Genomic DNA, 57,671 nt, shown 5'->3' on the forward strand with positions numbered 1-57,671 from the left:
GAACCCACCCGTGCCCCAGCCGCCGTTGATAAAGACCCCCTCAACCGGAGTCTTGGAAAGGATCGGAGAGCGGTCGCCGGTGACATCCACGATGCCGCCCCATTGCCGCAGCATCTTGAGCCGGGAGATCATCGGGAAAGTCTCGACCAACGCGCGCACCGTCTCTTCGATATGATGGAAGCTGCCGCGTTGGGTGTAGTTGTTATGCCCGTCCGTACCACCGCCGATGACCATCTCGCCCTTGTCAGACTGGCTCATGTAGCCGTGCACTGTATTGGCCATGACGACGACATCCATACAGGGTTTGACCGGCTCGCTGACCAGCGCCTGCAAAGCCACGCTTTCGATCGGCAGACGAAAGCCCGCCATATTCGCCAACTGCCCCGAATGCCCGGCCACGACGATCCCCAGTTTGTCGCAGTCGATATCGCCGCGCGTGGTGCTGACGCCGGTCACCTTGCCGCCCGTCTGGCGCACGCCTGTGACTTCGCACTTCTGAATGATGTCCATGCCCATGTCCGAGCAGGCCCGCGCATAGCCCCAAGCCACCGCATCATGCCGCGCCGTGCCGCCCCGCGCTTGCCAGAGCCCGCCCAGAACCGGATAGCGCGGCCCGTCGATATTGATAATCGGCACCAGTTGTTTGACGAGATCCGGGCCGATGAATTCGGTGCTGACGCCCTGAAGCGCGTTGGCGTGGGCCGTGCGCTTATAGCCGCGAACCTCATGTTCGGTCTGCGCCAGCATGATCACCCCACGGGGGCTGAACATGACGTTGTAGTTCAGGTCCTGGCTCATCGTCTCATAAAGGCTGCGCGCCTTTTCGTAGATCGCGGCAGAGGGGTCTTGCAGGTAGTTCGAGCGGATGATCGTCGTGTTGCGCCCGGTGTTGCCGCCGCCCAGCCAGCCCTTCTCAAGCACCGCCACATTGGTGATGCCGAAATTCTTGCCCAAATAATAGGCCGTCGCCAGCCCATGCCCCCCGGCACCGACGATGATCACATCATAGCGTTTTTTCGGTTGCGCATCGCGCCACGCGCGGGTCCAGCCCGTATGATGGCGCATGGCCTCTCGGGCCACTGCGAAAACGGAGTATTTCTTCATCACGTCACTTCCCGGAAAGGATTCGGGCCGCGCGGGCGGCTGTGGTCTTTTCTGAGCCTAGGAGCAGATATTCGAAATGACCACCACGGCATTTGGACGCGGTTTTGCGACATGTGGTGCAATTGGTGAAAAATGCCGCAGGGGGCGCGGCATTTGCGGTCTTTTGTCGGCGTCGGGCAAAGGTTAGGTAAAGGACATGATATTTTGGTTTCTCTCTGGCGCGATGGCGCTTGTCGTGGGCGGTTTTCTGGCGCGGGCCGCATGGCGCGGCTCGGATACGCCCCTGCCCGTACAGGCGGATTATGATCTCAAGGTCTACCGCGACCAATTGGATGAGGTGGAGCGTGACGTAGCGCGCGGTGTGGTGCCTGAGGCCGATGCCGCCCGAATCCGGACCGAGATCTCGCGCCGGATCCTCGCCGCCGATGCCGCGCAGGATGGGGGCCAGCAAAACACCTCGCGGCCCGCGCCCGTCGTGCTGATCGGGGGGATTATCGCTTTGGGTGCCGGTTCACTGGCGCTCTACTGGCATCTGGGGCAGCCCGGCTATGGCGATCTGGCCTTGGCCGACCGCATCGCCTTTGCCGAAGACATGCGCCGCAACCGCCCCAGCCAGCAAAGCGCGGAAGAAAGCCTGCCTGCCAGCCCCAGCACCGAGGGGCTGAGCGCGGATTACCTCGCGCTGATGCAACAGCTCCGCGCGACGGTCAAAGAACGGCCCGAGGATTTGCAGGGCCAGACCCTGTTGGCGCAGAACGAGGCCCGCGTCGGGAACTTCGCCGCCGCAGCCGAGGCGCAAGGCAATGTGCTGCGTCTCAAAGGCGCGAACCGGACCGCGAAGGACATCGCGGATTACGCCGAACTTTTGGTGCTCGCCGCGGGGGGCTATGTCTCTCCCGAGGCGGAAACCGCCCTGCGGGAAGTGCTTAACCGCGATGAGCAGGATGGTCGCGCACGCTATTACCTTGGGCTGATGATGGTGCAGACCGGGCGGCCGGATGTCGGCTTCCGCATTTGGGACGCGCTTTTGCGGCGCGGGCCTGCGGAGGCGGCTTGGATCGAACCGATCCGCGCGCAGATTTCGCAGGTCGCCAGCCTTGCCGGGGTGAATTACGAGATGCCGCAGATCGGCACCGGCGCGCCGGCGCGGGGGCCATCCGCCGAAGACATCGAAGCCGCATCGGAAATGAGCGCGGACGACCGGATGGAGATGATCGGCGGGATGGTGGCCGGGCTTTCGGATCGTCTTGCCAGCGAAGGAGGCCCGCCGCAGGACTGGGCGCGGCTGATCACTTCGCTTGGCGTTTTGGGCGACACCGATCAGGCCCGCGCGGTCTATGACAACGCGCTAGAGGTCTTCTCGGGCGATAATGCGGCGCTGGACATGATCCGCAGCGCAGGAGAACGTGCAGGAGTGGCAGGATGATTTATGATGACACGGCAGATTTCATCGCCGCCCTGCCCCCAATGCAGGCGCTGATCGGGTTGGATCTAGGAGAGAAAACCATCGGCGTCGCGGTAAGCGACAGCTTCCAATCCGTCGCCACCCCTTTGGAAACCGTGCGGCGCAAGAAATTTGGGTTGGATGCCGCGCGTCTGGCCGAGATCATCGCCGAGCGCCGTATCGGCGGGCTGGTCTTGGGATTGCCGCGTAATATGGACGGCTCAGAAGGGCCGCGCTGCCAATCGACCCGCGCTTTCGCCCGCAACTTCGACCGGCTCACGCCGCTGCCCATCACCTATTGGGACGAGCGCCTGTCGACCGTGGCCGCCGAACGCGCATTGCTAGAAGCCGACACGACCCGCAAACGCCGCGCCGAGGTGATTGACCATGTGGCCGCGGGCTATATCCTTCAGGGGCTGCTGGACCGTTTACAGGTGATGCGCCGTGACTAAAAAGCTCTGGCAGCGCAATGAGGTCGAAAGCCCCTGCATCAACATCTGCGTGGTGCACCCCGAAAGCCGACTCTGCACGGGCTGTCTGCGGTCGATAGATGAGATTGGCCGCTGGTCGGCAATGAGCTCGGAGGAGCGCCGCGCCATCATGGCGGAATTGCCCCAACGCGAAAGCGCCCATACAAAACGGCGCGGCGGCCGCGCGGCGAAACTGGCACGACGGCGCGACTAGCGCGGCCTTAGGCGCCGCGACGCTGGACGATCTCGTTCAGGAAAATAAGAGCCGCTTCGCCGTTCGTGGCATCATGGTGGCCCATGGGGGTCGCATTGTAATTCGCCGCGGGAAAAGACGCGCGGGCAAATGTCAGGCTGGTTTCGCGAGTGAACATCCCATCAAAGCGAAACGCCCGACGGCCCCGGCGCGCAGGCTTCCAATAGGCGAGGTCACTGCCCTGCCCTTTAAGGATGATCGCTTTGGTCCCGCTTCGGCGCATCTCGTCACGTCCCTTGGTTCGGATGATTCTGCGTTTGTTAAGGCAGTAAGCCAGTTGTTTGTGTCGAGATTGCGGCAATTTGATGAACATTGTCCGAAATTGGGCAGAAACCATCACATTCCGGCAGGTTTAAGGTCAAAAACGGGTCGCCTCAGCCCCAAAGTGCTTTTCTCAACATATTTAGCGCCACCAGCACCAGAAACACGGCAAAGACCCGTCTGAGCGGCTTGGGGTCCATCGCATGGGCCAGCCGCACGCCCCAAGGCGCGGTGATGAGCGTCATTGTCACGACGATCCCGAAGGCACCTAGATTAACCGCGCCGATGGTCAAGGGCGGGCGGCTTTGCGCGATATCAACAAAGAGAAAGGCAATTACCGAGGGCACGGCGATCAAAAGCCCAAAGCCCGCCGCTGTGGCCACGGCTCGGTGAATGGGCCGCCCATGGAGCGTCATCAGCGGCACGCCAAAGCTGCCGCCGCCGATCCCCATGAGCACCGACAGAAACCCGACCATCGGCGACAGGATCGCACGTTTGATGCCACGCGGCATAGTCTCTCCCAAGCGCCAATTGCTGCGCCCGAACCCAAGGTAGAGCCCCACAATCAGCGCCAGCCCGCCAAAGATTGCCTGAAGCGTCTGGGTGCGCAATTGCGCAACCAGCAGCACACCCAAGATTGCCCCCACCATGATCCCCGGCGCCCAAGTGCGCAGGATTTCCCAATCAACCGCGCCCTTTTTGTTATGCGCATGAACCGAGCGCGCAGAGGTGACGATGATCGTAGCCAGTGATGTCGCAAGGCAAATCTGCATCAGTTGCGGCCCATCATAGCCCAGCGACTGCAGCGCGTAGAAAAAGGCAGGGACCAAGACGATCCCCCCGCCCACACCCAGCAGCCCTGCCAGAACACCGGCAAACCCTCCGATCAGGGCGATAAGCACCAGCATTGGCAAAAGATCGTTCAACTCAGGCATGGGGCCCCTCCGGCTGTCGTTGCGCTCTATCAAGCCGTTTCGCGCCGGGGGTTCAAGGCGATAACGCGGGGGTTGCACTTCCTCCCGCTCAGGTTAGGTTGCGCGCGAAAGTTGGCCCCAAGCGTTGGTCTATGCTTGCCGCCTCCCCCCTTTGGCCCTGGCCATCCCATCCGAAAGGACATCACGTGCTACGTTCAGCGCTCATTCTCGGGTTGCTGGGGCTGGTCGGCCCCTTCGCCATCGACATGTATCTTCCCGCCATGCCCGCCATCGCCGCCAGCTATGGCGCGTCTGAGACGGCGGTTCAGGCGACCATCTCCGCCTATTTCATCGCCTTCGGGCTAGGGCAGCTTTTCTACGGTCCTTGGGCCGATCAGGCGGGGCGCAAGCTGCCGATCATGGTGGGGCTGGTGCTGTTCCTCATCGCGTCGTTCGGGGCCGCCTTCGCGCCGACGATGGCGGCATTGACCGGCTGGCGGGCGCTGCAAGGGCTTGGCGGGGCCGTGCTGATGGTGGTGCCGCGTGCGATCATCCGCGACCAATATACCGGCACACAGGCGACGCGGTTGATGGCGATGCTGATGCTGGTGATCTCGATCTCGCCGATGTTGGCCCCACTGGCGGGCAGCGCGGTGATGGCGCTGGCCGATTGGCGCGGCATCTTCGTGACGCTAGGCATGTTGGCCATCGCCGCACTGGCACTCACCGCCTTCGTCCAGCCCGAAACGCTGCCCGTCAAACGCCGTGTGCGGATTAATCCGCGCAACCTTTGGCGCGGGGCGAAAGTGCTGCTGAGCGATCCGATCTTCATGGGGCTGACCTTTATCGGCGGCTTCGCCATGGGGTCTTTCTTTGTCTTCATTGCCTTCGCGCCCTTCGTCTATACCGGACAATACGGGCTGGGGCCGACGGGGTTCTCGCTGGCCTTTGCAGTGAATGCGATCGGCTTCTTCTCGGCCTCGCAACTGGCGGGGTGGCTCGGTGAACGCTGGGGCATGCGCAGCCTCGTGCGGCGCGGTGTGGCGGGCTTCGTCTTTTTCTCCGCCGCGATCTTTGTCACCGCGTTGGTCACCGATCCCGGCCTCTATCTGGTAATGGCGGGGCTGTTTTGCGCCAACGCCTGCCTTGGCGTCGTGGTGCCGACGGTGATGGTCGTGGCGCTGGACGATCACGGCGATATTGCCGGGCTGGCCTCTTCGCTGGGCGGCACATTGCAGATGGTGGCGGGTGGCCTTTCCATCGCGCTGGCCGGGCCGTTTTTTGACGGGACCGTCACACCGATGTTGGGGGCAATTGCAGCCTGCGGACTGGTGGCCGCCCTGCTCACGCTGGCGCTGCTGCGGCCCCGCCCGGTGGCAGAGCCCAGCGTTTAAACCTACCCCGCCGCGGCGACTTCCTGCGCCGCGGCGACCTCGGCTAAGGCGGCCTCGACCAGTTCCGGCCCCGCGCCGGGCTTATGCGCCCCTTCGGACAGGATACGCCGCCACTGCCGCGCACCGGGTCGCCCAGCAAAAAGCCCCAGCATATGCCGGGTGATCTGCCCCAGACGCCCGCCGCTGGCCAGATGCGCCTCAATATAGGGCAACATCCCCTGCACCGCGGCCTCTGCACTGCTGTCAGCACCCCGCCCGTAGATGCGCCGATCAGCGCTGGCGAGGATATCGGTCGGCGCATGATAGGCGCTGCGCCCCACCATGACGCCATCTAACCCGGCATCCAGAAAAGCTTCGGCCTGATCGAGCGATGTGACCCCACCGTTGACCGAAATATGCAGGTTCGGAAACAGCCCCTTCATCTGATGCACGAGATCATAGTCCAACGGTGGAATATCACGGTTTTCCTTGGGGCTCAGCCCCTGCAACCACGCCTTGCGCGCATGGATCGTGACACGGGTGCAGCCCGCCGCCACGATACGCGCGAGAAACTCGGGCAAGATTTCCTCAGGGTGCTGATCGTCCACGCCGATACGGCACTTCACGGTCACCTCGACATCGCAGGCCGCGCGCATGGCATCCACACAGTCCGCCACCAGCCCCGGCTGCTGCATCAAGACCGCGCCAAAGGCACCTGATTGCACCCGGTCAGACGGGCAGCCGCAATTGAGGTTAATCTCATCATAACCCGCGTCAGCCCCCAACCGTGCCGCCTGTGCCAGCTCTGCGGGGTCCGACCCGCCAAGTTGTAGCGCCACGGGATGTTCCGAAGGATCGTGATCCAGCAGATGCAACGCCCCGCCCCGCACCAGCGCGGGGGCGGTGACCATCTCGGTATAGAGGAGCGTCTCACGGCTCAGCAGCCGGTGGAGGTAGCGGCAGTGGCGGTCGGTCCAGTCCATCATGGGTGCCACCGACAGACGCGCGGCGCGGTAAACTTCAGCGTGGGTGAATTTCTGATCGCGCATGGGGGTGGCTCCGTCGTTAATTCACGGCCTTCTGCACGGCTTTGCGGGGGCGGCGCAAGATGTTCTTGTGCCGCAGCCGCCCCCGCGTGGCATGTTGCGCGCGCGGGCAACGCTCCGTCAAAACGCCGTCGCCGCCTCCGTCTGAGACAGAATGCCCAAGCTTGCAAACGCACGTTCCAGATCGCGGTCGCCGAAAGGTTTCTGAACCACGGCACAACGGCCCAAGGCCGCGGCGGAGGGGACTTCCGCTTGGCCGGTGGCAAAGATGATGGGCATATCGGGATGCTGCGCGCGCACGCGGGTTGCGACCTCCTCGCCCGAAATATCCGGCAGGCCCACGTCGATCAGCAGCGCGTCGTATTGCCCGGCTTGCAACCTGTCCAATGTCTCCTGCCCCGACGCGGTTTCGGTGACCTCGGTACCCAGCCCGCTGAGGATATCCGCCAGATCGAGCCGGATCAGCGCGTCGTCTTCGCACAGCAGCACATGACGGGGCCGGTTTGGCTGCTCTTGGACTGCGTCGGCCTTTGCTTTTGCAGCGGGAGCCGAGGACAGCGCGTCGCGAACTTTGATCGCCAAAGCGTCTTTGGTGAAGGGTTTTGCGAGGAACTGCACCCCGGCATCCACCCGGCCATCGCGCACGATCGCGTCGCGTGAATAGCCCGAGATGAAGAGGATCGGCAGGTCGGGCCGCTCAGCCTGTAGGGTTTCGGCCATGTCACGGCTGCTCAGTTCTCCGGGCATAACCACGTCTGAGACCAACAGATCGAATTCCAGCGCTTGCCGCGCGGCCTCTAGGGCGGTGGCGGGGTCTTCCGCGGTGCGTACGCGGTAGCCCAGATCCGACAGCAAGGCGGCGGTGGCGTCGCGCACCTCGGTGTCGTCTTCGACCAGCAGCACGGTCTCGTTCCCGCCCGCGATGTCTGAGGGGTCATGCCATTGCAAAGGCTCCGCCGCCGTCTCGGCGCGCGGCAGTAAAAGCGTCACCGTCGTGCCGGCGCCAGGATGGCTGGCGATGGTGGCCCGCCCGCCCGATTGCCGCGCGAAGCCATAAACGGTGGAGAGCCCAAGCCCGGTGCCCTTACCCACCGGTTTGGTGGTAAAGAACGGATCGAACACTTTGGCCAGCGTATCCGCCGGGATGCCGGGCCCGTGGTCGATGACTTTGACCTCAAGATAATCGCCCGCCACCATATCAGGCTCACCAAGCAATTCTTCGGGGCCGATATGCCGGTTCTCGACCGCGATTTTCAACTTGCCGCGCCCCTCCATCGCGTCGCGCGCGTTGATGACGAGGTTTAGCACGGCATTCTGGGTGCTTGCCGCATCGGCGTAGGCTGGCCACAGGGCTTCGGGCGTGTCGAGTTCGACCTCCATCCCCTCGCCCAAAGCGCTGCGCATAATGTCGTCGATATCACTGAGCAGATCGCGCAGGTCGATCGAGCGCGGCTGCAATGGCTGACGGCGGCTGAACGCAAGCAGTTGCGAGGACAGCGACGCGCCGCGCTCCACCGCCCGCATGGCCGCGTCGATCCGCACCCGCGCCGGGGAATCGGCCGCAATTTCGCGCGCGGCCATGGTTAGGCTTCCGGTCATCACTTGCAGCAGGTTGTTGAAATCATGGGCAACGCCGCCAGCAAGATTGCCGACAGCCTCGACCCGCTGGCTTTGGGCCAAACGGTCGTGAAGCTCTTCCAACTCGCGGTTGCGTTTCTCGACACGCTCTTCCAACGTCGTGTTCAGATCGGCCAGCTGGCGAGACAGTTCTTTCTGCTCGTGGATGTCGGAATTCGTGCCGACCCAGCGCATCAGCGCGCCTTGGTCATCTCTGGTTGGCAAGGCCCGCACCAAGTGCCAGCAATAGGCGCCATCGGCCCGTCGCAGGCGGAATTCACTTTCGTAGACCGCTCCAGTTTCCACCGCCTCAGCCCAAGTGGCAATCGCCTCGGCGCGGTCCTCGGGGTGAATGATCGCAGGCCAAGCATCCCCGACCAGACTGCCTGGCGTAGCACCCGAAAAGGCATAGATCTGATCGCTGACCCAATCTAAACGCCCGTCGGCGGTGGCGGTCCAGACATGGACCGGCATGGTATGCGCCATGGTGCGGAACCGTTCCTCCGCCTCGCGCAGCTTGGTTTCGGCAAGCTTATGCGCGGTGACGTCATTGCCTTGGATCACGATGCCGATGGTCTCTCCCCGCACGTTGTCGAGCGGTTGAAACACGAAATCGACGACGACCCGTTCAGTCGGACCTCCGGGGCTGCGTTGCACCCATGCCTCGGCCCCCTGTTGGCTCACGGCCTCGCCGGTGCGATAGACCTCGTCCAGCATTTCGAAAAAGCCCTGCCCCGCGATTTCGGGCAAAGCCTCGCGCGCGGGTTTGCCTATGAGGTCCCGCTGGCCAACCATCCGTAAATAGGCGGCGTTGACCGTGCGAAAGACGTGGTTCGGCCCCATGAGCGTGACCATGAAATTCGGCGCCTGTTCAAAGATCAGCTTGAAAAGGCTGATCCCGGTATCGAGCTCCAGATTCTGCTGCGTCACCTCATGGGCACGGCGCAACACGGCGGCTTGGGCCGATCCTGCTTGCGCCTCACCCGGGGTTTCGGCGGTATAGACCTCGGTGATGTCCTGCGTGTGCTGCAAGATGAACTCAACCTCGCCATCCGCATCTAGGATCGGCGTATGGGTCGCGCTCCAATAGCGGTCTTCGGTTTTGCCCTCGGCACTGGCGATTGGATAGGGAATGACCGGCAGGTGATCGGTGGTGCCATCGCGGAACACCCGTGCGAAAGACGCGCGCAGCATGCGGCCCGACTCGCTTTCCGGGTCAGATGGAAATTCCTCGAACAGATCTTTCCCGATAAGCCCCTCTAACTGGCGATCGGTCACCTGTAGATAGGCATCATTCGCCCAGACCACCCGAAGCTCACTATCCAACAACACGAAGGGCGACGGCGCGGCCTGGAGGATTTTTTCAAAGTCATGGGTCATCGTGTGTTGATCTTCTTATCTATCGGAACGTGCAGGTCAGCAGCCTCAGCCGCGCATTCAATCTTGATTTGAGGTGTCAGGCAAGGACGGTTGCAGCGCCCCGCCCCGCGGCTGCCCTGACTCGCTACGGCAGGGAGGGTTTCGGAGGCTGCACTCGATTTCATTGTATCTCGGAATCTTTAGGTCAGGGCGGCGGGCGCCGCTGCGTCTTAGCCGCGCGTCACGCATATGTAGCCCGTAATCCCTGCGGAACCAGCACCTCGCGCAGATTTTGCAACGTCTTGCACTCTGCGCTGAGTTTGCGATGAATAGAGCCGCTGCGCCTGCCATGCCCAACGGGCCGCGCGGCCGATCAGCTATTGCACATTTCCTCATTTCCGCCCGCGCACCCCTTTCCACAAGCCATTCAGGACCACCACATGACATTCCGCTTCATCCACGCGTCTGACCTGCACATCGGGCGCAAGTTCGCCAATATCCCGCAAGCGGCGGATGGCAACATCCGGGGGCGTCTGATGGAAGCACGGCATGGGGCCATCGCTAAACTGGCCCAAGCCGCGCGGGATCACGGGGCGGCGCATGTGCTCTTGGCGGGCGATACATTCGACACTGCGACACCTTCGGCCGCCGTGCTGCGGCAGGCCCTGACCGCCATGGGCGAGGCGGCAGAGGTGACTTGGTGGATCCTCCCCGGCAACCACGACAATCTGCGCGATGCCGAACCCCTGTGGGAGGTGATCCACCGTGATGCCCCCGCCAATCTGCGCGCCCTCATGGATGCTGCCCCGGTTGAGATCAGCACGAATGCAAGCCTGTTGCCCTGCCCCGTCGCCTTTCGCGCCGGCGCCAGCGATCCAAGCGCGCCTTTGGACAAGATGCAAAGCCCTGAGGGGCATCTGCGCATCGGCCTCGCCCACGGCGGCGTCACCGATTTCACCGACAGCGGAGAAGCGATCGCGCCCGACCGGGACCAGCGCGCGGGGCTGGACTACCTCGCGCTTGGCGATTGGCACGGGCGGATGGCCGTTTCAGACCGGGTCCAATACTGCGGCACGCCGGAGCAGGATCGTTTCAAACACGGGCGTCGCGGGGTTTGTCTTGCGGTTGAGGTCGCAGGCCCCGGCGCTACCCCCAAGGTGAATGAGATCGAAACCGGCAGTTTCCTTTGGTCCGATGCAGCGCTTGCGCTACACCCCCGCCAAGACGCGGCGGCGGCATTGGAGACGCTGCTGCCCGCTGCGGGCCGCCGGGATCACCTGCTGCGCGTCAAAGCAGGGGGCTGGGCCGGCCTTCCCGATCGCGCAGCGCTTGCCCGCGCGGCCGAGGCCTGCGCCCCCGATTTCGCGCATTTCGAACTGGTGACCGAAGGTTTGGGCACGCAATATGAGGCTGCAGACCTAGATGAGATCGACCGCGGCGGTGCCCTGCGCATGGCGGCGGAAGCTTTGGTGAACGAGGCGCAGTCCGACACCCTGCCCCAGTCCGAGCGTGACGTGGCCGCCGATGCCCTCGCCCGGCTTCATGCCTATGTGCAGGGGGCGAAAGCATGAAGATCCGCGCCATCACCCTCAACAACGTCCGCCGCTTCACCGACCCCGCGCAGGTGACCGGAATAGGCGACGGGATCAATGTCTTGAGCGAGCCGAACGAGCACGGCAAATCCACGCTTTTCGACGCGATACAGGCGCTGTTCTTCAAACCCTTCGGCTCTCGCGACAAAGAGGTCGCCGCCCTGCGCCCCCATGCGGGCGGTGCGCCGGAGGTAACCATCGAGGTCGAAACCGACGAAGGGCGCTTTGCCGTTCACAAACGGTGGTTCCAAAAGCCCTTTGCCACCGTGCACCGCGATGGCAGGCTGATCGCACAGGCGGATGCGGCCGAGGCATGGATCGCGCAGCTTTTGGGCGGGGATGCGGGCGGGCCGTCGGGGCTGATCTGGGTCCGGCAGGGCATGACCGCGCTGACCGGCGGCTCTACCAAAGAAGAAAAGCTCGCGCTGGAGGCGCGGCGAGATCTGATGACCTCGGTCGGGGCCGAGGTCGAAGCGATGACCGGCGGGCGGCGCATGGACAAGGCGCTGGCACAATGCCGCGAGGAGCTTGCCCAATACGCCACCGGCACCGGACGCCCACGCACCGGCGGACCGTGGAAAGAGGCCCAAGATCAAGTGGAGGCGCTACAGGCCACGCGCGACCAACTGGCGACCACCGCGCGAGAGTTGCAGGACGCTTTGGCCGAGCGTCAGCGGGCACGGCGAGCCTTGGCCGACCTCGAAGCGCCCGAGGTGGTCGAAGAACGCCGCCAAAAGCTTGAGGCCGCCCGCGCCGCCCATGCCGCCGCCACCCGCCACGCGGAAGAACTGGAAACCCTCGTCCGGGCCGTGGACCTCGCGCGTCTCACGGCTGAAAGCGCCACATCACGGCTCGACAGCTACCGCGCCGGAGAGATCGAGCAAAAGGCCGCCCGCGCCGCCGAAGCCACAGCCCGCAAAGCGGCAGAGACCGCCCACACCACCCTAACTGAACGCCGCGCCGCGCTGGACACTGCAGAGGCCGCCGCGACAGAAGCCCGCGCCGCCCTCAAAACCGCCGAGGACCAACACCGCCACGCCTTGCGGGCGCGTGCCGCGCGGGACGGCGCAGACCGCCGCCGCGCGCTTGAGGATCGCATCAAAGAGGCCGAAGAGGCCCGCCGCCGGATGGAGACTGCGGGTGCCGCCGCCCAATCCGGCCCGGACGCCGCCACGATGCAACGGCTTGAAACCCTCTCTGCCGAACTCTCCGCCAGCCGCGCCGCCCGCGATGCCGCTGCCCCCCAAGTGATCGTCCGCTACGCCCCCGGCCAATCGGGCAGCATCCACAGCGACAGCGGGCCGTTGGCGGAGGGCACCCCCCTGCCGCTTCCGCGCAGCACCACCCTTCGGATCGATGGTATCGGCAATTTGGAAGTCCACCCCGGCGCGGGGGGCGCAGAGGACGGCACAGTCGAAACCGCCGCCGCCAGCCTGCAAGCCGCGCTCGACCAGATCGGCGCGGCTGATCTGGCCGGAGCCCGCGCCGCCGCCGCGGCCCGTGTGGAGGCCGCCGCGCGTCAGGGAGAGGCCAAGGCCGTTCTCAACAGCCTCGCCCCTGAGGGGATCGACGCGCTGCACCAAGCCCTCGCCGCCATTCCGGCCTCGGAGGAGGTTTCCGACGCACCTGATCTTGCGCACGCCGAAGACGCCCTCGAAACTGCGCAGGCCGTGCATGAGACGTGTCGGATCGCGCGGGAGACAGCAGCCGAGGCGCTGGCCGATGCCAAGGCCGATGCCGCGGTCAAAGACGCGCAGCTTGCCTCGCTCAGTGACCGGTTGCAGCGCGCCGAGGCGCTGCAGGCCAAGCTGGGCGATGTCACGGAAGACGCGCTTGCCAGTCAAGCCGCCAACACCGCCGCCGCGCTGGAGGCCGCACGCCAGTCCCACGCCGAAAAGGCCAAAGACGCGCCAGATGCGGCCAGCCTTCGGGCCGCCCTCACCCGCGCGGAATCGGTCGAGGCGCAAGCCCGAGAGGAGGTCGCCCGCCTGCGTCCCCTGCTGGCCCGGCTCAGCGAACGCATCACCCGCGCCTCTGGCGACGCGGTGGAGGAACGCCTCGCCGAGACCGAAGACCAATTGCAGGCCGCCGAAGAGACCCTCGCGCGGATCGCCCATGAGGTTGCGGTGCTCACCCGATTGGAAGGCGCTTTGCAAGACGCGCGGAACGAGGCGCGAGAGCGCTACTTCACCCCCATCGTCAAAGAACTTAAACCGCTGCTGCAACTCCTTTGGCCCGATGCAGAGCTGACCTGGGGCGAGGAATCGCTGCTGCCCCATGCGCTGATCCGCGAAGGTCGCGAAGAGCCGATCGACGTCCTTTCAGGTGGCACACAGGAACAGGTGGCGCTTTTGGTACGGCTGGCCTTTGCGCGGATGCTGGCCCGCGCGGGGCGCATCGCGCCGGTGATCTTGGACGACGCGCTGGTCTTTACCGATGACGACCGGATCGAGCGGATGTTCGACGCGCTGCACCGGCAGGCCAGCGATATGCAAATCATCGTTCTGACCTGCCGCCAACGTGCCTTTCGTGCCCTTGGCGGACAGGCTTTGCGGCTGCAAACGGTGGACCCATAGAAATAACGGCATCAAGTACCCTGCGTGAATGAACTTTTCCCCCTGTCCCGCGTTGGCTTCTTAGCATCTGCGCAGGGCATGGTGGGGGGAATACATTGAACGATATCGCCGCGATCAGACGGTTGTTGGAAGTGCTGGTACTGATCGCCCTCTTCGTGACTGCCTATTTCGCCAAGGATTTGCTGCTGCCGATCCTGCTTGGTTTCCTCCTCGCGCTGACGCTTAGTCCGCTGATCCGCTCTTTTGAAAAATTCGGCATCTCGCCTCCGCTGGGGGCTGTGCTTCTAATTGGCTTTGTCGGGCTGATAATCTTTGTGCTGGCCGGGCTGTCGGCGGGCACCGTGGCCACTTGGTCGGACGAGATCCCCTCGATGGGCAATGAGATACAGCGCAAGCTGCAAGGCTGGATGAAGACGGTCGAGGATGTCCGTTCTGCCACGGAACAGGTCGAACAAATTGGCGCAGATAACGGCGCCAGCAAACCCGAAGAGGTGGTGGTCAAACAGCCGGGCCTGCTCGACAATGCCATGAACACCGGCGCGCGGATCGGCGGCACGGTGGCCGTCGCCCTTGTGCTGGCGCTGTTCCTGCTGGCCTCGGGCGATCTGTTTTATCTCAAGCTGGTTCAGTCCTTCCAGACCTTCACCGGCAAGAAACGCGCGCTGAAGGCGGTCTATGACGTTGAGCGCCGCGTGTCGCGCTACCTGCTGACCATCACCATCATCAACGCGGGGCTTGGCGTCTCTGTTGGGCTTTACCTTTTCGCGCTTGGGCTGCCCGTTCCTTATGTCTGGGGCTTGGCGGCGTTCTTGCTGAACTTCCTGCCCTATATCGGCGGGGTGATCGGTGCGGTGCTGGTGGGGGCCTATGCCATCGCCACATTCGACAGCGTCGGCTATGCGATCCTTGCCCCCATCGGCTATCAGATCCTCACCGGGATCGAGGGGCAGTTCATCACCCCCTACCTTGTGGGGCGGCGGTTGGAGTTGAACACCGTTGCCGTATTCCTCACCGTGGTCTTTTGGGGCTGGCTTTGGGGGATTGCGGGCGCGCTGGTGGCGGTGCCCTTCCTCGTGGTCTTCAAGGTAATTTGCGAGAACGTCACCGCGCTCAACATGATCGGGCATTTTCTGGATAAATCCGCCCCCGATGTGGCGGCAACCGCGGCGGATGAACCCGCCGCGGAAAAGCCCGGTGGCTAAAGCCGCCTAGCCTGCGAGGGACGGCAGCCAGAGCACGATCTGCGGAAAGGCCACAAGCAAGCCGATGGTCACCGCGTCGGCGATGAAGAAGGGCATCACGCCGCGGAACACGTCCTGCACGCTGAGGTCGGGGCGCACGCCTGCGACGACAAAGCAGTTGAGGCCAATGGGCGGCGTGATCAAACAGAACTCCGCCATCTTTACCACCAGAATGCCGAACCAGATCGCGCACATAGGGCCGGACATGCCAAAGGCACTGTCCGCAGCCGAGACGAACTCGCCCCCGTTGAGCGCCATCACCGCCGGGTAAACCACGGGCAGCGTCAGCAGCAACATTCCGATCGCATCCATGAACATGCCCAGCACGGCATAGGCCAGCAGGATGCAGATCAGGATCAGCATAGGCGAGGTTTCGAGCGATGAGATCCAATCGGCGAATGCGCCCGGCAGATCGGCAAAGCCCAAGAAGCGTACATAGATCAAGACGCCCCAGATGATGGTGAAGATCATCACTGTCAGCTTGGCGGTCTCCAACAGCGCGTCCTTCAACTCGCCCAAACGCATCCCACGGAAGACGGCCATACAGAAGACGATGAACGCCCCCACGGCGCCACCCTCAGTCGGGGTGCCCCATGCATCGCCAAAGGGATTGTAGACGAAGAAGATGATGATCACGACCACCGCGACAATCGGCAGAGCGGCAGGCAACGCGGCAAAGCGTTCACGCCAAGTAAAGCCGGTCACCGGCGGGCCGACGTTCTTCCAGATCATGGCGATGCCGATGATCAACACCGCATAGACCACCGCCGAAAAGGCACCGGGGATAAAGCCCGCCAGCAGCAGTTTGCCCACGTCCTGCTCAACAATGATCGCATAGATCACGAGGATCGCCGAGGGCGGGATCAATGAGGCCAGCGTGCCCCCTGCCGCCACGACGCCCGCGGCGAATTGCTTGTTATAGCCGATCTTAAGCATTTCGGGGATGGCGATACGGGCAAAGACCGCTGCCGTCGCAACCGAAGCACCCGACACGGCCGCGAAGCCTGCCGTGGCGAAGACCGTCGAGACCGCCAAACCGCCCGGCACCCAAGCGAACCAACGTTTCGCCGCTTCAAAGATCGCTTTGGTCAGTCCTGCGTAATAGGCTAGAAAACCGATCAGGATGAAGGTCGGGATCAGGGAGAGTGTCTGGCTTGATACTTTCGAGTGCGGCACCTGCCCGGCGGTCTTGATTGCCACGGTCAATGCCCAGCCAAGCTGGTCCCACTCCATGCCCTTCTTGGCCCAGAAAATCCAGATAAGGCCCACAAGCCCGGCCATTGCAGCGGCAAAGGCCACCCGCATGCCAAGCACCACCATGAGCAGCATGCCGCCCGAGACCCAAAGGCCGATTTCAATAGGATCCATCAGTCACGTCCATCCAGTTGTTCGGCCTCGGCCATTGCTTGTTCTGCCGCCGATTGCACCAGCGGCACGGCCACGGGGCGTTCCAGCCCCAGCACTAAGGCCCGGCCATAGCCCCAGATTTGCAGGCAAAGCCGCAAGGAGATCACGGCAAAGGCAACCGGCACCACCAGTTTGCTGGGCCAGATTGGCAGGCCGATGTCGATCGAACTATCACGGCTCCACATCGGGGCCGTCATGTCAAAGCTGCGGTCGAAATGCGCCCAAGCGCCCCATGTCAGTGCCAGCATCAAAAGCAGGATCAGCACAACAGACAGCAGCTCCGCCGCCCAAAGCGCGCGGCCCTTAAGCTGGCCGATCAGAATGTCCATGCGCACATGCCCGCCCATACGTTGGGTATAGGCAATGCCCATGATGGCGATGAACGGCATCGCCGCTTCGATCCAGTCGACATAGCCCGCCAGCGGCGTGGAAAAGAACTTGCGCCCCCCCACGGACCAAACGGCCAGCACCATCAACATGAAAACGGCAATCCCCGAGATCAGGGCAAAGAAGGTCTCCAGCTTCAGCAGGCCCCGGTCGAGGCGGCTGAGGAGGCTGCTGTCCTCCAGCACGGCGGATGATCCAGCCATCGGCTCTCCTTTTCAGAAAGTCTGTTTGTTACGTCATTAAAGTCGAAAGGGCCGCGCGGTTTGCCGCACGGCCCTTAAAGTCATGCGCGCAAGGCTTAGTTCGACGCGCGTTCTTTTTCCAGCGTTTCCATCACGAGGTCATAGAGTTCCTGACCCGGAATGCCTTGAGCTTCCATGTCCTTGATCCATGCTTCGCGCGCAGGATCAGCCGCTTTGGCTTTGAACTCGGCAATCACCTCGGGGGAGAATTCGACCTTCTCGACGCCCTTCTCTTCGAGAACGGTATCCCAACGCTCAAGCAACTCGCCGTAGTTGGCAAGGTAGTGATCCAGCGCCTCATCGACGGACCCATCAAGTGCTTCGCGCTCTGCGTCGCTCAGCGCCTCATATGCGTCGATGTTCACCACAACGGGGCAGTTCACGGTGCCGGGGTTGAGGTTCGCGGTCCACCAATCTGCTTTGTTGATCGTGCCAAAGCTGAGGTGCGCGTGCTGGGCGAAGGCCACGGTGTCGACAACGCCGGATTCCATGGCGTTATAGGCTTCCGAAGAGGTCACGGATGTCGGCACACCGCCAACGGCTTCGAATGCTTTGCCCAGACCGCCGGTGGCGCGCACACGCATGCCGTCAAAGTCTTCCAATGTGGTGCGCGGATCGCCGGTGCCGACAAGGTTGTACTGCGGCATGGGCGAGGTCATCAGCATCTTGGCGTTCCACTGCGCCATCTCTTTGGCAACGGCGGGGTGGTCATAGACCGCACGGCTGACCGCGACTTCTTCTTCAAGGTTGCTGACGCCAAGAAAGGGCAGTTCCAGCACGGTGATCGCGCGGTTCTTGTCTGCGTGGTAGCCGGCGCAGAACTGGGCCATCTCGAAAGCACCGATGGAGATACCGTCGAGGTTCTCACGGTTCTTGGACAGGCCGCCGTAGCTGACATTGATGGTGAATTCGCCATTTGTCTTTTCGCTCACCAGTTCGGCGATCTTTTCGACATGTTCGGTGAAGGCGCGGCGCTTGCCCCAGACGGAGGCGTTCCATTCGGTCGCGGCAGCTTCGCCGACAAAGGCAACGCTCAGCGCACAGGCGGCGGCGCCGCTCAGCAGGTTTTTCATGATATCTCTCCCTAGATGCCCGCCCTTAGTGAGCGGATTGGCGCACAGGCTACCCCGTGGGGGCAAGCCTGCCAACCCCGTCATGCCGCGCAAATCCGACAGCTGCAAGACAGTTGCACCATGTTTGACTGGCAAGGCTTTGAAAAAGCCCACCTATTGCCCGCGAAAATCGAAAAATTTACAGTCAACACGCCAACCGGGAAAAACCTTTACAGGCAAGCCCTTGTATTCCAGTTGCTTATTCACTTCTTTTCACGGGCCGCTATGATCCAGCTCAGGAGGAGGCCACGGCAGCCGGGTGAGATCTGCGCCCCGTGGCAAGACGCGAACATCTAGGGAGGAACCACCATGTCCGACGCCACCGCAAAGACCTATCCGCCATCCGCCGACATGGCCGCCCGCGCCCATGTGGATGCGCAGACCTATGACAAGATGTACCACGCCTCGGTCACCGACACCGAGGGGTTCTGGCGCGAACAGGCGCTGCGGATCGACTGGATCAAACCCTTTACCCAAGTGCGCGATGTGAACTTTGACCTTGGGTCAGTCAGCATCAATTGGTTCGCGGATGGCGAGTTGAACGTCAGCGCCAATTGCATCGACCGCCATCTAGAAAAGCGCGGCGATCAGACCGCGATCATTTGGGAGCCGGACAGCCCCGAGGATGACGCCAAACACATCAGCTACCGCGAGTTGCACAGCGCCACCTGCCGTATGGCCAATGTGCTGCGCGATCTTGGCGTGAGCAAAGGCGACCGCGTCATCATCTACATGCCAATGATCCCCGAAGCCGCCTATGCCATGCTGGCCTGCGCGCGGATCGGCGCGATCCATTCCATCGTCTTTGCCGGGTTCTCCCCGGATGCGCTGGCCGCCCGCGTCAACGGCTGCGAAGCCAAGGTCGTTATCACCGCGGATGAGGCCCCGCGCGGGGGCAAGGCCACCCCGCTCAAGGCCAATGCCGACAAGGCGTTGGCGCAGTCCGACGCCTCCGTACAATGCCTCGTGGTGCGCCGCACCGGCGGGGATGTGGCATGGAACGACGCCCGCGACCGCGATTACAACGTGCTGGCCGAGAAGGCCGCCGACACCTGCGAGCCGACAGCCGTGGGCGCGGAAGACCCGCTGTTCATCCTCTACACCTCTGGTTCCACCGGCCAGCCCAAAGGCGTCGTCCACACCACCGGCGGCTATATCACCTATGCGGCGCTGACCCATGAGGTGACCTTCGACTACCACGACGGCGACATCTATTGGTGCACGGCGGACGTCGGCTGGGTCACCGGGCACAGCTATATCGTCTATGGCCCGCTGGCCAATGGCGCGACTACGTTGATGTTTGAGGGCGTGCCAACCTTCCCCGACGCCAGCCGCTTCTGGCAGGTCTGTGAAAAGCACAAGGTCACCCAGTTCTACACCGCCCCCACCGCCATCCGCGCGCTGATGGGACAAGGCAGGGAATTCGTCACCAAAAGCGATCTGTCGTCGCTGCGCATCCTTGGCACCGTGGGTGAGCCGATCAACCCTGAGGCGTGGAACTGGTACCATGATGTCGTCGGCCAAGGCCGCTGCCCGATCGTCGATACATGGTGGCAGACCGAAACAGGTGGTCACCTGATGACCCCCCTGCCCGGCGCGCATGACATGAAACCGGGGGCCGCGATGAAACCGTTCTTTGGCATCAAACCTGTGGTGCTGGACCCGACCTCGGGTCAAGAGATTGAGGGTAATCCAGCCGAAGGCGTGCTGTGCATCGCGGACAGTTGGCCGGGCCAGATGCGCACCGTCTGGGGCGATCACGAGCGGTTCGAAAAGACCTATTTCGCGGATTACCCCGGTTATTACTTCACCGGCGATGGCTGCAAACGCGATGCCGATGGTGACTATTGGATCACAGGCCGCGTCGATGACGTGATCAACGTCTCGGGCCACCGCATGGGTACCGCCGAGGTCGAAAGCGCGCTGGTCGCCCATGACAAAGTCGCCGAAGCCGCCGTGGTCGGCTACCCGCATGATGTCAAAGGTCAGGGCATCTATTGCTATGTCACCCTTATGAGCGGTGAAGAGCCTTCCGAAGACCTGCGCAGCGAGCTGCGCAACTGGGTCCGGCAAGAAATTGGCCCCATCGCCTCGCCCGACCTGATCCAATGGGCGCCCGGCCTGCCGAAAACACGTTCGGGCAAGATCATGCGCCGCATTCTGCGCAAGATCGCCGAAAACGATTATGGCGCCTTGGGGGATACATCGACGCTGGCGGATCCCAGCGTGGTGGATGATCTTATCGACAACCGAATGAACCGCTAAAACGCGGCATGGCGCGGGTGGCTGCCCGCCTCCGCGCCCTGCCCCAAGAAAGAGAGTCATGGACCAAACCGCCCCCCAGATACTGCCGCCCGCCACAGCGGCGGAATGTGACGCCGCCCTGCCGGCCATCCTCGCCGCGCCCAAGGATGGCGCCGTCATAGAACAGCTCTGTTTCCGCTCTGATTATGGCCTGCGAGACCATCCCGATCATCTGGACCTGACTGTGGGCGAAGGCATCCGTGGCGAGCGTTGGACCAAGAAACCTTGGCTGACCCTGCCCGATGGCAGCCCCGACCCGCGGATACACGTTTCGATCCTGCCCAAACGCATCATGGACCTGTGCTGGCGCGACCGCGCAAACACGCCCCACCCCGGCGATACGATGATCGTGGACATGGACCTTGGCCATGAGAACCTGCCCGTTGGCACAAGACTACAGGCCGGATCGGCGGTGCTAGAGGTGAGCGACAAGTTCAACAACGGCTGCATCAAATGGCGTGACCGATATGGCCCAGACAGCCTGCGCTGGATCAACCGAAAGGAAAACCGCCCCCACCGCCTGCGGGGTATCCTGTGCAAGATCGTGCAGGATGGCACCGTGCGGGTCGGCGATCAGCTCGTCAAACTTTGAGGTTTGGCGAAAAGCAAAGGCCGCCCCGAAGGGACGGCCTTACGTTCATTTCATATTTGTAAGCTCCGGCTCTCGCCTTGCGCAGGCTTAGCCTTCGACGCGCTGCAGGTTGATCTCACCAACGCCCACAGCAAAGTTCACGCCGGTCTGGGTGTTCACGCTCAGCGGCTGAAGTGCCAGCGTGTTTTCCGAGCCACCTGTCATCAGGTTGGCACCTGCGCCGACACCAACGGTTGCCTCAGCGGAAACGCCTTTGTAGCTGCCGTTCAGACCACCTTCGTAATATTCCTGCTCAGTCGGGGCCAACACCAGCCAAGACATCTGGCCATCCTGGGTCTTGCCGATATCGACGCCCCAGCGGTTGATCTCACCAACATAAGTCTCATCTTCGAGCCCTTCTTCGATGGGGTTGAAGGTACAGATCAGCTCACGGGTGGAGCCAAAGATAAAGCCGGTACCATCGCCCACGTCGCAAGACAGCGACCCGATTTCAGCGTGGTCTACGGTCTCATTGTCATCGGCCATCGCGGTGGAACCGAAAGCGGTGGCGCTCAACAAAGCGGCGCCGAGGGTCAATTTGGTTGCATGCATCATCTTGTGTCACTTTCCGGCGCGGCGTTGCGCGCCTTTTCTGCTTTGAACGGCATTCGGGTGCCTTGGACAGGCGGCGCAGATGACCTGCCCCGCCCCTTTCAGACAGCCAGCACCGACACCACGTGGGAGCCGATGTTGCCTCTCATCGCAGACCCAACGCCCATCCCCGGCTGGGGTTCCTGCCCGTGGTCACTGGGGCGAAATACCGCGCAAGGTGACGGGGCGCGCAACGCCCCGGCACCGCTGGACAAATCAGCCGCTACATGGCACCGCTTGTCGCTATGAGTGATGATCTGATCCCCTTCTCGCCCGACAGCGGCGATGCTCCTGCCCTCCGCCGCGCCTTCGGGCGTTTCGGCACCGGCGTGACCGTGGTGACCGTGAAAACCGCACAGGGCCCCTTGGGGATGACCGCGAATTCCTTCGCCTCGGTCTCGCTCGATCCGCCCTTGGTTCTGTGGTCGCCTGCGATCTCATCCAAACGGCACGATAGTTTCACCTCGGCTGCATCGTTCTGCATCCATGTCCTTGGCGCGGATCAAGAGGGCCTGGCCCAGCGGTTCGCTGGTCAGGGTCACGACTTTTCTGGTTTCGACTGGACCGAAGATGCCGCCGGTGTGCCAACATTTTCGGGCTGCCTTGCCCGGTTTCACTGCAACACTTACGCCGTGCATCCGGCGGGTGATCATTCGCTGATCTTGGGCCATGTGCAACAGGTTGCCCTGCGCGAGGATGGCGCGGCGGGGCTGATGTTCGACCAAGGCCGCTATGGCCAATTTACCCCGCGCGACGCGGATTGAACGCGGCCAAGGGCGCCCCGCAAGGCGCCCCCGTTCTCAGTAATCCCGCTCAAAGAAGATGCCGATGCTGCTGTCGCCATCCGAGCCAAGCGTGCCCTTGGCCGTCAGGCTTTCGGTGATGTCGAGGTTAAGCGAAACCTCGCCCGTCCCGTCAGAGGCCGCCGTGACATCGGTGTAGACGTTGTCGGTGAGGTATTTCCCCAGCCGCAGGGCCGTTGCACCATCGTCGGTGGTAGTCACATCCAAATCGTCCAGGCCAAAGCCCTCGCGCAGGTTGCCGATCACCCCTTCCCCGCCACGGCCCGCCAGGGTCGCCACCGCACTGGCCAATTGCAGCGCTTGAAAGGCCGAGATTTCCGAGATGTTGCGACCAAAGAGCAGTTGCGACAGCACCTCATCCTGCGGTGCGGCGGGGGTGGATTCAAAGGTCACCTCTGGCTCATTCGCAGGGCCGCTGACGATGACACGCACCTCGCCCGCTTCGGTATCGGTCGAGGTCACGAAACGGATATAGGGAATGAAATCGCCCTGAAACTGAACCGAGCCTTCGTCGAGCAAGAAGCGTTTGCCCAAGATATCCAGCCGCCCCCGGATCAGCTCAAACCGCCCGGCAGAGATGATGCGGTTGGTGGTGCCACTGAGGTTGAGCGAGCCGCCCAGTTCCGCATCAAGCCCGCGCCCGCGCACGAAAATCCGGTTGGGCGCGTTCAATTGCAGGTTCAGGCCAAAGCCGGGGCTAGAGGCATCCTCGGCAGGGTCTTCCCCCGCCTCGGCCCCCTCCAGCCCGGCCTTGCGCCGCGTTGCCAGAACATCGGCGGGCGCGTTGACATGGGTGATCTGCGGAATGTCCCCGATTGAGGTCAGCCCCGTTGCGGGCACTTGAATATTGGTCTCGCCCGCGTTGATCACCCCGGTGATCTGCGCCCCACCGCTTAAGGGGCCTGCAAGCCGCAGGTCGCCGTTCAGCGTGGTGCTGTAAAGGCTTGGGTCCGCATAGACGAGATTGCGCAGGGTCACGCTGATATCCGCAGGCAAGGCCGGTGTCAGGGTGATCCCCCCCACCACACGCAGCTCTCCGCCGTCGACTGCCTGACCGGTCACGTTCAACTGCGCCCGGTTGTTGCCAAGCTGGATATCCGCATTGATCCCGCGCAGCGCCACGCGCAGGTTCGGCGCGGTGAACGTCGCGTCATTGGTGGTGATGCGCCCGCTGACCGACGACAGCGCCGCCGGGCCATTGATCTGCAAGTCAAACTGCGCCTGCCCCTGCAAGTTGCGCGGGGCAAGGAAGGGACGCGACAGGCCAAGCGGCGCGTTGCCCGCGATATCAAGGTTCAGCGTCCCATCGGGGTTCACCAATCCAGCCACGGTTGCCTGCGTGCCGGCAGGGCCGTTGGCATTGGTGTCGATGCGCCATGCCTCCCCCTCGCGCCGGGCCGAGCCTGCGACGCTCAGCGGGCCGTTCACCTGATCCACCAAGGCGCCGATGTCCGGCATGTTCAGCTGGAAATCGACCGCCGCATTGGGGCCGGTCACCAAGCCTTCGACCGTCGCCCGCGCGCCATAGGGGCCGCTTGCGCTTGCATCAAGCACCACACCCGCTTCGGTCTGGCGCGCCACGCCATTCGCAGCGAATGACCCCGTGACGCTGGGCACCAATGGGTTCACATTGGGAACGGAGACATCAAACCGCATCGAGACCTCACCGGTAACCAACCCCTCGACCATGGCACTGCTGCCATAGGGGCCATCGGCGCTCACATCCACGGCGATCCCGTCTTCTGTCTGACGGATGTCGCCGGTGGCTGAAAGCGGGCCATTCACACCGGGGGCGATGGGGCTCAGGTCGGGCACCGACAGATCAAAGCTGAGCGCCATATTCGGGCCGGTTGCCAGACCTTCGACCACCGCGCTGCTGCCGTAGGGGCCGCTCGCGGCGACATCCACGGCAATACCGTCCTCTTGCTGGCGAACGGTGCCCTGCGCGGCAAGCGGCCCGTTGACGCCGGGGGCCAGCGGGCTGACATCCGGCAAGGTCAGGTCAAAGCGCAGCGCCATGTCAGGGCCGGTTGCCAGCCCTTCCAGCGCAACGCGACTATCGTAGGGGCCATTGGCGATGGTATCGACGACAAACCCCTGTTCGGTCTGCTCCAACGTGCCGCTGGCCTCCACCCCGCCATTGATTTGCGGCACGAGAGGTTGGATATCGGGTAACGACAGATCAAAGGCCACATCGACGCGCGGCGTGACCAGCCCCCTGACCGAGGCCTGCGCATCAAGCGGGCCGCTGGCGTCGGTGTTGATCTCCCAGCCCTGTGGTGTCTGGCGCAACTCGCCCTTGGCCGTGACAGGCCCGGTGATATCCGCGTCGGGTATGAAATCTTCGACCCGCGGGATGTCTGCGGTGAAATCGATCTGCGCGTCCTCGCCCGTGGCCAAGCCTGATACGGTCAGCGCCGCGTCATAGGGGCCATCGGTGACCGCATCGACAACCCAGCCGCGCGCTTCTTGTACCGCTGTTGCCTTGACCGCGATGGGGCCTTCGTACTGTGGCAGAACCAGCCCGACATCGGCGAGCGTAAAGTCCAAAGCCGCGCGGCTGTCTTCGCTGCGCAACTCGACATTGCCGGTCAGATCAATCGCGTCGTTCTTGAGGTCCAGATCACGAAGATAAGTCCCGGTCTCATTGCGCTTTGCGACCATGCTGAGGCTGGTGCGACCCGCCAGAACCGCATCGGCCTGTTCGATCCCAATCTCAAGGTCATCCGTCCCGCCCGCAATCGCCAGATCAAACATACCGCCCAAAGGCGTGACCGTCCCGTTCAGCGCCAGCGCCGTAGCGCCCGCGATATCGCGGCCTGCCAGCGCGGAAAAGCGACTGATATCCTGCGCTTCGAGCGTCATCTTCAACTGCGTGAGCAGCCCGGTATCCACCCCATCGATCGCCGCCTCGCCGGTCAGGCCATAGTCTTCCCCCGACAGGGTCAGCCCGTTAATCTCAATCGGTTCACCTTCGATGAAACGAATCTCGGCGCTGCCGGTGATCGCGTCCCCAATGGCCTCGGCGCTGGCCGGGTCGGTCAGCGACATCCCCTCGGTGGCAAAGGTCACATCGCCAAGGAATTGGCCCAAACTGCCAAGGTCGCCTTCGAGGATCCCATCAAGCGCCAGCTGTGTCTGCGCGATTTGCAGCGCGCCCGTGTCCAGCCCGGTGATGTCGAACGCACTTTCAAAGCGGTCGCCATCCGCGGCATCGTAGTCCACCCGCAGGGTTACGGCCTCTACCCGCGTGCCCTCACCCGAAATCGGCAAAAGGGTCGAAGTACCATCAGGGTTTGCGATCCGGCCTGAGATGTCGATCAGCGTCGGCCACTTCTCTTGGTTCAGCATGACCTGCCCCTCAAGATCGACGGAATTGGCCGCAAGGGTAAAGCTGCTGACCTCGACGGCACCGTTGCTCTCAAGCAGCGCATCAACCGCCAACCGCACGTCTTCCCCGAAAAATTCGCGGTAGCGCGGAGCGAGCAGCGCAGTGATGTCGCCCCCGATATCGGCCTGAATGCGACGGTCAGGGGTTTCGCTGGCGCGGCGTGGGGCCTGCGTGCCAAGGGTCACCTGCCCGGCCAAACGCTCTTGCCCATCGGTGGCGATGGTCACATCGGTCGCGAAATCATCCAGAGGGCCCGCGCCTTCGACGGTCATCTGTACCGAAGGCTGCCCCGGCAGGTTCAGCAGTTTCGAGGCGATGCCTTCGGGGTCTTCGGTCAGGTTCAACAGCAGGTCCAGCACGTTTTCCGTGCGGTCGAAATTGGCCTGAATGTCGAATTCACCCTTTTTGCCATCAGTCCGGCGGGCCTGAAAATCGACAATACCGACCGTATCGGTCAGCCGCGCATTGGCGCGAACCGAAAGCTGGGCGGCCTCGCCCAGAATGGGCTCGCCGAGATTGATCTCATCCACGGAAAAGTCAGCGATTTCAATAGAAACGGGCAGATCGGGCAAGGCAAAGGGCTTGGCCTCGGCATCGGGCAGATCGACCTCATTGCTGACCGGCAGACGCTCAACATCCAGCCGCCCGGCTGTGAGTTGCTCAACCTCTAGCCGCCCGCGCAGCAGGGCCGAGCGGTTCCAATCCAGCACCACCTCTTCCAGTGTCAGCCAGATGCCATCGTCGTCCGAGATCGTCATCCGATCAAAGGAGGCTGCCGAACTCAGCGCCCCTGAAAACCCGTCAATGCTGACGGTGCGGCCCGCGCCACTCAGCGCATCCTGAATGGTCCGGGTGAGAAAGCCCTTGTCATCATCCTGCGCAAAAGCCGGTGTGAGGCAGGCCAGATAGACGAAACTGGCGGTGAGAATCTGCAAAAACTGTCGCATTAAAACGCTTGTCCAATCCCGATATAGACTTGGAAATCTTCATCAACTTCCGGCCCCGAGGTGGGCACGGCCACATCCAGGCGGATCGGCCCGATGCCCGTGGCATAGCGCAGCCCCAGCCCCGCGCCGGAGTGCCAAGTGCCTGACCCGTCGTAGAATTCTTCTGACCCGATATAGCCCGCATCGGCAAAGCCCACGACGCCGATCTTCTCGGTCAGGGCCACGCGGGCCTCTGCCGAGAGGCCGACAAAGCTGCGCCCGCCCACGGTGTCGCCGCTTGCCAGATCAACGCCCAGCGATTGATAAGGCTGGCCGCGCACACTGCCGCCCCCGCCGGAGTAAAAGAGGTAATCCGCAGGTGCCTCAGACAAGTCCGGCCCCGCGACCGTGCCAAGTTGACCGCGAAAGGCCAGCGTCACCGGGCGCTCGGTTCCAAAACTGCGGTAATAGCGCGCGTCGAAATATGTGCGAAGCCCGCTTTCCGAGCCCGACAGCGCGACGAAGGGTGTGATATTGGCATCGATGTAATAACCCTCGGTCGCGTCCAACTCCTTGTCACGGTAGTCAAATTCGGCCCCCAGCGGCAGGGTCAACAGGGTGTATTGGTTGGTGCCGAACGCATCTTCTGTCTCGGCCACACGCAGACCGAGGCCCGCAGAATAGGTGCGGTTTTGGTTGGCGATCCGCTCAATCCCGGCCTCAAGGTCCAACTGACGGGAGAAAAAGTTTACCTCGTCGAGTTGTTCCAATGTCGCCAGCGCATAGAAGTTCGTGTCTTCGTTAAACGTCGCTGGGCGCTCGAAACGGGCGGCCAGCGTGTAGTCTTCGCCGCCCGAATTGCCGCCAATCCCTTCGACCTCAGCCGACAGGCGCAGCCGTTCGGCCCCGCCCAGCAGATTGCGATGCAGCCAGAAGGTGCTCAATGTCAGCCCTTCGAGCGAGGACAGTTCCGCGCCAAACCCAAATCGGCGCTTGGGCGCTTCTGTCACCTGTGCGGCGATGGGCAGCGTGTCATTGGGGCCAATCCGATCTGCTTCGATCAGGGCCACGGCATCAAACGCGCCGGTGCGGCGCAGCCGTTCGGTGGCCAGTTCCAACTCCTCGGGAGAGAAGACCTCCCCCTCCGGCAGGCCCGCGATCTCAATCAGACGGGCGGTGCGCACGTCTTCGTTGCCGGTCACGGTCAACGCACCAAAGCGCAGCTTTGGCCCCGGGGCGATCCGCAAGGCAGCGTCGATCTGCCGTTCACGGTGTTTGGCCACAAGATCCTGATCGGCCAATTCCGCCTTTGCGTGGCCCACATCGCGCCAGCCGCTCACCCCGGCCGAGACGGTTTCCTTGAGCACACCAAGGCTCGCGGTCTCGCCGCTGGCGAAACCCTCCGGCAATTCGGTACCGGGGGCGACGGGCGCGATACGGGCCGCGCCAAAGCGGAACTTTGGCCCCGGGTCCACGGTGATCACGGCGCGGTCGATGCGGCGCGGCGGCTGCACCGGGGGAATCGCGGCAGCATCGACGCCGTCCAAGGTGATTTTGAGCGTCGGCCCGAAATACCCGTTGTCGTAAAGCAGCGCCAAAAGCCTGCCGTAGTCCGCCTGCGCTGCGGCGACCAATTCCTGCGGCGTGGCCGGTTCGGCATCCTCATCGGTTTGCTCGGCCAGCAGCGACCCGTCGCGCAGGGTGGCATAAAGCTCTGAATCGTCGTCGATACCGGTGATGGCCAGTTCTGCCGCCTGCGCCGCAGCCCCCCCACCAAGAAGAAGTCCAAGAGCGAGACAATACGCCGCCCCTTGAGTCTGCCCTTGTTGCGCCACGCGCTACCCTCCTTGCGTCTCGTCACCCCGGTTTTCGCGCCGGTTTTCCTTAGCCCGCTCAGCACGAGCCTTTTTCTCATCCACCGTTAAACGGCATTGCCGCCTTGGCTGCAAACATTCTGCCGGGGCAATAGCGGTATGAGAGCCCTGTTCGCCCGCCTCGCACAGAAGCGGACCGCAAAATCGGCAAAATACCGCGCAGCAAAGTGTAGTCTGCACGCGACGAGAGACGAGGGCTGAAACAAGTTTTCTTTTCTGGGTGATCCAACCATCGCTTTGCCACTGCAAAGCATGGTGGTGCGGTCGGAGAGACTCGAACTCTCACGGGTGTTACCCCACAGCGACCTCAACGCTGCGCGTCTACCATTCCGCCACGACCGCACGCCATGGTTGGTGGGCGGGGTTTAGCCAAAGACCAAGAGCTTGTGAAGAGGCAATCGGCAAAATTTTTCAGTGAGATTCAGAAACCGAGTTAAGCCCCTATTTTCCCGGGGCCACTTCGCTGATCACAATCCCTTTAATGCCCTGCAATCTGACACCTCAGTCATTGAAACGCGGCGCCCGGCAAGCCATCTGTGGACCAAGCAACAAGGAACACGCCATGCCCGCAGATACCGCCACGCCCTCAACTGATGCCCCCACCCTGCAGATCGACATTGTGTCGGATGTCATGTGCCCTTGGTGTATCGTTGGCTATAAACAACTGGAACAAGCACTCGGCGCGGTCGGTGTGGGCGCATATCTGCGCTGGCATCCCTTTGAGTTAAACCCGCAGATGCCAGCCGAAGGCCAAAACATGGCCGAACATCTGGCCGAGAAATATGGATCCACCCCCGCGCAATCGGTCGAGAATCGCAAGCGGTTGTCCCAGATGGGCAGCGACTTGGGCTTTGCCTTCAACTTTTCCGACGACACGCGGATGCAAAATACATTCGCCGCGCATCAGTTGCTCACTTGGGCGCAGGTCCAAGGGCTGCAACACCCGCTCAAAATGGCACTCTTTGATGCGCATTTCACACAAGGCCGTAATGTGAATGATCCCGAGGTGCTGGTCGATGTCGCGGCCTCCGTCGGGCTGGACCGCCGCGAGGCGTTGGAGGTGCTTAGCAGCGGCAGCTTTGCCGAACAAACACGCGAAGCACAGCAATTCTGGACCTCGCGCGGCATTTCCGGCGTGCCGTCGATGATTTTTGAGGGCAAATACCTCGTCACCGGGGCGCAGGGGGCCGACAATTATGCCCAGATGCTCCGCAAGGTTCTGGAAGAACGTGACGCCGCCGCCTAACGCAGAGCCTCTGGCGGTGCGGCGCGGGTCTTGCTAAGGCATCCCTATGGTTGAATGGATCATCAGCGACGGCTTGACCGATTACCGCACCGCCGAGGCGTGGATGGAGGCGCGCGCCACCGCCATCGCCGCGGGCGAAGCCGAGGAATGCATCTGGCTGGTTGAGCACCCCCCGCTCTACACTGCGGGCACCTCGGCGCGGGCCGCAGACCTGACAGAGCCGGACCGTTTTCCCGTCTATCCTACCCGTCGCGGCGGGCAGTACACCTATCACGGACCGGGCCAGCGCGTGGCCTATGTGATGCTGAACGTCGCCGCACGGGGCCGCGATGTCCGCTGTTTTGTGCGCCAGCTTGAGAATTGGGTGATCGCCACATTGGATCAATTCAACCTGCGCGGCGAGGTTCGCCCCGGGCGCGTCGGCGTTTGGGTCCAGCGGCGCGAGAAACCCGCCCAGCCCGATGGCAGCCCCGCCGAAGACAAGATCGCCGCCATTGGAATCAGGCTGCGCAAATGGGTCAGCTTCCACGGCATCAGCATCAATGTGGAGCCGGACCTCAGCCATTTTGGCGGGATCGTCCCCTGCGGCATCACGAACCATGGGGTGACCTCACTGGTCGATCTGGGCCTGCCCGTCACGATGGACGATGTCGATCTGGCCCTGCGCGCCACCTTCGATGATGTCTTTGCAAATGACCCCTCCGCCAGTTGCGACATCGCCTCCTGAGAGAGGCAAAGCGCGCGCCAAGCGGCGTTAGAACCCGAATATACGTCGATAGCCGCAGCGGAAAAAATACCCTCCCTGCGACCATCGCGCCCATTGCCCCCGCGAGACGGTCGCTCTAAAACGGGCGCGACACCGCATGTGCCGCCTATGGCGCCATGTGTCCAATTCATTTGCAGGAGGCACCGCATGGCAGACGCAGCCATTCACGGCCAAGATCATCACGACGACCGGGGGTTCTTTACCCGGTGGTTCATGTCCACAAACCACAAAGACATCGGTATTCTTTACCTGATCGTCTCGGCCTTGGTCGGTCTTATCTCGGTGGCATTCACCGTTTACATGCGCCTTGAGCTCATGAACCCCGGCGTTCAATACATGTGTATGGAAGGCGCGCGTTTCATCGCGGATAGCTCTGCCGCCTGTACGCCCAACGGTCATCTGTGGAACGTGCTGATCACCGGCCACGGCATCCTGATGATGTTCTTCGTCGTGATTCCCGCCCTGTTTGGCGGTTTCGGCAACTACTTCATGCCGCTGCAAATCGGCGCGCCGGATATGGCGTTCCCACGGATGAACAACCTCAGCTTCTGGCTCTATGTCGCGGGCACCACCCTGGCGGTCTGTTCGCTGCTGACACCGGGCGGCAATGGCCAACTGGGCTCCGGCGTCGGCTGGGTGCTCTACCCGCCGCTCTCCGTGCGCGAAGCAGGCATGTCGATGGACTTCGCGATCTTCGCGGTCCACGTCTCCGGTGCGTCTTCGATCCTCGGTGCGATCAACATGATCACCACCTTCCTGAACATGCGTGCCCCCGGCATGACCCTGTTCAAAGTGCCGCTCTTCGCATGGTCGATCTTCGTTACAAGCTGGTTGATCCTTCTGTCCTTGCCGGTTCTGGCGGGCGCGATCACCATGTTGCTGATGGACCGTAATTTCGGCTTCGCCTTCTTCGACCCCGCAGGCGGTGGTGACCCGATCCTCTACCAGCACATCCTGTGGTTCTTTGGTCACCCCGAAGTTTACATCATCATCTTGCCCGGCTTCGGCATTATCTCCCACGTCATCGCGACCTTCTCGCGCAAACCAGTCTTCGGCTACCTGCCGATGGTCTGGGCGATCATCGCGATTGGTGCACTGGGCTTTGTCGTTTGGGCGCACCACATGTACACCGTGGGCATGACCTTGAACCAGCAGGCCTACTTCATGCTGGCCACCATGGTCATCGCGGTGCCAACAGGGGTAAAGGTCTTTAGCTGGATCGCCACCATGTGGGGCGGCTCCATTGAGTTCAAAACACCGATGCTCTGGGCCTTTGGCTTCCTGTTCCTCTTTACTGTTGGTGGCGTCACCGGCATCGTGCTGAGCCAGGCCGCTGTGGACCGGGCCTATCACGACACCTACTACGTCGTGGCACACTTCCACTACGTGATGTCGCTCGGTGCCGTCTTTGCCATCTTTGCAGGCATCTACTTCTACCTGCCCAAGATGACAGGCCGCATGTACCCCGAATGGGCAGGCAAACTGCACTTCTGGGCGATGTTCATCGGCGCCAACCTGACCTTCTTCCCCCAGCACTTCTTGGGCCGTCAGGGCATGCCACGCCGCTACATCGACTACCCCGAGGCCTTCGCCTACTGGAATCAGTGGTCTTCGATCGGTGCCTTCCTTAGCTTCGCCTCCTTCCTGTTCTTCTTCGGGATTATGGCCTACACGCTGACCCGCGGCGCCCGCTCCACCGCGAACAACCCGTGGAACGAATTCGCGGATACGCTGGAATGGACCCTGCCCAGCCCGCCGCCCGAACACACGTTCGAGCAGCTTCCGAAACAGGAAGACTGGGACAACCAGCATAGCCACTAAGCTTTGCCAAAATCATCAAAGGCCCCGCCCCCGCGCGGGGCCTTTTCTTTTGCCCTAAAGCCCGCTCACCACCCCAAACAGCCCTCCCCTTTAACCCGCACCGCCGCCTCATCTTCATCCTTTTTCAAATACCTCGGGGGTCCGGGGGCGGCGCCCCCGCCCTGCGCAATTTTTTCCACCAAAAACCACATTTTTCTCTTGAAGCCCCCCGCCCCAATGGGTATTTCGCCCTCACCAGACGGTAAGCGGGCGTAGCTCAGGGGTAGAGCATAACCTTGCCAAGGTTAGGGTCGGGCGTTCGAATCGCCTCGCCCGCTCCATCTGGTTTTCACAGGGTCGCATCTTCGGATGCGGCCCTTTGTGCTTTCGGTCCCCGATTCACGCAGCCCAACAAATCTCGCGCTTTCCCCGCATCACGGTAATTTTCCCCCTTGCGGCCCCCCGCGCGAATGGGTATTCCCCCCTCACCAACCGGATGCGGGCGTAGCTCAGGGGTAGAGCATAACCTTGCCAAGGTTAGGGTCGGGCGTTCGAATCGCCTCGCCCGCTCCAGGTTGATCCTACCACCCCGTAGGAAACGCAAAGCCGCCCCTCGGGGCGGCTTTTGTGTATCTTGCCCCCACATAAAAAAACGCCCCATGACGAACACGGGGCGTAAGGTACGGAACGAGGGACAGTAGGTGGCCGGCAGGCGTTCCGGGCCTGCGGTCATCTTTAAATTTAGGAACCCTTGGCCGTTTTCAAAGGGGCCGGACCCTGTCGCCGCGCCCCCTGCCCGGTTTTGAGCCAGTTCTTGCCGATTCTCAGCCCCCCACCCGGCTGGCATAAAGCGCAATCGCCGCGGCGTTAGAGACATTGAGTGACCCAAATCCGCCCGCCGCATCGATCCGCACCAGCGCATCCACAGTCTCGCGGGTCTTCTCCCGCAGCCCCGGCCCCTCGGCCCCCAGAACCAGCGCCACAGGGCGGTCACGGCGGCCCTCTACGGCGCCCTCGATGGTTTGCGTGGCCTTCCCATCCAGCCCCAACACCAGATACCCCATATCCTGCAGGGCACGGATCGCATCGGCGAGGTTGCGCACCCGCAGATAGGGCTGACGCTCCAACGCGCCGCTGGCGGTCTTAGCCAGCGCGCCGGTCTCGGGCGCGGAGTGGTGCTTGGTGCCAATGACCGCCGAAGCGCCCAAGACTTCAGCCGAGCGGAGGATCGCGCCGACGTTATGCGGATCGGTCACCCGGTCGAGCAACAGCAGCCGCGGTGCGGAATCACCGATTGCGACATCCTCCAACCGGCCCCAGTTCAGCGGCTTCACTTCCAGCACCGCACCTTGGTGAACGGAATTCGGATCAAGCGGCGGACGGAACTTGCGCGGATCGACGACCTGCGGCGTAATTCCCGCTTCCGCAATGGCATCCTCCAGCTTGGCTTGGGCATTCGGAGTGACCATCAACCGCAGTTTTTCGCGGTTCGGATTCATTAGCGCATCGCGGACCGCATGCAGACCAAAAAGCCAGACCGTCTGCGCCGCTTCGGCCTTCTTGTCCTGCTCTTTTTGCACGACCCATTTGGGTTTCTTCATCTCTTTATCCTTTCGTGCGATTTCCCCAACATTTCTCAGGAATTCGCCTTGACGCTTCTTTGGGTCGCTTGTAATCACGCCCCCACGTCAGGTGCAATGCACAGGACAAAGTGGGCGACAGGCCGCAAGGTGTGGCAGGGGACTGTAACTCCCTCGCGGAGACGCACGCCTGGTTCGATTCCAGGGTCGCCCACCACTACCCCTAAAGCTTTGAAAGCATGGAGTAGTGGTGGTATCATTTCGGTATTCTTCATCCGATTTCGATACAAATTAGGCGCGTTTCGATACAATGGCATCCCCCAAGAAGGTTCGATACCTCAAGATCGACCGCGGACGATTCTTCTACCAGAGACGTGTTCCGCAGAAGCTACACGACTTGCTTGACAAAAAAATTTGGCTAAGGCCCTGCGGTGACGTGTCCTACTCCAAGGCAATCCAATTGGTTGTGACTTGGTCTGAAGAGCATGATCAGTTCATAGCGCAAATGAGCTCTTTGGAAGCGCGGCAAGCATACGCAAGACGACAAAGGCGCGACGCGCAGAGAGCGTTTGAGCATGCTATGGCAGATGAGGGTCCGGGAACGCTGATGTATTCCCTTCCCCTGCCATTCGAAGAGCTGTCGACTACCGATGGCGATGATGTCGCACCAGATTGGCGATGGGCGAAATTGCACCTTCGAGAATTGGATGCTGAACGGGGTGGGGACAGGCCTACACAATCCATGCGTACTCAGCTGCTGGCTAGGATTCATCGTGAGAAGGTCTCAGGCGGCCAGCACATTCCGATGGAGTTTCCGCCTTACCCAGCCTTCAAAGAGCTCCTGTTTCAATATCAAGACGCCCCCAACATTGGCAGCGTCACGCTTGGCCAAAAGCTTCCTGATCCAATAGGGACCGCAGAGTACGTCGAAGGAATGCGGAAAATTCATGCGGCAGCTTTCGGTGCGGCGTCGCCTGCTCCGCCTACAGACCCGGATGAGCGGGATGAATACGATCTGATAAAATTGAAGCTAGAAAGAAGAATTTCAGAGCTGACCCCCGATCCTCATACACTCACAGCAGTCTCCGAAGCGTACTTTACGTTTAACAGTATTAAACCGCTCACACGGGCAAAGTATAGGAGAGACATAGGGCGACTAGTAGCACTGTTGGGTGACATACCAGTCAAAGGGGTCACCGCGGGCTATTTGAAGCAGCTTAGAGATCATCTAGCCCCAACGATGAAGGCTGCTTCGCTACATGCTGTATTCACCCCCATAAAGGGGCTCTTTAAGTACGCCTCCCAGGAAGAATTGGTAGACGTCAACCCAGCTTCGGCGCTCGTACTTCATCGAGATAAAAGACCAATTGAAGAAAGGAAACGGAAGAAGTTTGACCCAGAGGAAGCTTGTCGCATCGACGAAGCGATCAGCGTAGTTTGGGGCAATCCAGTTAACGGGCTATCTGACAGAAGAAGAGAAGCCCTATCTCAAGTCGTACGAGCGCTCATGTTCACCGGCATGCGACCAATCGAGGTTCTAAGATTGCAGCCTCACGATGTAGAGGATCATCTAATCCGCGTTACAGACAGTAAGACTGAAAGCTCCACTCGTATTATCCCCCTACACCCCGAACTCAAAAGTTTTCCGATGTGGGTCCGCGAAGGTTGCCTTAGAACATTTGAATCTGTCACATCCGACCCGGTAGGCCCGGTTCGGCACAACTTCAGCCGTCTCATCCGAACGAAATTGGCGCCACCAATCCTAGACGACCGAAAAACTCTCTACTCTTTGCGAACTACATTCGTAAACGCGATGAGGCGAGCCGGCGCAGACATACAAATGAGACGTGCGATTTTGGGCCATAAGGAAGCTGGGGCTATAAGGCACTATGATGGACGGCCCCGAGTTTGAGGAAAAACTCGAAATAATTGCGAGAACCGACCCGAGAAGACACCACTAGCCCCTCCTTCATCTACAGGAGCCGCCGACGGGTTCGCCGCACAGAAACAGCGCCGTGTCATCGCACTATTTGCAAGTTCACTAACTCGCAAGCTTGACGGCTCCTAGCCACTCTGTTGGACTGCCAATCGTCGCCTAATCTCTAGATTTACCTAGTTCTAAGCCAAATGAATGAGTTCACTCTGACCGGAAAACCAACATATCTCTGGGCCGCCGAGCAGGTACTTCTCCAACAAAAACGCCCAATGCGTGTGCATGACATTGTGGCTCAAGCACAAGACGCAGGTCTATTTTCAGACGAGATGCACAGTCGTACCCCACAGAAATCCATGCAAGCTCGTCTTAGTATGGAAATCCTGAATAATGGCCAAACTTCTACTTTTGTACGAACTGGTAGAGGTGTTTTCTTTTTGAGGAAATTGCTGACGCAGCAGGATTCACAAAACTCAATGGTAGGATCGCTGGCGCTTCAACCGACAGAAAAATTGAAGCTTTATAAGGCAAAGCCAAGAAGGAAACCGAATACGACGGAAGATGTTCTAGTCATTCCAAGCGATGCCTGCGAGCGCATTCTAAACTTCCAAGGACTGAAGGAAGAATCCGGGAAACTACTAGATGAGCTACTTAAAAGCGGGGTTAAGCACATCCCAAGAACTACCGCCGAGGAAACTGAGGCATTCAAACAGGTTATTACCTATGTCTTGGTAACTTATCGAGGAAAAGTTCTTTGTTTCAGGCGGGGTCGGTTCAATCGGGCGGCACAATTCTTGAGGGGGAGTTTATGTATCGGTTTTGGGGGGCACGTAACTCAACAAGACTTTTCTTTGTTCTCCAAAGATGACTATGGAATTCGCGAAAACGCAGCGAGAGAACTAGCTGAAGAAATCAAGATAGATAGCTCAATTCGCGCTGATCTTAAAGACCGGATCAGCTTTGTCGGAGTTATTAATGATAACTCGACGTCGTTAGGTCGGAAGCACTTAGCAGTAGTTTTCCAATACGAAGTCCAAGAAAATGAATGGGATAAATGGCAAAGTGTTTCCAAGCACGAAATGTCCATCAACGAATTAAGGTGGATCGACACTGAGACCGAGACAATAAACTTGGTGGATTTTGAATACTGGTCTCAATTGAGTTGGAGAACTCTGTCTCCGCAAACTATAGAAGCACAGCCCGAATATCGAATTTTTCGTAAGAAACCTTTTCAGAAACCGCACATGCTCGCACTTGTCGGCGGGATCGGTTCGGGGAAGTCGTCAGCTACAAAGATTTTTGTAGAACAGTTCGGATACGCTGAAGTCAACAGTGGCAGGGTCCTGGCCGACCTGCTTTCCATTCCTCCTGTGCCGCATACTCCCCGTGACGTTTTTCAGGGGCAGGCATGGGATTTCATAACCAGGGATGATGGCCCCGACAGACTTGCGCGCGCTCTAATTCAAGCAGCCGCTGCGACAGAGAGCCCATACGTGATTATAGACGGAGTTCGGCAGCAATCAACGCTCGCATCCCTCCGAAAGCTAGCAGACGGCGCGCTAGCTCTAATATTTGTGTACGCCACGCCAGATTTAGCGTTGAAATTATACTGTCAAAGAGAGGGGCTTGAGGAAACAACCTATGAAAAAGAGTTTTTTCAAGCCATAGGCGCTAGCGTTGAATCAGACATTAATCATATGATGAACTCAGCTGACGCAGTCATTTACAACTGGTCGGGTGAAGCAGACTATTTAAACGTCTTGTCATCCATGGTCGAAGAACTTGGTATTGTTAGAAATGAATAAAAGTATGGAATTTCGAGATGGAGGATACGATGAAGGGTATCGTTCGTGTCCTTGTTTTTGGGGTAACAAGGTTGGAAGTCTAGTTACGCGATTAGTAAAAGAAACTTCCATTCAAGGCAAAACGGTGCTGGATGCGGGCTGCGGCGAAGGAAAAAACGCCATCGCCTTGGCTAAACTAGGCGCGCGTGTCACCGCGGTTGACTGTTCCGAAATCGCTTTAAGCAATGCAATCCGAACGTTCGGCGGATCAGGCGTTGATTGGCATTGTGGGGATATCAAGAGCTTCGTTCAGCCAGATTTCAGTTTTGACATTGTAATAGCCTATGGCCTGCTTCACTGCTTGCAGTCCGTCGAAGAGATCAGGGAAACTGCCAAGCTCTTAAAAGACCTGACGGCACCCGGAGGATGGAACATTGTTTGCGCATTCAACAACCGAGAGCAGGACCTCACAGCGCACCCGGGCTTTAACCCGTGCTTAATTCCACACGAAACATACATGGATATTTACAAAAGCTGGGAAGTTAAATTCAGCAGCGATGAGGACCTTCATGAGACACATCCCCATAACAATATTCCGCATTCTCATTCAATGAGCCGTCTAATTGCCAGGAAACCGATCCAATGACCCAATGCCCGGAGGACCTTAGACGTCTTTACCGTGAAGGACGTGTTATTCCTTTTGTTGGCGCTGGTGCTTCGATGGCAGTAACCTGGGAGGTGGCAGGCGAACAGCGACGCGGGCCATCATGGGCGCAGCTTGTTGATCAAGCAGCAATGCAAGTTGGAGCGCAGGAGCCTGCCCTACTCAGAATGCGCGGTTCCGACCTACAAATTCTTGAATATGTTAAGGCTAAGAAGGATGGCATGCAGCCACTGATAAACTGGCTTCATAAGAGTATGGACCCTCCCGAAAGCGCTTTGACATCCTCTCTAATACACCAGGCCCTCTCCAAACTCGAACATTGCAACCTCTTCTATACAACCAATTACGATGATTTCTTGGAGCGGTCTCTTAGGGCTTTCGGAAGCGAGGTGGTAACAGTCTCGTCTGAACACGAACTGAGCCAGTCTCTACATGAGAAAACTCAAGTGGTTAAGTTTCACGGAGATTTTAATCGGCCTGACGCGATGGTTCTAACTGAGTCAGATTACGGTCGTAGGATGAGATTTGAAGACGCTCTGGACTACAAATTAAGATCAGATGTGCTTGGAAAGGTTCTTCTTTTCATCGGGTACAGCTTTAATGATGCAAACGTTGCCTACCTTTTCCGCAGGCTCAATGATGTATTCGGAAAACTTCCACAATCTTTTGTCGGCAAGCGTGCTTACATAGCGTATGTGAACCCCTCCGACTTTGAGCGAAGGCTATTTCATGCAAGGAATATCGAAGTCATATCAATAGATGGAAGAGCTCGCGAAACTGATATTGCTAACTTGTTGCGGGAGATGACTGGCTAGTGGAAAAGATCAAGATCAGATACGCTACGAGAAGTAAATTCAAGCATGAGGAAGTTAAACGTGTCATAGCCTCCGAACTGCTAGTGAACCCTCACGGCGCCGAAGTTTCGGCTGCAGATTATTTCGAGGTCGAGTTCCCGCCGGTCGCAACAGACGAGCCCCTAGAAAGGAACCTCGAAACGATGGTGCGCCACAAAGCGATATCAGCGTACAAAGGCCTTCTGGAGCCATGCATTGTCGAACACGCCGGACTTATTCTTAACCGCTACGCCGAACAAAACTACCCTGGCGGTCTGACCCAACCCATGTGGGACGCCTTGGACGCAAAAGGCTTCCTCAAAAGTGTATCCTGGGCAGGCCCTAACGTTACAGCAAGGGCCGTTGTCGGTTACTGCGATGGGATGAATGTATTTACTTTTGTCGGTGAAACCCAAGGGAAACTCTCAGCCTCGCCACGAGGTGAAAGGGAGTTCTACTGGGACACTGTCTTTATTCCCCTAGACGCACCCGAAGGACTTACTTACGCCGAGATTTCGGCTGGGGAAAATGGGCTGGCGGAGAAGATTAAGTTGTCGCAGTCTAAAAAGGCGATGGTACAATGTTTAGAATTCATGCTGAAGAAAGACCCAATCATGTTTCCAAGGTAGCCTCAGCTTCAGCTTAATCACCGGACGAACCTTTTAAACATTGTCAAAATAAGCTTACCAGGGAACTAAAAGAACAGCTCGGGTCGAGAGCGGATAGGTACCGCCCGCAAAGCCAAAGAGCCACAACGAAAACGTGGAGCCAAGCAAAGTCTCTACACTTTCCATCTTAGCAGGAAACTGACCTTGATAATAATTGCGCTATCAAGGGCGTTATCGTTCCTCATTGATGACCCATCTCGATTTGTCATTTCACAGAATATTCACGCATATGTCCGATAGGTTATACCCCGACGTACAGCATCGATCGCGCGCCCTGCCCTGTCCACAAGCGTTGGTTTACCTCAAAGGACATGTTATTATAAGGACACAACCCTAACGGACGATTCTGTAAATGCAACAAACAATTCTTTACGCCCGAGTATCAACCGCCGATCAAACCGCTGAACATCAACTGTCCCACGCAAAGAACGCGGGATTTAAGATTGACCGCGTCATTACTGATGACGGTGTAAGCGGAGTTGCCATCCCCTTCCGTGACCGGCCTGAAGCTAAGCGGCTGTTCGATATCCTACGCGCTGGCGACGTGCTTGTCGTTCGATGGGTGGACCGACTAGGCCGCAACTATGATGACGTGACAACGACGATACGTGCTTTCATGCGGAAGGGAGTAATTATCCGGACTGTCATCAACAACTTTACATTTGATGGCTCTACTATAGAGCCGGTTCAGAAGGCCGTTAGAGATGCGCTCATCGCCTTCATGGCAGCAACCGCACAGGCTCAGGCAGAAGCTACCAAAGAAGCCCAGAAAGCCGGAATCCTTCATGCGAAAGCGGATCGAACCAAGTATCGAGGGAAGAAGCCAAGCTATAATATGGCCACCTTCAATCGGGTAAAAAACGCGCTGGCGCTAGGCACCTGCACGATAAGTGAGATTGCTCGTGATTGCGGCCTTTCCCGGCAGACTGTCCTCCGGATTAGGGACAACACGGAAAGAGCCCAAGAAGCCCTAGAAAAATGGGGAAGCTAGCTTGGGTTAGTTATTAGAGCTATGCACAAGCAGATTGCGGCACAAGTGACACTAAGCTGACGTCAATTATCTCAATGAGCTTCGCTTGAACCAAAGATCAGGCGAGTAGGTCTGTAAACTTCAATCACGCTGCGCTCTGAGCGGACAGACCTGTCGACTGATCAGCGCAAAGAGCCGGGGCTACTCAGTTCCTCACGTAACCCGCGATTGTACGAGAGGTTGCGCTCTGCTATCGGATGTTCAGCCAGGTATCGACATTTACACAACAAGCGAGCACAATGTATAGCATCAATAAATCAGGGCTTCACGGATCGCACCCGGCACTGAACTTTGCGGAAATTCAGCAAGCAATTTCAAACCGAAAATCCCAGATCGAAGCTTTTTCAGAGTTATATTTCAACCGACAGATTCTTCTTTCTGATGCAGATGCTTACCGGACAGATCAAATAGAAGTACCGGATACAGCCAAGAGCGGTTATTCAGTTAAGAAAACTATACTTTCGCTCGCTAGCCCCAACTCAATCTTAGATAACGCTGGAGAGTTTTCCTATAGTCCAGACCTCGCTCAACCGCGAAGCATTATGAACTCTGGGCTATTCTCCATAGACGGTTCGGTTATGCTGGATAGTAAGGCTTTTGCTTCATCCAGTCCGCCATTCTTTTGTAGATCGAGACGTGCGACGGAGTTTCGCGACAAGATTCACCTTAGAGGTGCGCGTTATACCATTTCGGCGAACCCGACCTATGAGCTTCGTCAAAAACTGGCAACATACCGGGAAGATTATGAAGAGGGGCTCTTGGCCTTAGAGGGCAAACTAGATTACGTTTATCGGTTAGGGATTGCTGACTACGTAAAAAATTCGGTACTCACCATGCTGAACAGCTTTCTTTATGAAGAGAAGATTGGACATTATTATTTGGAGCGGCCCGCTTATCAATCACTACGGCGAGAAAGCCAAATCCTAGCCCAAGCGTCTGTCGAATTATTCTACGGCACGATGGGTCGCATTAAAACTATGACTGAGCGAAGTCACAAGTACTTAATTGAGCATAGTGAGACGTTCAGAAAGCTTCAGGCACATATTCTGCAAGAGTATAAAAACGGCGTGTTCTCTTCGCGCCATATGACACGTCCAGAGGCATCTCACCCTTTGGTGAACGCAGGTGCCGCCCTAGGGAGCGCGTGGTTCAACAAGCCGCCTCAATTGATTGTGGGATTACCCGCAGGCTCGACCGAACTCTCGCTGCTACAATCAACCGCCTATCAACTTGTTCAACGCGCAAACATTCAGGTGCTTTTAGTTCCAGTCTCACTCCATTCGATCAAGCACGACTTCGATGGCAAAAATTTTACTAGCGCAAATTCCATTCAGAGGTTTCTTCGAACCGGGAAGGTCAATTTAAAGGGGAAGCGCGTTCTAATCGTGGACGACAATAGCTCGACGGGTAGAACCATCCAACTAGTTGCAGATTCGCTCCGCGCGGTCGGCGCCCGCCCTATGAAGCACCCCGCTATCGCAGAAGCCGACGTAATCAGAAGTAAATTGGATCGCAACAGTTCAACAAGAACTAAAATTGCTGATCGGTCATGCTATAACTTTGCTGTAAGTGTCCTCCCTGTATCGAAGCGCATCTACCCCAAAGCAGACTTGAGACAACTTTCTGAAAGCAGGAAGATGGTAAAGTGCATTAATGAGCGATATCTGAATCCATCTGCTAACCTACAACGCAAAATTGTAGGGCGAGTTTACATTGATCTGATCAATAACCCTACTGAGAAATTTATCGAGGGACTCGCGCCAAACGAGCAAATTGACTCTTTCAGAAAAACTTTTCTATCAAACTTTCACGAGGTGCCGATCCGGTATCTTGGCAAGGATTATCTGTCTGTTGAGCATGCATATCAGGCTATGAAGTTCACAGAACACGGGCTGGCTAGCGTGACGCAAAATCACCTAGACATTATCAATAAAAACCTTGCACCAAGAGGCGTAGCGGTAACCACCGAGGATTTGCCAAATTTGTTTATTGACCCGGCCTTCAATGCAGGGAGCTCGAAAATAGCGGCAAACCAGCTAAGAATCCTGGGATATGTACGAGCGGACTGGGACGATGTGAAAGCAGACATAATGTGTCAGCTTCTCATTCAAAAGTTTTCGTACTCGGGCCTCTACAAGATGCTCCGTGACACCGGCGACAAATACCTCATCGAGGGTAACGATTGGGGTGACACTTATTGGGGCGTTTGCGGCAAAAGGGGTCGCAACGTCTTAGGCCGCATGCTGATGCAGATTCGAAACCTGGACCGGAAAATTCTAGTTTCCGAAGCTATTGTCGATAAGGAAGAACTTGTGGATGGTAGCGGTAAGTGACTTGTGTAAAATACATTAGACTGAAGCCTTGGCTTTTTGCGCGGGATCAGCTGGAAATTCCGTTTCTCTGAATTTGACGAAATCACTCATACCCAAAGGCTTCCATCATCCGCTGCTCAGCGTACACGAATGCAGCTTCAATCCGACTGCCTGGGGCGTCCGGAAACTTCTCCATGATACGAAGTCTTAGCTCGCTTTTAGTGTTCTCAATTTCGTTGAAGACGAGGTACTGGTAGACGCAGATAGCATAGTACTCGATTTCGGTTTGGTCTTTGGACCAGGGTGCTGATCTTTTCTCTCGAAAGCGTTGGTCTTGCTCTGCGATGCTTTTTGGCATCGGGAAGCAGCGGTTCATCCAAGCCTGGAGCTCTTTCTCATCGACTAAACCCATGCCCCTAAACCTCACTCAAACGCTTGCGGACCGCTTCAGCTGCATCAGATTCCAGAAATATCCACAGAGTATTTCCGCCCCTGTCTCCGCCCATGTCACCCCACCGTTCGCTACGGATAATGTAGTGAAAGAGCGCTCTAAGCTGTCTGATGGTTAGTTGCTCGCCGAATGACGAAGTATCTAGAACCTGACGAAAGACGGTGTGGCCTTCTTCTGCATCCAAGTCATTGCACACGAAACGGCACACATGTCCTGCTGAGAGGAAGAGCTTCCATTCCGTCCAGTCAACAGGCCGCCCACGCGCGTTACGATCCGGATATTTCTCAATTAGACACTGCAGAGCCCAGCGCATAAGCCGAACTTGTTCTGCACTGAGCTTCTCTTCAATACTAGGTGAGCTACATATTGGCTGAATATCCAGGTCCGCCAAAAGGTAAGCACTTTGGTTTGTCACTTCGTTCCTCACTCCATACTGGTTCATTTTAATGGATCGTCATTGAGATTTAAAAGTCTCTGGAAAAGAGATTCTCATTAAGCTTTAAAAAGCACCTTCGGTGTTGCAATGCTTCGCATGCAATTTATTTTAATCGATTTTTAAGGCTCAATAGATATGAGATTATATTTAAAAATTTTATAGAATTCAGAAATTTTTTTTGAATCTTTGGAATTTCTTAAATTCCAAATAATTTCAATGAGGTTTGGACACACTTCACCTTCCGCAAGGTGAGGTGTGTCTCGTCTTCAATGACGTCCCGGTACACACTTGATCAAAGAAACCTGTATCTCAACAGGAAAGGGCGGTTAGCCGGTCTCCTTTTACTCTCCACTTCGTCTAGCGGCAACTTCCGAGTGCTGATCAAGTGGCAAGACGGAAGCTCAGGGGTTGCAGTGTAGCATGGCCCCTATCATTAGCAGGAATTTTTATTCAGCCAGTCTGTATTTGCTGATTAGTTAAAATTTAGCCTGCGACCTACTTAGATTGCTTGGCCAAAAATTTTCGGGTTTTAACTGCACTCTGCCCTAGGTTCTCAATCAAGTTAACCAGTGACTTCTCAGGAACTGCCCTAATATGACCGTCTGAAACACCGAATAGTTTTCAGCCGTTAACTCTATTTAGTCAGACAAATTCCAATTCTTCCCAATTTTCGGAAAAAACTGCCTCGTTTAAAATAAAATTATACAATTGTTGTATAAATGCCACATCACATAAACTCAAGTAAAGTTGGCCCTGAGCTTGCGGTACCGCCTGCCAAAGCCGCCCATCCAACAAAATCGCGCCGCAGATTCGATTCTACCAGCCCCCCACAAAAAATACGCTATTTTCATCAAGCAATGACGGTAGCTACAAAGACAAGCGTTCTGTCATCCTCACCAATTCGATACAAAATTGCCGTTATTCGATACAATATGGCGGATACGGCTTTGGCTACCTCCCCTAAGCCACTGTATAATAGTCATTAAATATGGCATAGAATTATATGCTTGGTTCGATTCCAGGGTCGCCCACCACTTTATCCTTCTACGACGACACTGATTTACGCCACCGCTACGGTCGGGGCGTTGGTTCAATCCTGCGCGCGACGGCAACGTACCCGCCTCACGGGATCAGCACATCCCCCCTCGAAAATGCCTCAAGCTCTATGCTCAGATCGTCGTATACCAATTGAACCCGAACCGTCTGAACAGACCCGAGGTCGAACGTCAGATACGGCAGCGGATCGTCATCCAGAATCGCATTGGGCGAAGGCAGCTCCTCGTGGCAGGGGGGCATCGGCCAGTCCTGCATCGGCGCGTCGTTGACCGCGATCGCCATGGCGGCCAGCCCGCATCGCCAGCTCCACAAATGTGTGGCATAGACGAGGTCCTGCCCGTCATACTCCCGCACCGCGATCCAACTGCCGCGCGTGGCGTTCAGGATCGGCTTAACCTCCGCGGCGGTTGTGAACCGGCCCGTGGGGGTCTGATCTTCGGCAACCAATCCGGGGGGCACGGCCGCCATGTGGAACGCCCGCGGCGGTTCTGCGGGTGCGAGAGGTGCTGCCGGACTGGCCGGTGCTGCGGGGCGCGCCGGGGCCTGCACCGGCATCGGCGCATCCGGTCGGCCAACCCCGTCCAAAGGGGCGGCTGATCCGCCAAGGCTGATCGCGATCACGGCAAAGACAAAATCGAACATTCCGAACCCTCCTGCAGGCCGCTCAATTTGCTGGCTTTTGCCAAGAGACGCCTGCCCCTATACTGGCCAAAAAACATGAGGCCGCACGTAACTATGACACGCAATTCGCGTTCCCCGCAAATTTTCAACGTCGTCATCGTGGGGCAACAGGGCCGGCTGGCATATGAGGCGCTACTCTTTGCCGCTTCCCTGCGCCATTCCTGCCCGCAGTTCCAAGGCCGCCTGCTGATCGCCGAGCCGCAGCCCGGCCCGCTTTGGGACAACGACCCGCGTATCACCGACACCGCGCTGCGTGAGGCGCTGACCGACCTCGGGGCAGAGTTCATCCCCTTCGAGAGCCAGCATTTCGGCAGCGCCTACCCCTATGGCAATAAAATCGAGATGCTCAGCGCCCTGCCCGCGGGTGAACCCTTTGTTTTCTTTGACACAGATACGCTGATCACTGGCGATCTGGCCGCGGTGCCTTTTGATTTCAACCGGCCATCGGCCTCCCTGCGGCGCGAGGGGACATGGCCAGAGCCGCAATTGTACGGGCCGGGCTATACCGGACTGTGGAAATCACTTTACGACAAGTTCGACCTCGACTTTGCAAGTAGCCTCGACCTGAACCAGCCGGACGAATATTGGCGCCGTTATCTCTATTTTAACGCCGGGTTCTTCTACTACCGCTGCCCGAACGAATTTGGCGCGCTGTTTCTGCGCTATGCGCTGGCGGTACGAGACGATCCTCCTGTGGAGCTTTGCGCGCAGAGCTTTGATCCATGGCTCGACCAAATCGTGCTGCCGCTGGTGATCCACGCCCTCGGCGGCGGGCGGGATGCCCTGCCCTCTGGCTTGCTGGATGGCTCGGTGACCTGCCACTACCGGTTTCTGCCGCTGCTCTATGCCCGCGAAAGCGATCATGCGATTGAGGTTTTAGAGACCATCACCGCCCCCAACCGGATGAAAAAGCTGCTGAAAGAACGCGATGCGATCAAGCGGATGGTCTATCAAGGGCGCGGCGCCAAAGTGCGCGCGCTCTTTGATCAAGACAACCTGCCGCGCCGCGAACAGGCGATCCGCAACCGGATCAAATCCAACGGCTTTTGGATGCGCTGACCGATCTGTCCCCCGTTGTCTGGATGGACCTTTGCGCCTAGGCTGCGCGAAATCCATTTTTCTGAGAGGACAGACCGATGGCCGATAGCCCCAATCATCATTTTGACACGTTGCAAATCCACGCCGGTGCCCACCCTGACCCGGCCACCGGCGCGCGGCAAACGCCGATTTACCAAACCACGGCCTATGTCTTTCGCGATGCCGATCACGCGGCGGCGCTCTTTAACCTGCAAGAGGTGGGTTACATCTATTCGCGCCTGACCAACCCCACCAATGCCGTCCTGCAAGAGCGGATTGCCACGCTCGAAGGCGGTGTCGGTGCGGTCTGCTGCTCATCGGGTCACGCAGCGCAGATCATGGCGCTGTTCCCGCTGATGGGACCGGGCAAGAATATCGTCGCCTCTACCCGTCTTTATGGCGGCACGGTCACGCAGTTCAGCCATACGATCAAACGCTTCGGCTGGTCCTGCAAATTCGTCGACTTCGACGATCCGCAGGCCGTGGCCGATGCCATTGACGATGACACCCGCGCGGTTTTTGGCGAAGCCATCGCCAACCCCGGCGGCTATATCATGGATGTACGTGCCATCGCCGATGTGGCCGATGCGGCGGGCATTCCGCTGATCATCGACAACACCAGCGCCACGCCCTACCTCTGCCGCCCGATTGAGCATGGAGCCACACTGGTCGTCCATTCCACAACAAAATACCTCACCGGCAATGGCACCGTCATGGGCGGCTGCGTGGTGGATTCGGGCAAATTCGACTGGTCCGCGAATGACAAATTCCCCTCGCTCAGCCAGCCTGAGGAAGCCTATCACGGGATGAAATTCCACGAGACCTTCGGCGCGATGGCCTTCACCTTCCACGGCATCGCCATCGGGCTGCGCGATCTGGGGATGACGATGAACCCACAGGCGGCGCATTACACGCTGATGGGGATCGAAACCCTGTCACTGCGGATGGACCGCCATGTGCAGAACGCGGTGGAGGTGGCCGAATGGCTCGAACAGGACGACCGCGTTGATTACGTCACCTACGCCGGGCTGAAGTCATCGCCCTATCACGAGCGGATGCAAAAGGTCTGCCCCAAAGGCGCGGGCGGGCTTTTCACCTTTGCGGTCAAAGGCGGTTATGACGCCTGCGTGAAACTGGTCAACAGCCTTGAAATCTTTAGCCATGTGGCGAACTTGGGCGATACGCGCTCGCTGATCATCCACTCGGCATCGACCACCCACCGACAGCTGACGCAAGAGCAGCAAGAAGCGGCAGGGGCCGGGCCGGGCGTGGTGCGTATCTCAATCGGGACCGAAGACGCCGACGATCTGATCGCCGATCTGGATCAGGCGCTGACCAAAGCGACCAGCTAAACCTTCGCCCCCGCCGATCACCTCGGCGGGGGATTTTCCATCCAAGGCGGCTTACTGCCCCGGCGCAATCGCGAAGGTCATAGAGACCTCGGCCTGCAGCTCGACCTCGCCTTCGGCCACGGCGCTGTCCATCGCCATGCCCATGCGGGCGGCCTCGAACATCTTGGGCTGGGAATGCGAATTCTCGGTCATGCGGATCAGCGTGCCCAGCTTCACCCCCGCGGCATCGGCGAGTTGCCGGGCGCGTTCGGTGGCGTCGGCAACCGCGGCTTTGCGCGCTTCGGCCAGCGCGTCTTTCGGGTCTTGAAGACCAAATTCCAAACCGTTGAAATCATTTGCACCTTCGTCGATCACCGCATCCATCATTGCGCCAAGACGGTCCAGATCGCGGACCTTTACGGTCACCGAATTGCCCGCCTCATAGCCGGTGATGCGCGGCGGCGCGCCATTTTCGACGGGGCGGCGGTCATGCACGGGGCGCAGGTAGAAGCGGCTGGTCTGACGGTCCTTCGCCGCGATGCCCTGCGCGTCAAGCTGGGTCAGGATCGCAGAGACCGCTTCGGTCACCTTGTCCATCGCGGCTTTGGCGGTTTCGGCCTCTTCGGTCACGCCCAGCGTGATCGTCGCCATGTCGGGCGCGGCGGCGATGCTGCCTTGGCCGGTGACGATAATCCCCTCTTCCGGCCCCTGCTGAGCCGAGACCATGCCAGCCCCCGCCATCCAGGCCAGCGCCACCCAATTCATCAGTCGCATGTTCGCTCCTTTCCGTGCATCAATGCGCCGCCATTTGCCCATCGCGGGCCCCCGCTGACAAGCACCTGCGCGGTACGCACCCTTCCCTTGGGCGAACTCCTGCTCTATCCTTCGCGAAGACTGCGGCGCGTCTGTAAGTGCGCCCGACCCCATGCTAAAGTCGACCCCGATGAAGCCGAATTTTACCCTCTCCCTGTCGTTCGACGGCATTCGTTTGCTCCACCGCACATCAGGCGGCTGGCAGCTTGTTGGTGAAGTGGCACTCGACAGTGCCGATCTGGCGGCAGAACTGGCGGTCTTGCGCAAAACCGCGACAGCGTTGGAGCCGGGCGGGCTGCGCAGCCTGCTGCTGATCCCGGATGCGCAGATCAAATACCTTGCCATCGACACCGCCGGAATGGACACCGCCGCCCGCCGTGCCGCAGCGGCTGAGGCGCTTGAGGGGGCAACGCCCTATCCGGTGGCTGATCTGGTGTTTGACGTCCACGCCGATGGAACGCAAAGCCATGTGGCCGCCGTGGCCCGCGAAACCTTGGAAGAGGCCGAAGCCTTTGCGGTGGAGCACCGTTTCCACCCGGTCAGCTTTGCCGCCGCCCCTGCCGCCGAGGCCTTTGTCGGCGTGCCGCATTTCGGCATGACCCAAGCCGCATCGGCGCTTTTGGACCCCGGCGAAACCGTGACCCCCGAAGCGGAGCCCATCGTGATGTCCGGCGTGATGAGCGCGCCTGCGGGGCCGATCGTGGACACGGATGAGACGACGCCCGTGGCCGAAACGCCCGTGGCTGACATACCCGTAGCGGAACCTGATCTCCCCGCTACGCCCGAAGAGACACCGCCGCCGGCAGAAGAAAACCTCACCCCAGAGGAATCGCCGGAAACACCCCCGGCGGCGTTGGAGCCGACCCCCAAAGAGACGCCCCCGCCCCTTGAGGAAGACCTGCCCGCGCTGAACGCGGCAGGGGTCCCTGCGACAGAGGAAACAGAAGCGTCAGCCCCCGCAGTAGAGGCTGAACTGGCCCCCACGCCAAAAGAAACGCCACCGCCCCTGAAAGAGGACCTGCCCGCGCTGGATACCCCTGCGCCCGCCGCAGAACCGTCTGAGACGGCCCCGCAATCGACGCCCCCCGCGAGCGGCAGCGTTGCGGCCTCCGCCGCGCCCCTGGCCGCAGCAGCCGCAGCACAGGCCGAGCCGCCCGCCGCCCCGCGGTCAGAGCCTTCGCGCAAGGTCGATTTCTCTGCCCCGCCGTCGCGCAGCGCCCCTGTTGCGGGTTTCGCAAGCCGCCGTGGCGGGAATGAGAGTGCGCCCAGCCTTGGTGGTGCGAGCCGCGCGACACCGCCGCCTCCGCCCGCAGCGAAACCGGAACCATCGCCAGCACCCGCGCCCAGCACTGCGTCGCTGCCCGTCGGCGCGCCTTCGCCCGCCGCGGCCCCGTTGGCGCCGCAGATGCCCGTCGAACCGGCAGCCACCGCCGCCGCGACAGTGGCCGCAGCTCCCCAACCCGACAGCAGCTCCCTGACGCCCGAGGCGCGCTCCTCCGGTGGGGCTTTCCTTAGCCGTCGCAAGCCCAAGGCATCGAAAGACCGCCGGTCGGCTCCGGCTGCCGCGGCCACCGCCACCCCCGCCTCAGAAGCCGATCGAATGACCGTTTTCGGCGCCCGCCGCCGCAACGAAGTCGGCGGCAAGCCTCGTTTCCTTGGCCTGATCCTGACAGCGGCGCTCTTGGTTTTCCTTGCAGGTGTCGCCGCTTGGGCCTCGATCTTCCTTGACGACGGCAGCGCCCTCTCGCGGCTCTTTGGCGATCGCAGCCCGCGCAGTACCGCCGAAGCCTTGGCACCTGCGGAGACGCCCAGCATCGACGAAGAAATCGCCGTGCTGCCCCCAGAACCGGCTGAGCCGGACGCGATTGAGACCGCCGCTTTGGACGCCGGTCTGACCGATGAAGACGGTGCCGTGCTCGACGCTCTGCGCGATCCCGAGCCTCGCCCCCTGACCGAGATGACCGAGGCCGAGATCGACGCCAAATATGCCACCACCGGCATCTGGGCCCGCGCACCGGACGTGCCCCCGGCCCCGGCTGCGGCGATTGATATCGACGACCTTTATCTCACCAGCATCGACCCGATCAGCAGCACGACAGATGCCGTGGCCCTGCCCTCGGTCGATGCCTTTGGCACCGATACGGCCCCCGGCGCGGTCAGCTCTCCCGTAGCGGCAGGTACGCAGTTTGCGCTGGACGCCCGCGGTCTGGTCAAACCCTCGGCGCAAGGGGCGCTCAGCCCCGATGGGCATCTGGTCTACCTTGGCCGCCCCTCTGCCGAGCCGCCCGCCACACTGACCCGGCCCGAGGCCGAGCCGGTGGCCCCGGAGGTCGATAACGCCTTGGCAGAGGCCCGGCCCCGCGACCGGCCCGATGATCTGGAAGAAACCACCGAACGCGCCCAGCTTGATGGGCTGACGCGCTCCGAACTGGCGGGCCTGCGCCCGCAGTTGCGGCCAAAATCGGTGCAGGAAGAGGCAGAAGAAGCGCTTGTCGCTGCCGCCCCGCCCGAAGTGACCGTTGATCCGATTGACACCAGTGGCGCCGTGGCCGCCGCGCTTGCCACACCTCCGGCGATCCAGAACGCCACGAAACAGGCCACCACCCAGTCACGCCGCCCCGATACGCGGCCCCGCAATTTTGACCGGATCGTGAAACGCGCCGCCCGCGATGCGGCCCCCGCGCAGGTCGCCAGCGTCGCCCCCAAAGCGGTGCAGCCGCGCTTTCCGTCCAAAACCTCGGTCGCGAAACAGGCCACGGTGAAGAATGCGATCAACCTGCGGGACGTCAATCTGATCGGGGTCTACGGCAAACCATCGAACCGCCGCGCCTTGGTCCGGCTCAGCAATGGGCGCTATCAAAAGGTTGAGGTGGGTGACCGTATCGATGGGGGCCGCGTCTCAGCGATTGGCGACAGCGAGTTGCGCTATGTCCGCCGGGGCCGCAATGTCGTGCTGAAGATGCCGAACTAACGCCGGTTCGACTGCCCGCACCGCGCGCAAAAAGGGGCGCCGAAGCGCCCCCTCACCCCTCCCCGGATGTGCATTTCTTACGAGGTCTCAAGCTCGCCGTTGTCGATCTGCTCTTGCTCGATCGATTCAAACAGCGCTTTGAAGTTGCCTTCGCCGAACCCGTCATCACCCTTGCGCTCGATAAACTCAAAGAAGATCGGGCCGATGACCGTTTTCGAGAAAATCTGCAACAGGATGCGCGTCTCGCCTCCGTCGACCACACCTTCGCCGTCGATCAAAATGCCGTGTTTCTGCATCCGGTCCAGCGGCTCTTCATGGCCGGTCACGCGGTCCTTGCTCATTTTATAGTAGGTCTCGGGCGGGCCGGGCATGAATTTCAGCCCGTTGTCGGCAATCGCGTCCGTGGCGTCATAGATATCGCGCGCGCCCACGGCGATATGCTGGATGCCTTCGCCGTTGTATTTCTTCAGATAGGCCACGATCTGCCCGGTCTCGCCGCGGTCTTCGTTGATCGGGATGCGAATGCGGCCACAGGGCGAGGTCAGCGCGCGGCTGGTGAGACCGGTGAACTTGCCTTCGATGTCGAAAAACCGGATCTCGCGGAAGTTGAACAGGTCGCCGTAGAACTTGAACCAGACGTCCATATTGCCTTTGTGGACATTGTGCGTGAGGTGATCGAGGTAGTAGAACCCCACCCCCTCGGGTTTGGAGGTCGCGATCCAGTCGTATTCCCAATTGTAGGGCGAGGTGTCGTAATACTGATCAACGAAATAGATAAGCGAGCCGCCGATCCCCATGATTGCAGGCACGTCCAGCACCTTTCCATCGCCTTTGTATTCCTCGGCCCCCTTGGCGACTGCATGTTCCAACGCCTTTTGCGCATCGACCACACGCCAACCCATCGAGGGGGCGCAGGGGCCGTGCTCTTCGACGAAACGCGCGGCAAAGCCTTCGGGGTCGTGGTTCAGCACATAGGTGATGTCACCCTGCTGCCAAAGCTCAATCTTTTTCGTCTTGTGATTGGCGACATGGGCATAGCCCATCTTGGTAAAGACATCGCGCAGCGCCTGCGGGTCGGGGCTGGCAAATTCGACAAACTCGAAACCATCGGTGCCAGCGGGGTTCTCTGCCGTGATCTGCGATTTCGGGGCGTCATGTGGGAAAGGGCCCATGTCAGTCTCCTCTGCTTTTGGGATTTAGCCCATGATACGATGCCGGCTCTGCGGTGTTTGCGCGTTTAGCAGCATGGTTCTGGTCATTTTCGCGCGACCAGCGCATATTGGGGCGGAACAATGCGGGAAATACGCATCATGTTGGATGAAACAGATCGGCGGCTGCTGACGGCGCTGCAAAAGAACGCCCACCTCACGGCGCAGGAACTGGGCTTAGAGCTCAACCTATCCTCCAGCCAAGCCGGGCGCAGGCGGCAGCGGTTGGAGGCGGAGGGCTATATTCGCGGCTATCATGCGCGGCTTGATCCGGTGCGGATGGGGCTCAATGTGCAGGGCTTTGTGCAGGTGCATCTGGGCACCCACGGGCCAGAGCATTCGGCCAGCTTTGCGCGGCTTATGGCCACCCGTCCCGAGATTGTGAGCGTTTGGACGATGACGGGGGATGCGGACTATCTCCTGAGGGTCTATTGTGACGATCTGCCAAGCCTTAACAGGCTCATTCACGATGTTCTTCTGCCGCATCAGGCCGTTAGCCGGGTGCATAGTCAGATCGTCATGGACCAACTGAAACAGGACGGGCCGCTGCCCACCTGACATTGAGAGAGGACCGCAATGGAAGGTTTCCTGTTCCAAGCCTCCGTCTATCTGGCCGCCGCCGTGATCGCCGTGCCGATTGCCGCCCGATTGGGGCTTGGGTCGGTGCTGGGCTACCTCGCGGCGGGCATTCTGATCGGCCCGGTGCTGGGCCTCGTCGGGTCCGAGACGAAGGACGTGCAGCATTTCGCGGAATTCGGCGTGGTGATGATGCTGTTTCTCATTGGGTTGGAACTGGAGCCCCGCGCGCTGTGGGACATGCGGCATCGGCTTTTGGGCTTGGGCGGGTTGCAGGTGCTGCTGTCGACGGCGGCGTTGATGGCCATCGCCATGGCCTATGACCAGCCGTGGCGTGTGGCGCTGGCGATTGGTCTGACGCTCGCGCTCTCTTCCACGGCGATCGTATTGCAGACCCTGTCGGAAAAGGGATTGATGCGGACGCAGGGGGGCAGATCCGTCTTCTCGGTGCTGTTGACCCAAGATATCGCGGTGATCCCCATCCTCGCCTTCCTGCCGCTGCTGGCCACGGGGCTTGCAGGGGGGATCCTGCCCAACGGGGCGATTTCACTTGATCCCCAAGAGGTCGAGAACGCGCATCTGAGCGCGGAGGCCAGCCACGGCAATGACGCCGCCCATGCCGCCCAGACCTTTGTCCAAAGCCTGCCCGGCTGGGGCGTGACGCTGGTGACCATTGGGGCCGTCGCGGCAATCATCCTCGTCGGCATCTACCTGACCCGGCCCGTGTTTCGCTATATCCACCTTGCCAAACTGCGCGAGATGTACACGGCGCTGGCGTTGCTGATCGTGGTGGGGATTTCTTCGCTGATGACGGTGGTTGGGCTCTCGCCCGCGCTTGGTGCCTTCCTCGCCGGTGTGGTCTTGGCCAGCAGCGAGTTCCGCCACGAGCTAGAGACCGACCTTGAACCCTTCAAAGGGCTGCTCTTGGGGCTGTTTTTCATCACCGTCGGCGCGGGCATCAACTTTGTCCTGCTGTTCGAAAAACCGCTGATCCTGATCTGCATGGCGCTTTTGGTCATCATCGTCAAAGCGCTGATCCTCATGGTGCTGGGCCGCCTGTTCCGTCTGAAAGGACGCGATGGCTGGCTGTTTACGCTGGCACTCGCGCAGGCCGGGGAGTTTGGCTTTGTGCTGGTCAGCTTCTCCCTCGCGACCGGTGTTATGCCCGACCCGATTGGCGAGACGCTCTTGCTGGTGGTGGCGCTGACCATGCTAATCACGCCACTGCTGTTTATCCTGCACGACCTGATCAGCCGACGCCTTGACGACAGCGCCCCCGTCATCGCCGACGAGATCGACAGCAGCGGTCCGGTGATCATCGCGGGCGTGGGGCGCTTTGGGCAGATGGTGAACCGGATGGTGCAGGCCAGCGGCTTTCAAACCGTCGTGCTGGACCACAACCCCGAGACCATCGCAGTCATGCGGCGCTTTGGCTTCAAAGGGTTTTTGGGTGATCCGACGCGGCCCGACATTCTGCGCAAGGCGGGTTTGCAAGAGGCCAGCGTGCTGGTGGTGGCGCTTGATGACCCAAAATCGGCGGTCTCTCTGATCTCTTACGCGCGCAAGGAGAACCCGAATCTGCATATCGTCAGCCGTGCGCGCGACCGCGAAGAGGTCTATCGCCACTATCAGGCCGGGTCGAATGACATCGTGCGCGAGATGTTCGACAGCTCCCTCAGAGCCGGGCGCTATGTATTGGAAAACATGGGGCTATCGGACTTCGAGGCAAATGAGGCACAAAAGCTATTCTACGCCCATGACCGGGACTCGGTTCGCGAATTAGCAGCCCTATGGCGGCCAGATGTGCCCCCTTCGCAGAACGCTGCCTATGTCGCCCGGGCGAAAGAATTGCAGAAAGACTTGGAAACAGCCTTTCTCAATCTAGGCGAGAACAAAGGCAGGGAAAGCGCCTGAACCGGGCAGCAAGCCCCCTTCCCGGGGGGCTGCCGGGCACCGCGCTATGCGTCGCTCACGCCCGCTTCGGCAAAGGTGGCCATGCCCGCATGACAGGCAAGGGCGGTCTTGAGAATGCCGATCGCCAAGCCCGCGCCAGAGCCTTCGCCGAGCCGCAGGTTCAACTCCAGCAGCGGCTCCTTGTCCATCGCGCCCAGCAGACGCCGGTGGCCGCTTTCGGCGCTGAGGTGGCCCGCAACGCAGTGATCCAGCGCGCCCGGCGTGGTGCGCGCGAGGCCAAGCGCGGCGGCGCAGCAGATGAAACCATCTAGGATCACCGGGATGCGCAGCTGCCGCGCCCGTGCCATGGCCCCGGCCATCGCGGCCAGTTCGCGGCCACCTAGGCGGCGCAGGCTCTCCAACCCGTCGCCCTTGTCCGCGTGCAGGGCGACGCCCTCGGCCACGACGTCGGTTTTCAGCGACAGGCCCGCATCATCCACCCCAGTGCCCCGCCCGGTCCAGAATTCGGCCCCGCCGCCCAAGATCGCGCTGGCAAGGGCGGCGGCAGAGGTGGTGTTGGCGATGCCCATTTCGCCCACGACCAAAAGATCGGCCTCAGAGTTCACCGCCTCCCAACCGGCGCACAGCGCTTCGAGGAATTCATCCTCGTCCATCGCTGGCTCAACGGTGAAATCCTTGGTCGGCCTGTCCAATGACAGCGGGACCACATCAAGGCTCGCCCCATTCACCCGCGCGATTTGGTTGATCGCCGCCCCGCCGTGCTGAAAGTTCGCCACCATCTGCGCGGTCACCTCTGCCGGAAAGGCCGAGACACCCCGCGCGGCAACCCCGTGGTTGCCCGCAAAAACGATGATCTGCGGCGCTGTAATCTCAGCCCGTGCGCCGCCGCGCCAACCTCGGTACCAAATCGCCAGATCCTCCAACCGGCCAAGCGCACCGGGAGGTTTGGTGAGGATGCTATCATGGGCGCGCGCCTCTTCCATCGCGGCGCTGTCGCAAGCGGGCATGGCGCGCAGAAGACTGCGAAATTCGGAAAGACTGGCGAAAGACGTGTTCATATGCGGCCCTTTGCGGATTGATATCCAACCGTTTCTAGCCTTAGCCTGTCGGCGCTGAAAGTGCCGAAGGGGCGAAATAATGGCCATTCCCGACATCACCGCCCTCAGGCAGGCCTTTCCCGCCCGCGATATCGCGGTGGCCTTCGCCTTGCTGACCCGCCTGCCCCTGCCGCATTTCCACTTCCCGACCGAGCCGCACCGCCCCCCGGCCCGCAGTGCTTGGGCCTATCCGCTGGTAGGCATTGTGCTGGCGCTGGTCGCGGGGGCCGTGGGGCTGGCGTTAACGCGGATGGGGGCAACCCCGCCGCTGACGGCAGCTTTCGTGCTGCTTGCGTTGGTGATGCTCAGCGGGGCGATGCATGAAGACGGTCTCGCCGATTGCGCCGATGGCTTCTGGGGCGCATGGACGGCAGAGAAACGGCTGCGCATCATGAAAGACAGTGTGATCGGGACCTACGGCGTGGTGGCGCTGGTGCTGTCGCTGTTGCTGCGCTGGTATCTGATCAGCGAATTGATCACGGATGAGGCGCTGATCTGGGCGTTGGTCATCGCCTCCTGCGGGTCA

At 60.1% G+C, this 57,671-nt stretch carries 43 protein-coding genes and 4 tRNA genes (2 of these 47 running past the window's edge); 29 read left to right on the top strand and 18 right to left on the bottom strand.

Annotated elements, in window-relative coordinates; genetic code table 11:
* Positions 1–1,104, bottom strand: partial view of a sarcosine oxidase subunit beta family protein gene (locus tag O4H31_RS12010; RefSeq protein ID WP_269346059.1) — the 5' portion only. Its footprint begins 141 nt before the window's first position; the window shows 1,104 of its 1,245 coding nt (coding positions 1–1,104); the start codon lies at positions 1,102–1,104; the stop codon falls past the left edge of the window.
* Positions 1,105–1,300: 196 nt separating this feature from the next.
* Here O4H31_RS12010 and ccmI point away from each other — a divergent pair, with 196 nt between their 5' ends.
* Genes ccmI through O4H31_RS12025 form a run of 3 tightly spaced genes read left to right on the top strand, consistent with a single transcriptional unit; the run spans position 1,301 to position 3,232 of the window.
* On the top strand, positions 1,301–2,530 hold the full coding sequence (gene ccmI, locus O4H31_RS12015) for a c-type cytochrome biogenesis protein CcmI (protein ID WP_269346061.1): 1,230 nt from the start codon (positions 1,301–1,303) through the stop codon (positions 2,528–2,530).
* On the top strand, positions 2,527–3,000 hold the full coding sequence (gene ruvX / locus O4H31_RS12020; protein WP_067940767.1) for a Holliday junction resolvase RuvX: 474 nt from the start codon (positions 2,527–2,529) through the stop codon (positions 2,998–3,000). Before ccmI ends, ruvX begins: the two co-directional genes overlap by 4 nt.
* On the top strand, positions 2,993–3,232 hold the full coding sequence (locus O4H31_RS12025) for a DUF1289 domain-containing protein (protein ID WP_269346064.1): 240 nt from the start codon (positions 2,993–2,995) through the stop codon (positions 3,230–3,232). Before ruvX ends, O4H31_RS12025 begins: the two co-directional genes overlap by 8 nt.
* Positions 3,233–3,239: 7 nt before the next feature.
* Here the strand turns inward: O4H31_RS12025 and O4H31_RS12030 are convergent, their stop codons facing one another.
* Both O4H31_RS12030 and O4H31_RS12035 read right to left on the bottom strand, forming a co-directional pair.
* Positions 3,240–3,494, bottom strand: a complete 255-nt coding sequence (locus O4H31_RS12030) for a hypothetical protein (protein WP_269346065.1) — start codon at positions 3,492–3,494, stop codon at positions 3,240–3,242.
* 151 nt (positions 3,495–3,645) lie between these two features.
* The gene (locus tag O4H31_RS12035; protein WP_269346066.1) at positions 3,646–4,467 is read right to left on the bottom strand and encodes a sulfite exporter TauE/SafE family protein; all 822 of its coding nucleotides are present in this window, start codon (positions 4,465–4,467) and stop codon (positions 3,646–3,648) included.
* Between the two features lie 185 nt (positions 4,468–4,652).
* On the opposite strand from O4H31_RS12035, the gene O4H31_RS12040 reads away from it, so the two are divergent.
* Positions 4,653–5,840, top strand: a complete 1,188-nt coding sequence (locus O4H31_RS12040; RefSeq protein ID WP_269346067.1) for a multidrug effflux MFS transporter — start codon at positions 4,653–4,655, stop codon at positions 5,838–5,840.
* Positions 5,841–5,842: 2 nt separating this feature from the next.
* On the opposite strand, the gene dusA is transcribed toward O4H31_RS12040, so the two are convergent.
* Together dusA and O4H31_RS12050 are read right to left on the bottom strand one after the other, a co-directional pair.
* Positions 5,843–6,868, bottom strand: a complete 1,026-nt coding sequence (dusA, locus tag O4H31_RS12045) for a tRNA dihydrouridine(20/20a) synthase DusA (RefSeq protein WP_269346069.1) — start codon at positions 6,866–6,868, stop codon at positions 5,843–5,845.
* Between the two features lie 117 nt (positions 6,869–6,985).
* The gene (locus O4H31_RS12050; protein WP_269346071.1) at positions 6,986–9,862 is read right to left on the bottom strand and encodes a response regulator; all 2,877 of its coding nucleotides are present in this window, start codon (positions 9,860–9,862) and stop codon (positions 6,986–6,988) included.
* A 419-nt stretch (positions 9,863–10,281) separates the two neighbouring features.
* Between O4H31_RS12050 and O4H31_RS12055 the strand changes: the two genes are divergently transcribed.
* From O4H31_RS12055 to O4H31_RS12065, 3 genes are all read left to right on the top strand, one after another.
* Positions 10,282–11,412 carry a metallophosphoesterase family protein gene (locus O4H31_RS12055; protein ID WP_269346073.1) on the top strand — a complete coding sequence of 377 codons (1,131 nt, stop codon included), beginning with the start codon at positions 10,282–10,284 and terminating at the stop codon, positions 11,410–11,412.
* Entirely contained in the window at positions 11,409–14,009 is a 2,601-nt protein-coding gene (locus tag O4H31_RS12060) for an AAA family ATPase (protein ID WP_269346075.1), read from the top strand. Before O4H31_RS12055 ends, O4H31_RS12060 begins: the two co-directional genes overlap by 4 nt.
* A gap of 95 nt (positions 14,010–14,104) precedes the next feature.
* Complete coding sequence (locus O4H31_RS12065; RefSeq protein WP_269346077.1) at positions 14,105–15,211, top strand: AI-2E family transporter; 1,107 nt, start codon at positions 14,105–14,107, stop codon at positions 15,209–15,211.
* 6 nt (positions 15,212–15,217) lie between these two features.
* Here the strand turns inward: O4H31_RS12065 and O4H31_RS12070 are convergent, their stop codons facing one another.
* From O4H31_RS12070 to O4H31_RS12080, 3 genes are all read right to left on the bottom strand, one after another.
* Entirely contained in the window at positions 15,218–16,618 is a 1,401-nt protein-coding gene (locus O4H31_RS12070; RefSeq protein WP_269346079.1) for a TRAP transporter large permease, read from the bottom strand.
* The gene (locus O4H31_RS12075) at positions 16,618–17,247 is read right to left on the bottom strand and encodes a TRAP transporter small permease subunit (protein ID WP_269346081.1); all 630 of its coding nucleotides are present in this window, start codon (positions 17,245–17,247) and stop codon (positions 16,618–16,620) included. Before O4H31_RS12075 ends, O4H31_RS12070 begins: the two co-directional genes overlap by 1 nt.
* A gap of 95 nt (positions 17,248–17,342) precedes the next feature.
* Complete coding sequence (locus O4H31_RS12080; RefSeq protein ID WP_067622384.1) at positions 17,343–18,359, bottom strand: C4-dicarboxylate TRAP transporter substrate-binding protein; 1,017 nt, start codon at positions 18,357–18,359, stop codon at positions 17,343–17,345.
* Between the two features lie 348 nt (positions 18,360–18,707).
* Here O4H31_RS12080 and acs point away from each other — a divergent pair, with 348 nt between their 5' ends.
* Positions 18,708–20,663, top strand: coding sequence for an acetate--CoA ligase (acs, locus tag O4H31_RS12085; protein ID WP_269346084.1), 1,956 nt, complete (start codon positions 18,708–18,710; stop codon positions 20,661–20,663).
* Between the two features lie 58 nt (positions 20,664–20,721).
* A complete protein-coding gene (locus tag O4H31_RS12090; RefSeq protein ID WP_269346086.1) occupies positions 20,722–21,294 on the top strand; it encodes an MOSC domain-containing protein in 573 nt (190 codons plus the stop codon).
* A gap of 87 nt (positions 21,295–21,381) precedes the next feature.
* Here O4H31_RS12090 and O4H31_RS12095 read toward each other — a convergent pair whose 3' ends face one another.
* Positions 21,382–21,888, bottom strand: a complete 507-nt coding sequence (locus O4H31_RS12095) for a DUF992 domain-containing protein (protein WP_269346088.1) — start codon at positions 21,886–21,888, stop codon at positions 21,382–21,384.
* Between the two features lie 263 nt (positions 21,889–22,151).
* Between O4H31_RS12095 and O4H31_RS12100 the strand changes: the two genes are divergently transcribed.
* On the top strand, positions 22,152–22,688 hold the full coding sequence (locus tag O4H31_RS12100) for a flavin reductase family protein (RefSeq protein ID WP_419723598.1): 537 nt from the start codon (positions 22,152–22,154) through the stop codon (positions 22,686–22,688).
* 36 nt (positions 22,689–22,724) lie between these two features.
* On the opposite strand, the gene O4H31_RS12105 is transcribed toward O4H31_RS12100, so the two are convergent.
* The 3 genes from O4H31_RS12105 to O4H31_RS12115 form a co-directional block, all read right to left on the bottom strand.
* Positions 22,725–27,065 carry a translocation/assembly module TamB domain-containing protein gene (locus O4H31_RS12105; RefSeq protein ID WP_269346091.1) on the bottom strand — a complete coding sequence of 1,447 codons (4,341 nt, stop codon included), beginning with the start codon at positions 27,063–27,065 and terminating at the stop codon, positions 22,725–22,727.
* Positions 27,065–28,879, bottom strand: a complete 1,815-nt coding sequence (locus O4H31_RS12110; RefSeq protein ID WP_269346093.1) for an autotransporter assembly complex protein TamA — start codon at positions 28,877–28,879, stop codon at positions 27,065–27,067. The genes O4H31_RS12105 and O4H31_RS12110 overlap by 1 nt, the downstream gene beginning before the upstream one ends.
* Positions 28,880–29,174: 295 nt before the next feature.
* Positions 29,175–29,260: transfer RNA gene (locus tag O4H31_RS12115), tRNA-Leu, on the bottom strand.
* Positions 29,261–29,480: 220 nt separating this feature from the next.
* On the opposite strand from O4H31_RS12115, the gene O4H31_RS12120 reads away from it, so the two are divergent.
* From O4H31_RS12120 to O4H31_RS12140, 5 genes are all read left to right on the top strand, one after another.
* Complete coding sequence (locus tag O4H31_RS12120) at positions 29,481–30,164, top strand: DsbA family oxidoreductase (protein WP_269346095.1); 684 nt, start codon at positions 29,481–29,483, stop codon at positions 30,162–30,164.
* A 46-nt stretch (positions 30,165–30,210) separates the two neighbouring features.
* Positions 30,211–30,891 (top strand): lipoyl(octanoyl) transferase LipB, encoded by a 681-nt coding sequence (gene lipB, locus O4H31_RS12125; protein ID WP_269346097.1) that lies wholly within the window; start codon positions 30,211–30,213, stop codon positions 30,889–30,891.
* 186 nt (positions 30,892–31,077) lie between these two features.
* A complete protein-coding gene (gene ctaD, locus O4H31_RS12130) occupies positions 31,078–32,751 on the top strand; it encodes a cytochrome c oxidase subunit I (protein ID WP_269346099.1) in 1,674 nt (557 codons plus the stop codon).
* A 245-nt stretch (positions 32,752–32,996) separates the two neighbouring features.
* Positions 32,997–33,071, top strand: a tRNA-Gly gene (locus tag O4H31_RS12135).
* A 157-nt stretch (positions 33,072–33,228) separates the two neighbouring features.
* Positions 33,229–33,303: transfer RNA gene (locus O4H31_RS12140), tRNA-Gly, on the top strand.
* 251 nt (positions 33,304–33,554) lie between these two features.
* On the opposite strand, the gene rlmB is transcribed toward O4H31_RS12140, so the two are convergent.
* Positions 33,555–34,331 (bottom strand): 23S rRNA (guanosine(2251)-2'-O)-methyltransferase RlmB, encoded by a 777-nt coding sequence (gene rlmB, locus O4H31_RS12145; RefSeq protein ID WP_269346102.1) that lies wholly within the window; start codon positions 34,329–34,331, stop codon positions 33,555–33,557.
* A gap of 112 nt (positions 34,332–34,443) precedes the next feature.
* Between rlmB and O4H31_RS12150 the strand changes: the two genes are divergently transcribed.
* From O4H31_RS12150 to O4H31_RS12185, 8 genes are all read left to right on the top strand, one after another.
* A tRNA-Tyr gene (locus O4H31_RS12150) sits at positions 34,444–34,527 on the top strand.
* 525 nt (positions 34,528–35,052) lie between these two features.
* On the top strand, positions 35,053–36,222 hold the full coding sequence (locus O4H31_RS12155; RefSeq protein ID WP_269346104.1) for a tyrosine-type recombinase/integrase: 1,170 nt from the start codon (positions 35,053–35,055) through the stop codon (positions 36,220–36,222).
* 215 nt (positions 36,223–36,437) lie between these two features.
* Positions 36,438–38,048, top strand: coding sequence for an HTH domain-containing protein (locus O4H31_RS12160; RefSeq protein ID WP_269346106.1), 1,611 nt, complete (start codon positions 36,438–36,440; stop codon positions 38,046–38,048).
* Between the two features lie 4 nt (positions 38,049–38,052).
* On the top strand, positions 38,053–38,673 hold the full coding sequence (locus O4H31_RS12165; RefSeq protein ID WP_269346108.1) for a class I SAM-dependent methyltransferase: 621 nt from the start codon (positions 38,053–38,055) through the stop codon (positions 38,671–38,673).
* A 74-nt stretch (positions 38,674–38,747) separates the two neighbouring features.
* Positions 38,748–39,506 carry an SIR2 family protein gene (locus tag O4H31_RS12170; protein WP_269346110.1) on the top strand — a complete coding sequence of 253 codons (759 nt, stop codon included), beginning with the start codon at positions 38,748–38,750 and terminating at the stop codon, positions 39,504–39,506.
* Complete coding sequence (locus O4H31_RS12175) at positions 39,506–40,153, top strand: non-canonical purine NTP pyrophosphatase (RefSeq protein WP_269346112.1); 648 nt, start codon at positions 39,506–39,508, stop codon at positions 40,151–40,153. The genes O4H31_RS12170 and O4H31_RS12175 overlap by 1 nt, the downstream gene beginning before the upstream one ends.
* Before the next feature lie 391 nt (positions 40,154–40,544).
* Positions 40,545–41,183 carry a recombinase family protein gene (locus tag O4H31_RS12180; RefSeq protein WP_269346114.1) on the top strand — a complete coding sequence of 213 codons (639 nt, stop codon included), beginning with the start codon at positions 40,545–40,547 and terminating at the stop codon, positions 41,181–41,183.
* A gap of 278 nt (positions 41,184–41,461) precedes the next feature.
* Positions 41,462–43,555 carry an NADAR domain-containing protein gene (locus O4H31_RS12185; RefSeq protein WP_269346116.1) on the top strand — a complete coding sequence of 698 codons (2,094 nt, stop codon included), beginning with the start codon at positions 41,462–41,464 and terminating at the stop codon, positions 43,553–43,555.
* Between the two features lie 82 nt (positions 43,556–43,637).
* Here the strand turns inward: O4H31_RS12185 and O4H31_RS12190 are convergent, their stop codons facing one another.
* Together O4H31_RS12190 and O4H31_RS12195 are read right to left on the bottom strand one after the other, a co-directional pair.
* Positions 43,638–43,946, bottom strand: a complete 309-nt coding sequence (locus tag O4H31_RS12190; RefSeq protein ID WP_269346118.1) for a hypothetical protein — start codon at positions 43,944–43,946, stop codon at positions 43,638–43,640.
* Between the two features lie 1,597 nt (positions 43,947–45,543).
* Positions 45,544–46,119, bottom strand: a complete 576-nt coding sequence (locus tag O4H31_RS12195) for a hypothetical protein (RefSeq protein ID WP_269346121.1) — start codon at positions 46,117–46,119, stop codon at positions 45,544–45,546.
* Positions 46,120–46,212: 93 nt separating this feature from the next.
* On the opposite strand from O4H31_RS12195, the gene O4H31_RS12200 reads away from it, so the two are divergent.
* Together O4H31_RS12200 and O4H31_RS12205 are read left to right on the top strand one after the other, a co-directional pair.
* On the top strand, positions 46,213–47,217 hold the full coding sequence (locus O4H31_RS12200) for a hypothetical protein (RefSeq protein WP_269346123.1): 1,005 nt from the start codon (positions 46,213–46,215) through the stop codon (positions 47,215–47,217).
* Between the two features lie 77 nt (positions 47,218–47,294).
* Positions 47,295–48,587 carry an O-acetylhomoserine aminocarboxypropyltransferase/cysteine synthase family protein gene (locus O4H31_RS12205; RefSeq protein WP_269346125.1) on the top strand — a complete coding sequence of 431 codons (1,293 nt, stop codon included), beginning with the start codon at positions 47,295–47,297 and terminating at the stop codon, positions 48,585–48,587.
* A 51-nt stretch (positions 48,588–48,638) separates the two neighbouring features.
* Here O4H31_RS12205 and O4H31_RS12210 read toward each other — a convergent pair whose 3' ends face one another.
* A complete protein-coding gene (locus O4H31_RS12210; protein ID WP_269346127.1) occupies positions 48,639–49,340 on the bottom strand; it encodes an SIMPL domain-containing protein in 702 nt (233 codons plus the stop codon).
* Between the two features lie 169 nt (positions 49,341–49,509).
* On the opposite strand from O4H31_RS12210, the gene O4H31_RS12215 reads away from it, so the two are divergent.
* A complete protein-coding gene (locus tag O4H31_RS12215; RefSeq protein WP_269346130.1) occupies positions 49,510–52,350 on the top strand; it encodes a hypothetical protein in 2,841 nt (946 codons plus the stop codon).
* A 77-nt stretch (positions 52,351–52,427) separates the two neighbouring features.
* Here the strand turns inward: O4H31_RS12215 and hppD are convergent, their stop codons facing one another.
* Complete coding sequence (gene hppD, locus O4H31_RS12220) at positions 52,428–53,522, bottom strand: 4-hydroxyphenylpyruvate dioxygenase (RefSeq protein WP_269346133.1); 1,095 nt, start codon at positions 53,520–53,522, stop codon at positions 52,428–52,430.
* Between the two features lie 138 nt (positions 53,523–53,660).
* Here hppD and O4H31_RS12225 point away from each other — a divergent pair, with 138 nt between their 5' ends.
* Positions 53,661–54,116 (top strand): Lrp/AsnC family transcriptional regulator, encoded by a 456-nt coding sequence (locus tag O4H31_RS12225; protein ID WP_269346135.1) that lies wholly within the window; start codon positions 53,661–53,663, stop codon positions 54,114–54,116.
* A gap of 18 nt (positions 54,117–54,134) precedes the next feature.
* Complete coding sequence (locus O4H31_RS12230; protein WP_269346136.1) at positions 54,135–56,048, top strand: monovalent cation:proton antiporter-2 (CPA2) family protein; 1,914 nt, start codon at positions 54,135–54,137, stop codon at positions 56,046–56,048.
* Between the two features lie 44 nt (positions 56,049–56,092).
* Here the strand turns inward: O4H31_RS12230 and cobT are convergent, their stop codons facing one another.
* A complete protein-coding gene (gene cobT, locus O4H31_RS12235; protein ID WP_269346137.1) occupies positions 56,093–57,106 on the bottom strand; it encodes a nicotinate-nucleotide--dimethylbenzimidazole phosphoribosyltransferase in 1,014 nt (337 codons plus the stop codon).
* Between the two features lie 79 nt (positions 57,107–57,185).
* On the opposite strand from cobT, the gene cobS reads away from it, so the two are divergent.
* Positions 57,186–57,671: the 5' portion of an adenosylcobinamide-GDP ribazoletransferase gene (gene cobS, locus O4H31_RS12240; RefSeq protein ID WP_269346139.1), read on the top strand. Its footprint extends 321 nt past the window's final position; only the first 486 of its 807 coding nucleotides appear in the window; it begins with the start codon at positions 57,186–57,188; its stop codon lies off the right edge, out of view.

Source organism: Sulfitobacter dubius (assembly GCF_027214245.1).
GTDB lineage: Bacteria > Pseudomonadota > Alphaproteobacteria > Rhodobacterales > Rhodobacteraceae > Sulfitobacter > Sulfitobacter dubius_A.

Bases quoted from the DNA above. Each gene is read 5' to 3' on its own strand.
- ccmI (WP_269346061.1), top strand. From the start codon at position 1,301: ATGATATTTTGGTTTCTCTCTGGCGCGATGGCGCTTGTCGTGGGCGGT.
- ruvX (WP_067940767.1), top strand. From the start codon at position 2,527: ATGATTTATGATGACACGGCAGATTTCATCGCCGCCCTGCCCCCAATG.
- O4H31_RS12030 (WP_269346065.1), bottom strand. From the start codon at position 3,494: ATGCGCCGAAGCGGGACCAAAGCGATCATCCTTAAAGGGCAGGGCAGT.
- O4H31_RS12035 (WP_269346066.1), bottom strand. From the start codon at position 4,467: ATGCCTGAGTTGAACGATCTTTTGCCAATGCTGGTGCTTATCGCCCTG.
- dusA (WP_269346069.1), bottom strand. From the start codon at position 6,868: ATGCGCGATCAGAAATTCACCCACGCTGAAGTTTACCGCGCCGCGCGT.
- O4H31_RS12050 (WP_269346071.1), bottom strand. From the start codon at position 9,862: ATGACCCATGACTTTGAAAAAATCCTCCAGGCCGCGCCGTCGCCCTTC.
- O4H31_RS12055 (WP_269346073.1), top strand. From the start codon at position 10,282: ATGACATTCCGCTTCATCCACGCGTCTGACCTGCACATCGGGCGCAAG.
- O4H31_RS12060 (WP_269346075.1), top strand. From the start codon at position 11,409: ATGAAGATCCGCGCCATCACCCTCAACAACGTCCGCCGCTTCACCGAC.
- O4H31_RS12070 (WP_269346079.1), bottom strand. From the start codon at position 16,618: ATGGATCCTATTGAAATCGGCCTTTGGGTCTCGGGCGGCATGCTGCTC.
- O4H31_RS12075 (WP_269346081.1), bottom strand. From the start codon at position 17,247: ATGGCTGGATCATCCGCCGTGCTGGAGGACAGCAGCCTCCTCAGCCGC.
- O4H31_RS12080 (WP_067622384.1), bottom strand. From the start codon at position 18,359: ATGAAAAACCTGCTGAGCGGCGCCGCCGCCTGTGCGCTGAGCGTTGCC.
- acs (WP_269346084.1), top strand. From the start codon at position 18,708: ATGTCCGACGCCACCGCAAAGACCTATCCGCCATCCGCCGACATGGCC.
- O4H31_RS12090 (WP_269346086.1), top strand. From the start codon at position 20,722: ATGGACCAAACCGCCCCCCAGATACTGCCGCCCGCCACAGCGGCGGAA.
- O4H31_RS12095 (WP_269346088.1), bottom strand. From the start codon at position 21,888: ATGATGCATGCAACCAAATTGACCCTCGGCGCCGCTTTGTTGAGCGCC.
- O4H31_RS12100 (WP_419723598.1), top strand. From the start codon at position 22,152: ATGGCACCGCTTGTCGCTATGAGTGATGATCTGATCCCCTTCTCGCCC.
- O4H31_RS12105 (WP_269346091.1), bottom strand. From the start codon at position 27,065: ATGCGACAGTTTTTGCAGATTCTCACCGCCAGTTTCGTCTATCTGGCC.
- O4H31_RS12120 (WP_269346095.1), top strand. From the start codon at position 29,481: ATGCCCGCAGATACCGCCACGCCCTCAACTGATGCCCCCACCCTGCAG.
- lipB (WP_269346097.1), top strand. From the start codon at position 30,211: ATGGTTGAATGGATCATCAGCGACGGCTTGACCGATTACCGCACCGCC.
- ctaD (WP_269346099.1), top strand. From the start codon at position 31,078: ATGGCAGACGCAGCCATTCACGGCCAAGATCATCACGACGACCGGGGG.
- rlmB (WP_269346102.1), bottom strand. From the start codon at position 34,331: ATGAAGAAACCCAAATGGGTCGTGCAAAAAGAGCAGGACAAGAAGGCC.
- O4H31_RS12155 (WP_269346104.1), top strand. From the start codon at position 35,053: ATGCGTACTCAGCTGCTGGCTAGGATTCATCGTGAGAAGGTCTCAGGC.
- O4H31_RS12160 (WP_269346106.1), top strand. From the start codon at position 36,438: ATGAATGAGTTCACTCTGACCGGAAAACCAACATATCTCTGGGCCGCC.
- O4H31_RS12165 (WP_269346108.1), top strand. From the start codon at position 38,053: ATGGAATTTCGAGATGGAGGATACGATGAAGGGTATCGTTCGTGTCCT.
- O4H31_RS12170 (WP_269346110.1), top strand. From the start codon at position 38,748: ATGGCAGTAACCTGGGAGGTGGCAGGCGAACAGCGACGCGGGCCATCA.
- O4H31_RS12180 (WP_269346114.1), top strand. From the start codon at position 40,545: ATGCAACAAACAATTCTTTACGCCCGAGTATCAACCGCCGATCAAACC.
- O4H31_RS12185 (WP_269346116.1), top strand. From the start codon at position 41,462: ATGTATAGCATCAATAAATCAGGGCTTCACGGATCGCACCCGGCACTG.
- O4H31_RS12190 (WP_269346118.1), bottom strand. From the start codon at position 43,946: ATGGGTTTAGTCGATGAGAAAGAGCTCCAGGCTTGGATGAACCGCTGC.
- O4H31_RS12195 (WP_269346121.1), bottom strand. From the start codon at position 46,119: ATGTTCGATTTTGTCTTTGCCGTGATCGCGATCAGCCTTGGCGGATCA.
- O4H31_RS12200 (WP_269346123.1), top strand. From the start codon at position 46,213: ATGACACGCAATTCGCGTTCCCCGCAAATTTTCAACGTCGTCATCGTG.
- O4H31_RS12205 (WP_269346125.1), top strand. From the start codon at position 47,295: ATGGCCGATAGCCCCAATCATCATTTTGACACGTTGCAAATCCACGCC.
- O4H31_RS12210 (WP_269346127.1), bottom strand. From the start codon at position 49,340: ATGCGACTGATGAATTGGGTGGCGCTGGCCTGGATGGCGGGGGCTGGC.
- O4H31_RS12215 (WP_269346130.1), top strand. From the start codon at position 49,510: ATGAAGCCGAATTTTACCCTCTCCCTGTCGTTCGACGGCATTCGTTTG.
- hppD (WP_269346133.1), bottom strand. From the start codon at position 53,522: ATGGGCCCTTTCCCACATGACGCCCCGAAATCGCAGATCACGGCAGAG.
- O4H31_RS12225 (WP_269346135.1), top strand. From the start codon at position 53,661: ATGTTGGATGAAACAGATCGGCGGCTGCTGACGGCGCTGCAAAAGAAC.
- O4H31_RS12230 (WP_269346136.1), top strand. From the start codon at position 54,135: ATGGAAGGTTTCCTGTTCCAAGCCTCCGTCTATCTGGCCGCCGCCGTG.
- cobT (WP_269346137.1), bottom strand. From the start codon at position 57,106: ATGAACACGTCTTTCGCCAGTCTTTCCGAATTTCGCAGTCTTCTGCGC.